Origin of the sequence: Mycetocola manganoxydans (assembly GCF_003667545.1) — a bacterium.
Taxonomy (GTDB): Bacteria; Actinomycetota; Actinomycetes; order Actinomycetales; family Microbacteriaceae; genus Mycetocola_A; species Mycetocola_A manganoxydans.
On sequence record NZ_RCUV01000006.1, the window covers coordinates 57,672 to 114,016 of the forward strand.

Here is a 56,345-nt window from a genome sequence, read left to right on the forward strand (position 1 = left end):
GAGCTTCCGCATTGCGTCGGCCTCGTCACCGACCTCAGCCCGCACCTCGTGCGCCGCGCGTTGACCAGCCTCCGGGCGGAACTCCACCATCGCGAACATCTGTTCAACCGCAAGAAAGCCAAGGATCTTCTCGAACTCGAGAAGCGTCGGGATCCGGAAACCCCGCCCGCCCTCGTGCTCGTCATCGACGAGTTCGCCGCGCTCGCAGGCGAGGTTCCCGAGTTCGTCGACGGCGTCGTCGACATTGCACAGCGCGGCCGTTCGCTCGGCATCCACCTCATCATGGCGACACAGCGACCCGCCGGGGTGATCAAGGACAACCTGCGTGCGAACACCAACCTGCGGGTGGCGCTGCGGATGGCCGATGTTTCCGACTCGAACGACGTCGTCGGCGACCCGATCGCCGGGACCTTCGACCCGTCCATCCCCGGTCGCGGTATCGCCAAGACCGGCCCCGGCCGCCTCGTGCCTTTCCAGTCCGGCTACGCCGGCGGCTGGACAAGCGACGAACCGGACGAAGCGCAGGTCCGCATCGCGGAGCTCCGCTTCGGCTCCATCGTGGTGTGGGAGACGGATGCCGGGCCCGAGTCGGATTCCCACACCGAAGACCTCGGTCCGAACGATCAGAAGCGCATCGTGAAGAACCTGGTCGAGGCCACGAAACAGGCGAGGATCCCCGCGCCCAGACGGCCCTGGCTCGACGACCTGCGGGTGGAGGTCGACCTCCGCGAGTTGCCGCTCGTCGGCGACAGCCGGATCCCTCTCGGCCTCGCCGACATCCCCGAACGCCAGCTCCAGGAACCGGTGTTCTTCGAACCGGATACCGACGGGCACATGCTCCTCTACGGCACGGGCGGGGCGGGCAAGTCGGCCGCGCTGCGCTCGATCGCGACGGCGATCGGCGCTCACCCCGAGTCCGGAGGAGCGCAGGTGTACGGCATCGACTTCGGCACCGGGTCACTCCGTTCGGTGGAAGTGCTGCCTCACGTCGGCTCGATCGTCTCCGGTGATGACGCCGAACGGGTGCAGCGGCTTCTGCGCAACCTGCGGGCGATGCTCGACGACCGGGCGAAACGGTACTCGGAGGTCAACGCGGCGAGTTTGACCGAGTACCGCGAGCTGAGCGGGCGCGCAGCGGAGCCACGGGTGCTCCTGCTCATCGACGGCTTCGGCACCTTCAAGCAGGAGTGGGAAACCACCAGCGCCCGTTCGCCGTACTACAACATCTTCATGCGCATCCTCGGCGAAGGCCGTCCGCTCGGGATCCACGCCGTGGCATCCGCCGACCGATACGGCTCTGTTCCCACCGCGGTGAGCGCCAACGTGTCGAAGCGCATCGTGCTGCGGTTGTCCGACGACAACAGCTACTCGATTCTCGGAGCACCGAAGGACGTCCTCAACGAGCGCAGCGCGCCAGGTCGAGCCATCGTCGATGGCTTCGAGACGCAACTCGCGGTGATGGGCGGCACATCGAACGTCGCCAAGCAGACCGCGGCACTCCACGATTTCGCCGACCAGCTCCGTGCCCGTGGTGCGGTCGACGTGGGGGAGATCGGCGCGCTGCCGACCGCGCTCTCGGTCACCGATCTGCCGGACTCCGTCGACGGCCTCCCGGTCATCGGAATCTCCGATGACGTGCTCGGACCCAAAGGGTTCGAACCGATCGGGACATTCGTCGTCGCCGGTCCGCCCCAGAGTGGAAAATCGAACGCCCTGCGCGCGCTCATCCTCGCGATGGCGCGCCTCGACCCCGAAGCGAAGTTCTTCCACATCGGCGGCAGACGAGCCGTGCTGCGGAACTTCCGACCCTGGGTGCGGTCGGCGGCCTCCGTCGAGGACGTTCGCGCACTCGCCAAGGAACTCACCGGAATCATCCCGGACGAAACGATCCCAGGACGGATCGTCATCGTGCTCGAGAACGTCACCGAGTTCGCCGATTCAGACGCCGAACGGCCGCTCAAGGAGATGTTCCAGGCGCTCAACCGCAGCGACCACTTCCTGATGGGAGACGGCGATGTGACCCAGCTCGGCTCCGGTTACGGCTTCATCGGTGACTTCAAGGGGGGCAGGCGCGGAATCGTGCTCAAACCGGACACCTACGACGGTGACTCCCTGTTCAAGGTTCCGTTCCCACGGGTGCAGCGCCACGAATTTCCCGAGGGCCGTGGTCTGTTCGTCGAAAATGGTCGGGCAGTCACCGTTCAGATGCCGCTCGTGCCCGAGAAGTAGCGTCCGGATGGGGAGGAGTCCCCATCGCGAGCGTGACGGCCCATCGATAAGCTGAAGCCGAAATTGGAACGGGGGATGAATTGCCTGACATCATGCTTGACCGCGAGCGGCTCCGCACCGCGAACGAGGGTCTGAAGGCCGCGATCACGGAATTCGAGAACGCGGCGAAAAACAACGACGATCTCGAGAACAGCATCGACCGTCCGGACGACCGCGGGTCCCTGCGCGACAAGGCGAGCGACTTCGAAAGCTCGTGGAATGACAAGCGTGAAGCGCTTCTCGAGAACCTCACGAAGATTCAGGAACACCTGCAGGGGATCATCGACGGCTGGGAAACGATGGACACCGAAGCCGCAGCGAGCCTCAGCTCAGCAACTCCGACCACCGTCCACTCGCAGGTGAGGTAACGAATGGCACTGACATCTCCGACCAAGGGTTATCAACTCCGGCGGCTTGAAGGCAACGCCGGCGACATCGACAAACGCGGAAACGACCTCGTCACACTCGGGCAGCAGATGGCGTCCACGGCCGAAGCGCTCAAGGACATCGCCGACTCGAGTTTGCACAAGAGCCTCGGAACCGACAAGCTCGCCGAAGCCGCGAGCGAAACCCACGAGGACCTCGACAAGGCCGGAGTTCGATATGAGCTCACCGGTGACGTCCTCGTCACCTACGCGGGCGTGCTCGAGACTGCCCAGAACTGGATTCACCCGAGAATCGAAACGATCACCGCAGCCGAGGAGACCTACCAGAACGCGCTCGACGCGAAGAGCGAAGCGCAGAGCGCTGCCGACGACCTCGACCGCACCTGGATCTGGGAAGAAGAGCCGACCCCTGCCGACCGGGAGAACGCTGCGGAAGCACTCGGAGCCGCCACAGGCGCGCTCACGACAGCGAAGACCGACCGCGATACCCTCTGGACCGAATTCGAGACGACATTCACCACGTGGTCCGACGGCTACGACGACGCCGTCGCCAACCTGGAGAAAGCGATGGAGACCGCCGGGAACAACGACGGCTTCTGGGAGAACCTCAACGACTTCCTCGCGGTACTCGGTGCCGTCATCATGGTGCTGGCCATCGTCGCGCTCTTCGTCTCGGGGCCGTTCGCTCTCTTGCTCATGGGTCTGATCGCCGTCATGAGCGTCATTCATTTCGTCGGGACGCTGGCAAGCGCGATGACCGGTCACACCACGTGGGACAACGTGGTGTGGAGTGCCATCGGCCTCGTCACCTTCGGAGCGGGAGGCGCCCTCGCCAAGATTGCCTCCAAGGGGGCGACGTTCGGGCGTGTCTTCTCAGCCGGGCGGAGCACGCTGTACCAGGCCGCACGCGCAACACTGCCGCGCGCCCGTTGGTTCACGCCGTTCAGGAACATCGGCAACTGGTCGACGGCACGGGGTATCGCCCGGGCGGGAACCCAGAAACCCGGCTGGCTGGTCAACCCGGCCCGTTCCATCGTGACCGGATCGACCGATACCGTCCGCATCCAGAACTTCCTGGCCAACATGGGCAGGAACGTGCCGTCGCAGTACACCGGCGTTCACACGTGGATCCTGCAGCAGCAGGGGCTCGCGAGCCGCGGACTCGGGTTCCAGGCGGCGCAAACCGCGCTGTGGGGAACCGGAACGACCGCCTCGGTGGGGTCGACGTTCGGGTTCCTGCCCAAGTTCGGCTGACGCGCGCCGCGCGTTAGTCTGACCTGATGATTCCGTTCAATCCGCTCGCGGTACCCTCCGACGTTCCCCGCCGGTATCTCGTTGGCCGTGGCATATTCATGGCCGGCGCGTTCGGGATGCTCATCGTCGTGCTCGTGTGGTTCGGAACCGCGATGCTCGCGGGCGGGCAGTTCGGCCCGACGGATGACGTCAAATGGGATGCCGTCGCGCCCTGGCCGATCGTGTCAATACCGGCGTGGGTGGTCATCTCACTGTGCGTGCTTCCCGTCGTCGGCGCCGCAATACTCGCCGGGCCGGTGACCTGGGTCCAGGCGCCTGAACTGCTCTTCCTGCTGTTCGCGACCGTCATCTTCTTCATCCTGCTGCCCGTCGGGATGTCGCGGATGTACCCGGATCCGGGAGGTGCGCCTTTCGATGACGCCTACCCCCAACTCGGCCTCGGGCAGCACTGGTGGGGTGCCGTGCTGCAGCCGGTGACCCTGATCATCCTCGGGATCCGATTCGCCATGGTGGCTCCCCGGTACAACGCCGAACACCGCCGACTCCAGAAAGGCGCCTCATGACGTCACTCGCAGACGAACTCCGGCAGCCGGCGCCACCGTCCAGCTTCCGGGTTCTCCTTCCTCCCGGCTGGACGCAACACCAGCCGAACGAGAGCGGACGGAAACAGCTGACCGACAGCATCCGGTCACGTTTCAAGCAAGCGGGGCGTCCTGACGTCGAAGTGAAACTGACCTTCATGGTCAACCGGCAGTGGACGGCGATGACCCGCATGGGAGCGGTCGCGCTGTACATGCCGACCGAAGACACCGAGGTTCCCGTACCGATGACGATCATCGCCGTGCCGTACACCGTCACCGCAGGGAAGACCATCGACGCTGACATCCGCTCACGTGCCGGCGGGCCGGTGGAAGCCACCGATCTGCCGTTCGGCCGGGTGTACCGCTGGGTCGAGACCCAGGCCTCCGTCAACGGTGAACAGGGGGCGTACGCTCGCTCCATCTCCTATCTGTACCCCGTCCCCGGGAAGCAACCCACACGCGGGATGCTCATCGCCACGAGCATCCTCCACCTCGATTCCGAGGTCACCGAGCAGATGCTCGAGAACCTCACCGTCCTCTCCGACTCGATTGCCGAGACCTTCCGATGGAAATGAGACCCTCCGTGAACGACATCGGCTACTCCGTCGATCTGGATCCGACGCTATGGATCCCGGTGCCCCTCGCGTTCCCATCAGAGCCCTGGACGGACGCTACCCAGTGGGCACGCGTCACGACCGAGCGGCTCCTGGATGGGATGGAGGTTCCGGAGGGCCTGGCACAGGAACTGCAGGACCTCGCACTGACGATCGCGCAGAGCGACTCGCCGCTCCCCGAAGCCGAAGGACGGTTCTGGTACTTCCCGGTCGGCGGCGGTGTGATGCATATCGCCCATCTGTACGCCACCACCCGGCAGGCGGTGGACGACCTGACACTGACCGAGATCGCCGCAGGCGGACGAGGTGAACCCGAACCACAACGCGCCGACCGCGTCTCCTTCGACGGTTTCGAGGATGCCGCGAGGGTCATCCTGCTCTCGGTGGTCCCGCAGGACGGTTACGGGGAGGTTCCCGTCGGGCACATGCGATTCATCGGTGAGTCCAAGGGGATCATCGTCATGCTCGACGTCACCGGCACCGACCTCGCAGTACTCGGCGCGATGGAAAGCCACCTCGCCGATCTCTTCGCATCAATCCGCATTGGAACGAGCGCCGAACTGGGCAACATGGAGGTGGGGACTTCTCCCCATTGAGCAATTCGTCCGGCCTTCAGTAACGTGAGTGCTACGAGGTCCGCTGGGGGCCGTAACCGAAACAGGAAAGGTCGATCATGGCTGACTTCAAAGCGACATACGGCGAGATGGAAAGCATGGCGGGCAAGCTCGAACAGGGCCGCGAGGACATCTCCGGAATTCTCACCACGCTCAAGCAGGGCGTAGACACGCTCCTCGGCGACGACTTCAAGACCGAGCACGCTTCCGGCAAGTTCGGCGAGGGCTACACCGAGCTCACCAACGGTCTCGAGACTGCCATCGACGGCATCCGCGACATGGGTGAGTCGCTCCGCAAGATGCAGCAGGCGATCAAGGACACGGACTCGTCGCTCGCCGGCATGTAGTAGCAACCCTTCACTTTCAATGGGGAGGCGCGAATGCGCCTCCCCATTGGTCTCTCCACACCTCTTCTCCGCGCCACACCGTCGTATAGGAAGCCGCCATGCCCGACGTGTACATCAAAGTCGATCACCTCAACCGGTTGAACGGCTCGCTTAAGCAGATCATCGTTGAGTTCACCGACGCCGCGGAGCGCACCAACGCACTCCAGGACATGATCGACCGGCCGGACGGCAGATCCGGCCTCCGCGACAAGACACACGATTTCGAAGGCGGCTGGGACGACCGCCGCAGCGCTCTCATCGAGAAGCTCACTGGCATCCAGTCCGCGGTGGAGAGCACCTGCTCCGGATGGCAGGAGTTCGACGCGGAAGCGGCTCAACAACTCACGGTGAGCGAATACACCGGCGACTTCCTGCCCACCCGATAGAACGCGGAGTTCAGCACATGCACACGAACAATGGACATGAAGTCGCCGTCATCGTCGGCGACGCCGCTGGAATCCGCGACCGGGGGCGCGAAATCGAGGACCTCGGAGAACAGATGCTCGGAGCGTCCGACATCCTGCGTGAGATCGGGGATGGAGCGACCGAGGAGAGAGGCCGTTCGATCGAGCGAATCCAGAAAGAAGTGGGTGACGTCCACGAGGAGCTGAGGCTTGCCGGCGACCGGTACAAGCCCACCGGTACAGCGATGAAGGCCTACGGCAACACGCTCGAGTCCGTTCAGACGGCTATGCGCCGCATCGTCCTCGACGCTGAACAGGCGAAGGAGGTGCTCGACGCGAAACTCGCGGCAGCCGCCACGGCGACATCGGCAGCGGATGCCGCCGCGGATCCCGCCGACGACGACGCCGCCGCCGTGGAGAGAGCAGCGGACCTCGAGTCGACGGCGACAACAGCCACGAATGCCGTCGGTCCCGCCCAGGATGAGCTCAACGAACAGTTTCGGCTGTTCGACGTCGAGTGGGACACCTGGGATGCTGCCTACGATGCGGCGTTGACTGCCGTCAACGACGCCACAGAGGGCAACGTCACCGACGACTGGACCGACGATCTCGCGGGAGTCGTCGAAGTGGTTCTCGAAGTGCTCAGCTGGGTAGGCGTCGCGCTCGCGATCGCGGCTCTCGTGATCGGCGGGCCCCTCATCGCCGCAATCGCAGCCGTCGTCGGGATCATCGCCCTCATCGGAACCATCTTCCTCGCCATGAAGGGAAGGCGCGGGACGGGCGACGTCGTCTGGGCCATCGTCGGAATCCTGCCATTCGGCAAGCTCGGCAAGCTCTTCCAGAAGGGCAAGAGACTCACCGGACTGACCGAATTCTTCACCGGGCCGTTCGTGGATGCCGTCACGCCGTTCCGCAGAATGCGTGCGTTGTCCGGCCTGGCCGACAATGCCGCGGGTTTCCGGGCAGGGGGCATGAGCCAGCGTGCCGCGAACGGACTCGCCGCGCAGTTCGGTACCGAGTTCACGAACTTCAGCGGGGCAGGTCCCCGCAACATCCTGAATCGGATCATCGGTGGGTCGAGCCGCGGCTATTCAATGGCGTTCGCCGAAAACTTCGCCAACCTCTCCGCGCATCATCGGAGCATTGTCACGCCTCACCTCGGTGTCCTGTCCGACGTCATTGCGAGCGGCGGGAGAAGCGTTCCGGTGAGTGAAGCGATCATCAACGTCGCCGAATTCGCCGTCAAGAAGGAGCGCCAGGTCGAGGCGAGGGTCAACGACATCAGCGGATGGGCCGCACCAGACCCGGTCGACGCCTGGCGCGCTGAACTCAGCCGTTAGGCTTCCGTGAATCGAGACCGAGATACCCCGAACGGACAGGCTGCACCGATGGATTTCACAGACATACCCCCGTTCCGGCTCATCCTCCCGGCCGGCTGGGAGGAGAGCCCGGCAGACGGCGAAAGCGTGGCTGCTCTCATCGAACGAGGTCGCGCGGTCTTCAAATCACAACACCGGCCGGATCTCGACAGCGAGTTCAGCCAGCTGATGGGCCTGTCGCTGCGGAAGATGAAGCAAGCCGGGGTGTTCGCGCTCTACTTGCAGACGGCCGTTCCTGCTGACAAGGTCCTCCCGCTGTCGATCACCGCTGCCCTTGCGCACGGCCAGCTCGGTGGCACACTCGACCGTCAGGTCTCCGCGCTCTTTCGAGAGCAGAGCGCCCAGTTCCTCACCGACGACCACACCATCGTGCACTGGCAATCCGACGTCGAACACACTGGCAGGCTCAGCGGGTCGTCGTCACGAAATCTGAGCTACCTCGTCCCCATCCCCGGGACACAGCGCCGATCGGCCGTTCAGTTCACGACGACGATTCCCTATCCGACCGGAGACGACGCCGAAACCGAGGATCTCCTCGACGACATCACCCTGCTCAGCGACACCATCATCAGCACGTTCGCGTGGGAGCCCAGCGCCTCATGAGGTACACGATCGAGTACGACTCAGCAGCCTGGTTTCCCGTCCCCGCGACGTTCCCCGCTGAGAACTGGCAGACGGAGGGGGCGTGGCTGGAGAGCCTCGTCGCCGACTTCGAGACCGACGTCGGCAGTCTCACGACGGATGCCCACGCTGCCGTTCACGAATTCGCCACCGCAGCACGGAGCGCACGCATACCAGGAACATCCGCGTACTTTCTCTTCTGCCCGCGAACGCTCCCGGTTCTGGGTGTCGCCAGCGTCTTCATCGGAACCTCCGACGTGCCCGTCGATCTGGACCACGAATCCTCTGCCGACGAGCTCGCACAGTTACCGCCGCTCGTCGAGGACTTCGCCACCGAGAATCTCGGCGAGGGGCGGCGCGCTGCCGTCGTTCTGGGCGCGAGTGATCAGGCCTCCGCGGCAGGCCGCTACAACTACGCCTTCGACAGGGACGGATGCATCGTCACGGTCAGCGGAACAGCGGATGGACTGCAGGAAGCGGCGCTCATGCAGCCGTTCCTCGACATTCTCGTCCACGGAATCCGGCTCGAGGCCTGATGAAGATCGCAGCCGGCCCGGATCACACCCCCTCCGGGCGCGCGCGGGCCGCCGCCATCGGCACGGGCGCGGGACTGGAGCTCACCGAGGTGAGCCCGGCATCCGACGTGATGCGCCAGCTGGAGAACGTATCCCTCACCGAACTCGATGTGCTCGCAGCGCGGCGCATGACCGATCTCGACCGGCGTTTCGCCCGGGGGACGTCGAAGCTGGCCTCCGAACTCGCGAGACGTCAGGATGCTGCTCCGCAGAATTCGCAGCGACCGAGGCATCCTGTCACCCTTGATGTTTGGGCGTTTCTCTGTGCTTCCGTCGGCATTGCGCTCCTCCTCGCGGGTGGGCGAGGAGGACCCTCCGTGTCCACGGATGCAGCGCTCGCGGGTGCTGCCGGCCTCGGCGTCGCTGCAGCGGCATTCCACGCCGCCAGTTTTGTCGGGGCGTTGCGGACCCGACGAAGCGGGACCGGAAGCTGGTATTTCCTCCTGATGTCCACGGGACTCCTCTTTGCAGCGACAGCAGCAGGTTACTGGAGATTCTCGATCGATCCTCACGCTGCCTTCGTGGTCGCTGCCGCTTCCCTGGGTGTGCTGATCTCGGCCGGTGTATTCGTGCTGGTCCTTGCGATCCGCGGCAACGGCGCTCGTGCTGCCGAAGCGCGCGAGCTCACCGCCAGGCGAGATCGGGAAGCAGCATTGCGTGCCGACCTGCGTACCCAGCTGACCGAGCTGATCTCCACCTGCCGTTCCGAAGCGGAGGCAATCGTGGCTCCGCTGGACGCCGAGAAACGGGTCGCTCTCGACACGGCAGTGGCCGCCGGTGTCGCAGCTGTCGAGAAGCGCGGGGTCCTCGAGGCCGCCGCGATCAGAGAACTTCGAACGAGCTGTCGTGGCGAACTCCGCTACGACGTCGCACTGTAACCCACACGAACTCCCGATTGGCTGGCATGACTGCTCACATCGAAACCATCACGACATCCCGGTCGGCGGTGACGATCGCCGTGACAGGGCGGACGGAAACCGGCCACGTTCGGCAACACAACGAAGACAGTCTCATCGCCTCGTCGCCCATCTTCGCCGTCGCTGACGGGATGGGCGGACACACTCGGGGTGACCTCGCGAGCCAGGCGATGGTTCACCAGCTGTCCCACAGCATCCGGCCGGGCCAGCCAACGACACCCGAAGCCGTTTTCACCGCGATCACGGCGGCGAACTCCTTCATCATGAGTTGGGCGGAACAATCCGGGATCGCAGGAACGACTGTCGCCGGTCTCGCGCTCGTCTCGCTATCCAGCCAGGCTGACTGCCACTGGATGGCTTTCAACATCGGCGATTCGCGCGTGTACGTCTGGGAAAACGACGTGCTGCGTCAGGTGACCGTCGACCATTCGGTCACCCAGGAGCTCATCGACGCCGGAACGATAACGCCAGCCGAAGCGGTCACTCATCCCGAGCGGAACGTCGTTACTCGGGCCGTCGGGGTCGAAACCGATGCTGATCCGGATGTCTGGCTCCTCCCGGCATCGGAACACCAGGTGTTCCTTCTCTGCTCCGATGGCCTGACCCGAGAGGTTTCTCAGGAGCAGATCGAAGGGGTGCTCCGATCCGGGGTGGACGATCCGGCGGAGCAGCTCGTCGAACTCGCTCTCGCGGCCGGTGCACACGACAACGTCACGGTGCTGGTCGTCGACTCGCGCACCCTCGACACCACCCCGCCTCGCCCGGGCTATCATGAACACCAGTCGCTCGGGTACCTCGAGCAGACACTGCCGAGAGTATGAGGGGTGGCATGAGCGGGTATTCCTATGCGCCTGCACAGGAGCACGACTGGCTGGCCGTAGCGACCGCCGGTCGCCTGCTTGTCGCGAGAACCTCCGACGACGCCGACTCCGTTGCGGCGCTCGCCGCGACCGCCGCACCCGAGATGTCTGTCCAGCAGGTGCTCGAGGTCCTCACCGCGCACGGCCTCTCCGCCACCGGACCTTTCGCTCTTCTCTTCTGGGTGGATGGAGATCTGACGGGCCAGGGTCTCGGAGTAATCGTGCGCGGAGACGCGCACGTGAGCGTCACCACGGCCGACGGGCCGGTCGGCGTCTCATCCCGCGGTGTCACGACGTGGACCGAGCAGGTCATCGAGGGCGCATCAGGGTTCACCGTTGAACTGGGCGATGGTGCTCAGCAAAGCTCGGCGCTTCCGTTGACGGCGGGGGCGGTGTGGGTGTCACGGATCACGCTTTCGGGAGACGCTGATTCCGCCACGGATGCTCACGCGCGCGTGGCTGCACCTGTCGCGACGCCTGAGACGGCGTCAGCACCGACATCCATCCCTGAGCCCGGCGACGCGAAGGCAGCCAGCGTCGAAGAGACCCGGGTCTTCCACACATCGACCCGCGCGGCCCAGGAGCCAGCTGAATCACCGGACCCGAACGCAGCATCGGAGCCTGACGGGTACGACTACCTCTTCGGAGCGACCGTCTTCCGCCCGGTGGGCGCAGCGGCCGGGATAGCACCGAAGCCCGAGAGCGCTCCCGAAGCGGAGACCAAGGGCGATCACGACGGTCGGACCGTCCTCGCGTCTGAGATCAGCGCTGCTCGTCGACAGGCTCGTGACAGTCAGACCGGATCACAGACGCCGGCTCCGCCACCCGCACACAGCTACACGCTGCGACTTCCCGACGGGTCGACGCAAGCGCTGACCGCACCGGTGATCCTGGGGCGCGCGCCGAGCGTGTCGAACGTGCCGGCATCCGTTCTTCCTCACCTCGTCACGCTCACCGGAGACGACATTTCCCGGAGCCACGTGCGCGTCGCCGTCGAGGGAGACACCGTCGTCGTCACCGACCTGCACTCGTCCAACGGCACGCACGTGATCGCCCCCGGCAAGCTGCCCCAGCTGCTTCGCGCCGGTGAGCCGACCCCCGTCATCACGGGAACGACGATCGACCTCGGCAGCGACGTGCTCCTGCACGTCACAGAGGCGTAAGCGTGGCTGCACGCGGTGTCGCAACACCCCCCGAACTGCCCGGTCTGCGATACTCCCGGCTGCTCGGCTCGGGCGGGTTCAGCGACGTGTACCTCTACGAGCAGGAGCTCCCGAAGCGCCTTGTCGCCGTCAAGGTCCTCGCGTCCGACGATCTGAGCGACAGCTCGCGTGCCGCGTTCGTCGCCGAAGCAAACCTCATGGCGCAGCTGTCGGCACACCCGTACATCGTCACGATCTACCACGCAGCGGTCGCCCCTGACGGTCGTCCGTACTTCGTCATGGAGTACTGCTCGGGGCCGAGCCTCGCCGAGCAATACAAGCGCTCGCAGTTCAACGTCGCCGACGCACTCCGTACCGGGGTGCGGGTATCGAGCGCCGTCGCGACAGCGCACGCGGCAGGCATCCTGCACCGCGACATCAAACCGGCCAACGTCCTCACCAACAGTTACGGCTGGCCCGCCCTCACCGACTTCGGCATCTCGAGCGCCGTCGACATCGAACTGCCCGTGAACGCGGCCACACGCGCGGCGAACAACGCCGGGGGAGCGACGGCGACGGGCAGCATCGGCATGTCGATCCCGTGGTCACCGCCCGAGATGTTCGACGATCACCCGCAGCCGGACGTCCGCAGCGACGTTTTCTCCCTCGCGGCGACGCTGTACACGCTTCTCGAGGGGCACACCCCATTCGAAGTGCCGGGCAAGCCCAACGGCACCGTCGACCTCATCGGCCGGATCGAACGCGGAACGATCACCCCGATCACGCGCGCGGACATCCCTCGCTCGCTCGTCGCGATCCTCAACAAGGGCATGGCGGTCTCCGCCGATGACCGCTTCGCCACCGCGGTGGACTTCGCTCGTGCGCTGCAGCGAGTCGAGATGGAGCTCTCCTACGCGCCCACCGCGATCGACGTTCCGAACCTCACCGTGCTCGAGCGGGTGCATGACGAAGAAGCAGCAGACGCCGGCGACGTCACACGCATCCGCGGCGTCTCCACCGTCCACGCGCAGCCACTCGCGCCTGCTCCGACCACCGCCCCGGTCTCGGCGCCGACCGCTGGTGCGGATCCCACCGTCATCCGGCGGATGCCCTCGGTCCAGCCCCATGAGTCGCCCGCCGCTTCTCCGGTGGCGGAGAACACGGTTCTCCGGCCGCGGACGTCCGGCCAAGCGGAAGCAGGACCCGCCGACGCCGCGTCACCCGGCGAGGCCGCTCCTGCACCCCGCCGAAAGCTCTGGCCGATCCTCACCGGAGCAGCTGGCGTTCTCGTGATCGGGGGAGTCGTCGCCGCTGCCCTCGTCTTCGCGCCGGAAAATGAGGATCCCCAACCGACGCCGACCGCGACATCCGACATCATCACCGTTGGTGTACCGACACCGGACTCGGTCTCCGTCACCCCGAACGACGCCGGCACCAGCTTCACCTTCACCTGGGCGAACCCGGACCCGCAGGACGGTGACCGCTACATGTGGCACCGCAGCGACGGGTCGGACACCGGCAACCCGGTGTCGACCGAGGACGAGTCGGTGACCATCGACGGCGTCACGAACGGCGATGACGTCTGCATCGAGGTATCGATCCGCCGCAGTTCAGGGAAGACGTCCACCGAGCCACTGGAGATGTGCAGCCGATGAAAGCTCCCCGCATCGAGTTCTGCGGCGAATGGTACGACCTCACGCCGGGCGAGCCGTTCTTCGTCGGCCGCGAATCCGACCTCGTGATCGACGAGAACCCGTTCCTGCACCGCCGGTTCCTCTCCATCAGTCAGGAGAACGGGCTGTGGTGGCTCTCGAACGTCGGCAACCTGCTCGCGGCAACCGTCACAGACACCACCGGACAGGTGCAGGCATGGCTGGCACCCGGCGCCAGACTTCCCGTCGTCTTCCCCGAACTGCAGGTCATGTTCAGCGCTGGGTCGACCACGTACGAGTTCACCATCCACTCGGAGTCCGAGTACTTCGGCACGACCTCACTGACGACGATGCAGGCGGGAACAACCACGGTCGGGCCCGTCCACCTCACGAGCAGCCAGCGCCTGCTCATCGTCGCGCTCGCCGAAAACGTCCTCAAGCAGGACTCGCCGGGCAGGGGAGAGATCCCTGCATCAGCGGATGCCGCGGCGCGGCTCGGCTGGACGCAGACCGCCTTCAACCGCAAGCTCGACAACGTGTGCGACAAGCTCGACCGCATCGGCGTCCGCGGACTCCGGGGCGGTCGCGGCAAACTCGCCACCGGTCGCCGCGCCCGGCTGGTCGAGTACGCGGTCTCCTCGCGCCTCGTCGATGCCGCTGACCTCGTGCTCCTCGACCGCGAGGCACCTGCGCCGCCCACGAACTGACCCGGGTTCGTCGACGAAATTGCACGTGGGACCCCAAGGGTCGCCAGATGGTGGTTCTTTCGGGTCCGAACCGCAATCTCGATGGGCGCCGATCCCATGCATTGCCATGAAATACCCGTTACCCGGGCGTGTTAGCGTAGAGCGCCGGACTGGGGTGTCCGTTTTTTCTGTGGAGTACTCGTGGGGGGACGACAGCGTGCTGAGCTGGCTCAAGGGGCGCAAGGTCACGGCATCCGTCGTCGCACTCTCCGTCCTCGTAGCCGTTCCCGTGACCGTCGCCGTGCTTCACGAGGGGTTCCCCGTCACCGACGTCGACCTCAGCGCGAGGGATGTCTGGGTCACCAACGGCACCGAACTCATGGCCGGGCGTCTCAACCGGCAGATCGAAGAGCTCAACGCCTCGGTCGCGACCGTCTCGAACGACATCGACGTGCTGCAGAACGGCGAGAACGTGCTGCTGCACGACCGGTCGGCGTCAAGCGTCGAACGCATCGACTCGGCGTTCACAACCCTGATCGAGCGCGCAGACCTGCCGCCGAACGCAGAACTGTCGCTCGGCAACACCACCCTCTCCATCCTCGATCCCGAGAGCGGCGAGCTCTGGGTGACGCCGACGGCCGATGAGCTCCGGTTCTCGACGATCGACACCGAGCCGATCGCGAAGCTCGGAGACAACGCCAAAGCCGTCGTGTCGAGTGAAGGCACCCTGTTCGCCGTCTCGGCCGAGCGCAAGAAGCTCTACGCTTTCCCGCGCGCCGGCGGCGACCCCACCATCACCGATCTGCCCGCACTCGCGGAGTATCAGCTGACGGCGGCGGGGGAGCAGGCCGTCATCCTCGACGTCGATAAGAACCGCATCGTGACGGATGCCGAAACCTCCATCACGCTCCCGGACCAGGGCCTCAAGATCCAGCAGGTGAGTGCGACCGGGGGTGAGGTGATCGTCGCCACGGGGTCCTCGCTCCTGCGTGCCCGGCTCAACAACCCCACACCGCAGACCATCAAGGCCAACATCACCAACCCCGTGACGAAGCCGCGCGAGATCTCGTCACCCGTGAACCTCAACGGCTGTGCCCACGGCGCCTGGTCAGGTGCAAGTACGTACCTCGCGGTCTGTGGCGACGCCTCCCCGTCGCGGCAGGCGATCGAGCCACTCGCCGAGGGCGCGACACTTGAATTCCGGGTCAACCGCAACGTCATCGCACTCAACAACCTCCAGACCGGTGAAGTGTGGCTCGTCGACGCCAACATGCGCCTCGTCAAGAACTGGGAAGAAGTCACTCCACCGCAGGAGGAAGACGGCGAAGAGGGCGACGAGAAGGCATCCACCCAGTCCTTCGAGGACACCCTCGCCGACCGCACCGAACAGAACCGTCCGCCGATCGCGCGCGACGACGTTCTCGGCGCGCGCCCGGGCAAGAGCACCATCCTGCCCGTGCTCGACAACGACACCGACCCGGACGGCGACGTCCTCACCATCGGCCGCAATCTGCAGGGTCTCGCACCCGAGTCCGGGACCGTCGAGTTCATCGACGGCGGCCGCGCCCTCCAGTTCACGCCGAACCCCGAGCAGAAAGCCGGAACCGTCTCGTTCCGCTACTCCGTCTCGGACGGCCGTTCCGGTGGAGTCGCCGAAGCCAACGTGAGCGTTACCATCATGCCGGCAGAGGCCAACGGCGCCCCGGTGGAGCAGCGCAAGGGGGCCGTGTCGGTCGAGGCCGGCCAGTCGATCACCTACAACCCCCTCATCGACTGGCGTGACCCGGACGGTGACGACGTCTTCCTGCAGTCAGCGGCGTCCGACACCGGTGACCAGGTCCGCTTCTCCCACGAAGGATTCGTCACCGTCACCCACACGTCGGGACAACCCGGCCCGCGCGACATCGTCTACGTCGTCTCCGACGGTACCGAGACGGCATCCGGAACCTTCACCGTCGACGTCAAACCGGCCGGAACCCTCAACCCGGTGGGTACCCCCGACCATGTCGAAACCTTCGTCGGCGAACCGGTCGAGGCATTCCCGATCGCGAACGACCTGTCGACGAACGGCGCCCAGCTCTCGCTTCTCGGGGCGGAAGCGCTCGCCGGCGGGCTCTCGGTGACGCTGAAGCCAGACACCAACTCGATGCAGGTTGTCTCGGGCAAGACGGGGACCTATTACATCCAGTACACCGTCGGCGCCGGGCCGGCCACGAGTATCGGGATGCTCAGGGTCGACGTCAAGGACGTCCCCGAGAAGGTGCAGCCCCCGATCGCCGTCCACGACACCGGTTATCTCCGCCCCAATGAGCCGACCGTCATCAACGTGCTCACCAACGACGTCTCCCCGAGCGGCAAGGTCCTCGCCATCCGTTCCCTCGACATCCCCGAGGAAGCCCGTGTCCTCTCGATCGAGGTGCTCAACTCCTCCGTCGTGCGGGTGACGTCGAGTGCCGCCGTGACCGACCAGTTGCAGTTCAGCTACACCGTCTCCGACGGTGAGAACGAAACCGTCTCCACGGTCGCCATCGTGCCGGTGCCGCCGCTGACGCGCCACCAGGCTCCCATCGCCTCCGACGACTCGGTTACCGTTCGGGCCGGAGACATCGCGAGCGTGCCCGTGCTCGACAACGACGTCCACCCCGACAACGCCGTCATGACGCTCGCCCCTGATCTCGCTGAGCCCGTCACCGGCGGACTCGCCTTCGTTGCCGGTGATCGGGTGCGGTTCCAGGCGCCTCGCGAAACCGGCGTATACACCACCACCTACGCCGTCACCGACGACTTCAAGCAAAAGGATGTCGCGACCGTCACGTTCACCGTCGTCGCGGCCAGCGAGGACGACAACCAGGAGCCCGCTCCCAAGACGCTGACGGCACGCGTGTTCGCCGATTCCCAGGTCACCGTCAATGTGCCGCTCGACGGGCTGGACCCGAATGGGGACTCGGTCGTGTTCGACGGTCTCGCGAGCGCCCCGGCATACGGCAGCGTCGTCGAGTCAGACAGCACGAGCTTCACCTATCGGGCGGCTCCGGGGTCAGCGGGCACCGATGTCTTCAGCTACAAAGTGAAAGACGTCTACGGCGCGACGTCGCTCGGGGTGGTTCGCATCGGCGTCATCGAGCGGCCGGAGCAGGACTCCCCGCCGATCGCGGTCGACGACACGATCGAGGTCCAGCCCGGCCGGGTTGCGACGGTACCGGTGCTCGGCAACGACTCCGACCCCAACGGCTACACGATCGAAGTGAGCAAGAAGCTCAAGGACGTGCCGGACGGCATCGTCGCGAAGGTCCGCAACAAGAACGCCGTCGAAATCGAGGCGCCCGACGAAGAAACGAGTTTCGTCGTCCGTTACGAGATCACCAACGGTCAGGGCGGATTCGACACGGCTTTCGTCCAGGTGCGGGTCACCGAGGACGCGACCATCGCCCCTCCGAAAGCAATCGACCACATCGTCGAGCCCGAAGACGTCGTCGGTGAGAAGTCCATCGACATCGACGTCACCAAGGGGGCTGTCAACTCCGGCGGGCGCGTCGACGATCTCGAGATCTCCGTCGAAGGTCCGAACGAGGGCAGTGCGCAGCTGCTCGACAACGGACTCGTGAGGGTGACGCTCGGGGACGCGCGCACAGCGATCGCCTACCGGCTCACCAACACCACAGACGACCTCAGTACCGCCGCTTTCATCGTCGTGCCGCCGTTCTCCGATGGCCTTCCGCCTCGGATCAAGCTCAACCTGCCCACGCAATACGTCGACATGAACGAGACAAAAGCGTGGAAGCTCTCCGACATCGCCGAGTCGCCGTCCGGCAAGGACATCCGGATCACCGACGCCAACACGGTGAGCGCGATCAAGAGCGACGGAACTCCGAACTTCGTCGACGACCAGACGCTGACGTTCACGCCGTTCCTCGACTACCGCGGCCCGGCAAGCATCACCTTCGAAGCAACAGACGGGTCGAGTACTGGTGTCGCGATGCTCGTCCTGCCGATCATGGTCGGTGACCCGGAGCAGAAAGACGTTCCCCCGACGTTCACCCCTCCCGAACTGACCATCGAAGCGGGAGAGCCGGCCCAGACCATCGACCTGCGGCTGTCGAGCGACCACCCGAACCCCGAGGTCCTCGCGGCGCTGGGCTACAGCGGCCTCTCTCCGGCGACGGGCGGAATCGTCGCGAATCTCTCGGGATCGACCGTGAGCGTTTCCGCACCGTTCGGTGTGCAGCCGGGAACGGCGACCACGCTCAGCTTCACGATCACCTACAAGAAGTTCACGATCCCCGGCACCGTCTTCGTGCGCGTCGTGTCGTCTTCCCAGCCTCTCCCGTCAGCCGTCGACGACTCCGAACCGGATGGGCGGTCAAGCCAGGCCGTCACCCTCAACGTTCTGCAGAACGACTTCAACCCGTTCCCGGACACGCCGCTCAGGATCATCGAAGCCAATGTCAGCAACGGCGCGAACGCCACGGTGAGCATCAGCGGGCCGAACCTCATCATCACGCCCGGCCCGAACAAGACCCAGCAGATCAGCGTCATTTACAAGATCGAGGATGCGACCCAGGACCCGAACCGGCACGTCCAGGGCCGGGCCAACGTCATGGTGACGAGCGCCCCCGATCAGCCACCGGCACCGACGCTGGTGCCGGGACCTGGCAACATCCAAGTCACGGTCAATCCCTCGCAGTCGAGCAACGGCGCGGAGATCACTGGTTACACCGTCACGCGTTCCGGTGGTGGCGCGAATGTGGTGCGAACTGCGCAAGCGGGCGAGAAAATTAATGTCGCGGGCGCCAACGGGACGACCTACACCTTCAATGTGCGCGCGACCAACAAGGTTGGGGATAGCGAGACGTCACCGTCGGTGTCGGCGACCTCATACGGTAAACCGAGTGAGCCCACGGATGTTCGTCTGCGCAACGCGGGTGGTGACGCGCCAACTACCTTGCGAGCGAGTTGGGAAGTCCCCACCAACACTGGCGGGATGGTTACCAGCTACAACTGGCAGCTAAACGGCGGAGCACCGAAGTCCACGACAGCCCGAACCATATCGGTTGATGTTGGCAAGGGTGAATACACGGTCGCAGTGCAAGCCTGCGGCAGTCAGACCCTGGGCGCCGATGCCTGCGGGCCGTGGGAGACCTCGAACGAGATCAGGGTTGTCGATCCTCCTCCTCCACCGCCACCGAACCCTAGGGTTACGAGTGTCTCGGGTGTCGATGGGCCGAAGCCTCGAGTTGATCCGTACGGCAGGACAATCCAGAACACCTACTTGGTGCACTTTGCGTGGGCAGAGTGGCAGTCCACGGGTTCGCCGGAACGGGTCACGCCTCAGTACTGCCAGAACGGATCATGGTCAGCCGTCTCGTCGACGTACAACGTCTCGATGAGCGGAGAAGGAGAATTCACCTTCACCGCATGGGCACAGAGGGAACTTCCTTCATGCGGGATCCGAGTTGTGATCGGCGACCCGAAAAGTCCGAAATATACGAGCCAGGGCTACAACTTCCCGTGATCGGCCCCCGATCCACCGGTATTTCTTCCCAACGAAAGAGACAGCAGTGTCAGTAACGCAAGAACAGACAGAGTGGTTCGCCGGGGCATTCGATTCCCTCGTGGCGAACGTCGGCCTGGCGATCCTGGGCAAGGAAGAGACGATCAAGCTCGTTCTCGCGTCCATGCTCTCCGAAGGCCACGTGCTGCTGGAGGACTTCCCCGGCACCGGTAAGACGGTCCTCGCGAAGGCACTCGCGAACACTCTCGAGGGAACGAACTCGCGTATCCAGTTCACTCCCGACCTGCTGCCGTCCGACGTGACCGGTGTCACGATCTACAACCAGTCGACGAACAAGTTCGAGTTCCACAAGGGCCCGATCTTCGCCTCCGTCGTCCTCGCCGATGAGATCAACCGTGCGAGCCCGAAGACCCAGTCAGCTCTTCTCGAAGTGATGGAAGAGGGTGTCGTCACAGTCGATGGCGAAAGCTACCCCGTCGGCAAACCGTTCATGGTCATCGCAACCCAGAACCCGGTCGAGCAGGCGGGAACGTACAAGCTCCCTGAGGCACAGCTCGACCGGTTCCTCATCAAGACCTCGCTCGGGTACCCCGACCGCACAACCGCGGTGGATCTGCTGCTCGATTCGGCGAACCGCTCGCGGGCCGCCCAGATCAACCCGATCATCGGCGGAGCGTCCCTCACCGCCATGTCACAGCTGGCATCCGCCGTTCACGTGGACCGCTCGGTGATGGAATACATCACAGACATCGTGCACGCCACCCGTGCGCACAAGGACATCGCCCTCGGCTCGAGCATGCGCGGCGGACTCGCCCTCGCACGGATGGTCAAGACCTGGGCCCTCGCCCATGGCCGCGCGTACGCCACCCCCGACGACGTCAATCAGCTTGCCGTCCCCGTTCTCGCACACCGGCTCATCGTCGACGCCGAGAGCGAATTCGCCGGAGTGCGTGCCGAGGACGTCGTCGCCGGCATCCTCGTCGATCTCCCTGTACCCGCATACCGCGCAGCCTGAGCCCGAGCGCCGAAAGCCACATGACCACTACTGCAGTGACCAGCGAGCCCGATGAGGCGCTCGTTGTCGACCCGGAAACGGATGCGACGCCCGCGTCGCCCTCGCCGGTCGCGACACCGTCCGCCGGGAGCCCCGCACGGGCTGCCCGTCTGCGGCAGGTCGGGCAGAAGTCCGGTGCGCCGTTCGTCTGGCTGTGGGGCATCGTCTCGTCGTGGGGTGGCTGGCTGTGGCGAACGGCTTCGCCGTACCTCGCGGTCGTCTCCGGGCTCGGCGCCCTCGTGCTCACGAGCGCCATCGTCGCGCTCGTCGCCGGGCTGATCCTCGGTTGGGCCGAGCTCACCGTGGTGGCGATCGCCCTCTTTGCCGCCCTCGGGGTCGCAGCCCTGTTTCTCATCGGGCGCGCGACCTATGCCGTCGACATCGCCCTCAACCCGCGACGGGTCACGGTGGGGGAGCGGGCGATCGGGCGCGTGCTCGTCACCAACACCGGCAAGAAGCCGTCGACGGCCACCACCCTCGAGGTCCCCGTCGGCGAGGGGCTGGCCGAGTTCGCGATCGGAGCGCTCTCGCCGGGGGCGGAGACCGAAGAACTCTTCGCCGTTCCGACCAACCGCCGTGCCGTCATCCTTGCCGGGCCCGCGGTCTCGGTCCGCGGAGACCAGCTCGGACTGTTCCGCCGTGCCGTGCGATGGACCGACCAGATCGAACTCTTCGTGCACCCCGTCACCACCCGGCTGCACCCGACGGCCGCAGGCCTCGTCCGCGACCTCGAGGGCCAGGTCACCAAGAAGATCACCAACAACGACATCTCCTTCCACGCCCTCCGCGCCTACGTCACCGGTGACGACGTGCGGTACGTGCACTGGAGAACGTCGGCCCGCACCGGACAGCTCATGGTGCGCCAGTTCGAAGAGTCGCGCCGCAGCCAGCTGACCATCATCCACTCGAGCGATGAGCGGTATTACGCCGACGACGCCGAGTTCGAGCTCGCGGTCTCCGTCACGGCATCCATCGGGGCGCAGGTCATCCGCGACGGCACCCAGATCAGCGTCGTCACCGAGGGCCGTATCCTGAAAACCCACTCGGTCACGTCGCTCCTCGACGACAGCTGCCGCGTCGAGAAGATCGTCGGTTCGACCGCGACACCACGCGAGTTCGCGCGGGAGTCGACGAAACGACTGCCGCCGCCGAGTGTCGTCGTCATCGTCGCCGGTTCGGCGATGGATGCTCCGGACTACCGGGCGATCCAGCGGTTGTTCGGGGGAGAGACGAACGTCATCGCACTCAAGATCGAGCACGGCTCACGACCTCGCGTGCAGGACGTGGCCGGATTGTCGATCGTGACGATCGGCGCGCTCGGCGACCTGCCGCGAGTGATGGCGAGGGCGGTATGAGCGACGCCACCGGGCAGAAGCCGCCCCGCGCAACACGACGGCCAACAGGGCCGAAGGCAGCGAAAGCCCAAACGGAAGCGAAGCAGCCCACAGCGCCCAGGCAGCCGAATCCGCCGGCCCCGAAACTCGAACGCGGCACCGTGACTCTGGCCACCTGGCGCGACCTCGCCGTGATCACGGTTCTCTCCGCCATCGGCATCTGGGGCTTCGCGCCCGCCTTCAGCGACAACGGCTATCTCCTCGCCGGCCTCGGCGGTCTGATCGTCGGAACCGGTGCGGCCTACCTCTCGCACCTTCTCCGCCTCAACGCGTTCTTCACCGGGCTCGGCGCGATCGCGCTCTACTTCCTCTTCGGCAGCGCACTGGCGATGCCCGGCTATGCGTTGTTCGCCGTGCTGCCGAGCCTCACCACCCTTCGCGGTCTCGCACTCGGCGCGGTGTTCGGCTGGAACGACATGCTCACCCTCGCCGCACCGGTCGGCGCCCCCGACTACATCACGGTGCTCCCGTACGCCGCGGCGTGGCTCGTCGGACTGGTCTCGACGGTGCTCGTACTCCGCTGGCTCCCGCGCAAGGACCGCTCGGCCGGGCGCCTCGCCCTCCTCCTGCTCGGCCCCCTCACGCTGTATCTGCTGAGCGTGCTCTACGGAACCGGGACGCCGTTCCTCGCCGCAGTGCGGGGGATCGCCTTCGCCATTCTTGCCCTGCTCTGGCTGGGCTGGAGGCGCGGCACAGCGACCAACGCGAGTCTTCAGCAGCGCCGCGGCATCAACCGGACCAAGCTTGTGGGCAGCGCCATCGTCGCGACCGCAGCGATCCTCATCGCTGCGGTCGCGGGATCGATCCTGGTCCCCGCTCCTGAGTCGAGGTTTGTGCTCCGTGACGAGGTCGTTCCCCCGTTCGACCCGCAGGACTACCCGAGCCCGCTCAGCGGATTCCGCAAGTACACGAAGGATCTGGGCGACACCGAGCTGTTCTCGGCGACGGGACTGAGCGCATCCGACCGGATTCGTCTCGCCGTCATGGACAGCTACGACGGGCGGTTGTGGGATGTCTCCGGTGCCGAGCAGCAGACAGACGGCTCCGGTTCGTTCCGGCTCGTCGGCGACGAGTTGCCGGCACCGAACCTGATCGACTCCTCCGCCGGCCGATCGGTCTCGATCACCGTCGAAGGCTATTCGGGCGTCTGGCTGCCGGTCGTCGGCTATCCGGAGACGATCACCCTGCCGACCGAGCCGACGGACACGACGCAGGACCTGCGGTACAACGCCGAGACGGCGACGACCGTCATCACGTCCGGTGTCGACAAAGGCTACGGGTACAGTTTCACCTCCAGCGTGCAGGACGAGTTCAGCGACGAAGACCTGGGCAATGTTCCGGTCGCGGCGGTCGAGCTGCCCCTCGTCGAGCGGGTGCCAGACGTCGTCGCCGCGAAAGCCGCCGAGTACGTCGGCAGTGCAGCGAACCCGATCGATCAGCTGCGCGCCATGGAGCAGGCGATCAAGATCAACGGGTTCCTCAGCCACGGACTCGCCTCGGACAGCGTGCCTTCGCGAGCCGGGCACGGGGCCGACCGGATCGAGGAGCTTTTCACCCGCAACCAGATGATCGGTGACGAGGAGCAGTTCGCGGCGGCGTTCGCCCTCATGGCGCGCTCGCTCGGCTACCCGGCCCGTGTCGTGATGGGCTTCGCGCCCGATGACACCAAGGAGGGTGAACCGGTCACCGTCACCGGCGACGACGTCACCGCCTGGGTCGAGGTGCCGTTCGAGAAAGTGGGCTGGGTCAGTTTCACCCCTACTCCCGACGAGAAGGAGATCCCCCAGGATCAGAACCCCAAGCCCAAGACCGAGCCGCAGCCGCAGGTGCGCCAGCCGCCACGTGCGGAAAAGCCGGATGACGACCTCCTCACCGAGGTCGACATCAACGACAGTGAAGACGACGAGAAAAATGACGACGCCTTCACCGTTCCGCTCTGGGTCTGGGTCCTCGCCGGCGCCATCGGCATCCCGCTTCTCCTCTATCTCGTGCCGCTGCTGATCGTGGCCGCGATCAAGAGACGACGGATGCGACGTCGTCTCGACGCGCCGACGGCCGACGCACGCGCCGCCGGGGCGTGGGACGAACTGCTCGACCGCTATGCGGAGGCGGGGTACCTGCTGCCTGAAACCGGAACGCGCCGGATGGTCGCCGTGAACCTCGGCGGCCAGGTCGAGCCGCTCAGGGCGTCAGGCACTGACACGGATGCCCCGGCGGAGAATGCGGGAGGAATCGCCACGCTCACCCGCCTCGCTCATGGAGCGGACGAGGCCGTTTTCGCCGGACGGGACGCCTCCGACGGCCACATTGACGAGCTGTGGCAGACAACGGAGTCCTCGACCGGCGCCGCGGCCGCGGCGGTAGGCTGGTGGCGTCGGCAGAAGAGCAAGTTCCGGATCCATTCGTCGAGAACGGTCACGGAGCGACTCACCGCTCCCGGCACCACACAGCGGCGTCGCGCGAGTTCGCGACACCAGACGGACAGAGGGAAGAAATGACCGACGACGGCGTCACCGAATGGAACGGACACGCGGTTCCTCCCCGGCCTCCGCTTCCCGTTCCGCCGGCCGACCCGACTTCCTCCGTTGCCGCGCCTGAGCCGGCCCAGGCACCGGATGCAGCCCCGTCGGTTCGTCCGGCTCCGACGGTCAGGAAGATCGGTATGCCGCCGGGCATGGAGCCGTCTCTCGACACCGTTCCCTCGTCGGACCACGCGGCCCCCGTGCCCGTCGCCAAACCGGAATTCGGGCTCGCCCCGACCCCGGTCCCGGTCGGCGGTACCCGTGTTGAGCCGAGCGCTCCTGTCACCGCACCCGCCCCCGTCGCAACGCCTCAGCGGAACCCACGTCTCGTCCTGCCGGACGGGCAGGTCCTCCCGCTCGATCACGGCATGATCGTCGGCCGGGATCCGCAGCACCAGGACGGCTATGGCGTCACGGCACGGGCGACGCTCCACGACGTCGAACGCAGTGTCTCCAAGACCCACGCGGTGCTCGGTTTCTCGGACGGCCGGGTCTGGGTGCTCGACCTCAACTCCACCAACGGCACCGTGCTCATCGACGAGAACGGCGCGGAGACGCTCTGCACTCCCGAAGTCGCAACCCCGCTTCCGGCGAACGCCGACGTGCGATTCGGTGAGTATCGCGTGCGCATCAGCTTCGACTGACCATGTCGAGTCCCAGCCAGGGAACACGCGATCCGGGCCGGCCGGCATCCTTCCCCTACGTTCTGATCGCGTTCGCCGGCGTCCTCTACTTTGCCCTGGTGGTGTGCGCGTTCGGTTTCGTCAGCCTCCTGACGGACACGGATGTGGTGACCCAGGCGGATGCCGGTCCGCTCGTCGGTCCTTTCGCCACCGTCTCCGCCGTGGTGACCGTTCTCCTGTACCTGCTGGGGATCGCGCGACGATTCGAGCGGGAACAGCGCATCGCCCTCGAGTCGCGGTCGGGAGACCCGGCGAGGCTGCCACTCGGGCGAGCGATTCTGATCGGGTTCATCACCTTCATCGTCTACGTTCTCGCTGGAGCTCTCGCCTACTCGGTTGCCACGGCCCAGCTGTTCACCATCGTCATGTTCGCGGCCGGCTCGGCGATGAGCTGGTATGCCGTGTCCGTCGGCGTCCTCGCGGCGGGGATCACCGCCCTGTACATGCTCGTGCTCGCGAGCGGCGGGGAACATCCGGCGCGTCCCTTATGGCCGTGGGAGCGATAGGGCGAGTACTCTCAGAGTCATGGACCGGTCGCTCGATACCCGAGTGAGCCAGGCAGTCGACGCGTGGCTGCGCTGGCTGCCACGCTGGCAACCCTCCACCCACCGGGGCAGGACGAGGCTCTGCCGGCGCTGCTTCGGCTCGCCCATCATGGCCGCCGTCGGGCTCGACCACGATGTTCCACACGCCGTTCAGCACGGACTCTCCACCCGGATCAAAGCAATCGTCGACGACATCGTCGACGACTACACCCAGCGGAACCTCCCTCTCCTGCAGCGCGAACTCCACGAGGCTGACCTGCGGCGTGCCCGCCAATACCGCCCCGAACGAGGACTCGACCCCGAATTCGACGGTCTGCCGGTCGACCCCGAGCCCGTGCCGGGAGAACCGTACCTCTTCACCCTCGCCGGACTCGCCGGTGACGAACCAGCCGACGACGAAGAACTGCCCGTCCCGCTCACCGAAGACGAAAAGGCGGCGCTCCGAACCGAGATCCGGCTCGCTGACGAGTGTGCGATCCACGCGGGCAAACTCGTGTGCATCTCCGTGGAGACGCATCGGGAGCGCATCCAGGCAGCCGTCGCCCTCTACGTCGAGCCGCAAATCGAAGCCCTGCTTGCCGACCTGACCCTCGAACTGGACTCGCCGCCGTCCTGGTAACATGCGGCATCTGTCGTCTGTGGGTAGTTCTGCCCCTATGGTGAGGCTCGTCCGGGTCGCTAGGGTATGGCTACAGCCTGCACATCAACAACGGGGGACCGCATGACGAACGAGAACGACGGCCAGCAGCACAACGGCCAGTGGGGAGAACCCCCGGTCACCCCACCGCCGGTACCCCCGAACCCGTTCTCGCAGGTGCCACCGGCGCAGCAGCCTCCTCAGAACCCGTACTCCCAGCCGCAGGCCGCCCCGGAGCAGGAGAATCCGTACACGCAGCAGCAGCCATACCCCCAGACCCCACCGAACCCCTACACGCAGGGTGCGCCGAACCCATACGCCCAGAACGCATCCGGCGAGCACCCGACGGGCGAACAGCCGCCGGTGGCGCCGAATCCGTACAACCAGGGCCAGCAGTCGCAGGGCGCGTACGGGCAGAACCAGCAGGCGCCCCAGCCGCAGAACCCGTACAGCCAGGCGCAGCCGACAGCCGCATATCCGCCGTCCGCGCAGCCGACAGCCGCATATCCCGCGGGAAGCTCGGCGCAGACAGAGGCATACCCACCCATGGGTGGTCAGCCCCCTCTCGGCCCGACTCCGCCGAAGAAGAAGCGCAGCAAAGCGCCCTGGATCGCCGGCGGGGTCGTCCTTCTGCTCCTCATCGTCGGTGGCATCGTCGGCATCAACCTCGGCAACGCCGCGCATGCCCCGCATCTTCCTGTGGCGGCCTACCTCGACGCTCTGAAGAAAGGTGACGCCGAGGGTGCGTTGAAGCTCGCGAAGGTCACGGTCGAGAAGACCGACCTGTTGCTCACCAACGAGGCGTACAAGAACGCCGAAGACAAGATCACCCGCTACACCATCGGTGAGTCGAGCGTCTCGGATGAGACGGCGACGATCGAAGCCTCGATCACCCAGGGCGGCGAGAAGTACGACACCGAGTTCACCCTCACCAGAACGGGTAAGGATGCCGTGCTGTTCGATGTCTGGGAGCTCGACGCGCCACCCATCGCCACCGTCGCTGTAAGCATCGCCGCTCCCGAGGATTCGGTTCTCGAGGTCGCCGGTCTTGACGCCACCTCAGCGCTGAGTGAGGGCGCAGCCGAGCTTCGCGCGCTTCCCGGCACATACTCAGTCGCACTCGGTGGAGACGCCGAGTTCTTCGAGGCCGAACCCGCCAGCGCCTCCGTCGTCGGGTTCACCGCAGACACCGTCGAGGCCGAACCGCTCACGGTGGCGCTCACCGAAGCCGGGACAACGGCAGCAACGGATGCCGTGAACACCTGGCTCGACGCGTGCATCGCGTCCAAGGAGCTCGCCCCGAAGGACTGCCCCTTCTTCGCGACGAACCCGCGGAACTACAAGCTCTCGAACATCGTGTGGACGGTCACGAAGCCGACGTTCACGGTCGGTGAGTACAGCGCAGGCGGCTGGTCGGTCACGAGCGATTCGGACGGAACCGCCAAGGCGACAGCATCCGCTGAGGGCGCGGGCACCACCACCAGCGGTGAGCTGCCCTTCGACATCGCAGGAGTGGTCGAAGGCTTCTCGGACAACGGGGCGATCTTCGTTCCCGCCGTCTGATGTCATTTGACCGCGATCTACCCAGCGGATAGAATTCATGAGGTGTGTGCTTTGTCACGCTTCGAACGCGAGCCTTCGGGTGCGTCGAGGGGCTTGAGAACGTCACCACACCGGGCCGGATAGCTCATGCGCCGGCCCCCACGGCATACCCATCATTTTCAGCAGCGCTCTTCTGCGCTGCCGGTGGGTCCAGATGAACTCGCCTCGCGCGAATGCTAGCAACACATTGCAGCTGTCACCGTGCAGCAAAAACAAGGAGAAGTAGTGCCAACTATTCAGCAGTTGGTCCGTAAGGGACGCACGCCGAAGGTCGTCAAGACCAAGGCCCCCGCCCTGAAGGCCAACCCCCAGCAGCGTGGCGTATGCACCCGTGTGTACACCACCACCCCGAAGAAGCCGAACTCGGCGATGCGCAAGGTCGCTCGTGTGAAGCTCTCCAACGGCACCGAGGTCACCGCCTACATTCCCGGTGAAGGCCACAACCTGCAGGAGCACTCGATGGTCCTCGTCCGTGGTGGACGAGTGAAGGACCTCCCGGGTGTCCGCTACAAGATCATCCGCGGCGCGCTCGACACGCAGGCCGTGAAGAACCGCAAGCAGGCCCGCAGCCGCTACGGCGCCAAGATGGAGAAGAAGTAATGCCTCGTAAGGGACCAGCACCAAAGCGCCCCGTCGTCGCAGACCCCGTCTACGGCGCACCGATCGTCAGCCAGCTCGTCAACAAGATCCTCGTTGACGGCAAGAAGGGCCTCGCCGAGCGCATTGTCTACAACGCACTCGAAGGCGTCGCAGCCAAGAACGGCCAGGACGCCGTCGTCACCCTGAAGAAAGCCCTCGACAACGTGCGCCCGACCCTCGAGGTCCGTTCGCGCCGCGTCGGTGGCTCCACCTACCAGGTGCCCGTCGAAGTCAAGCCTCACCGCGCCAACACCCTCGCGCTTCGCTGGCTCACCAGCTACGCCAAGGGTCGCCGCGAGAAGACGATGACCGAGCGTCTCACCAACGAGATCCTCGATGCATCAAACGGTCTCGGTGCCGCGGTCAAGCGCCGCGAGGACACCCACAAGATGGCCGAGTCGAACAAGGCCTTCGCTCACTACCGCTGGTAGCCGCGAACGGATGCTCCGGAGCGCAGTTCAGCTTCGGAGCATCCGCTCCGCCTGTTCGACCAATCCACACTCAACTTCCTGGAGGAACCCGTGGCACTTGACGTGCTCACCGACCTGAACAAGGTCCGCAACATCGGCATCATGGCGCACATCGATGCCGGTAAGACCACCACGACTGAGCGCATCCTGTTCTACACGGGCGTCAACCACAAGATCGGTGAAACCCACGACGGCGGTGCCACCACCGACTGGATGGAGCAGGAGCAGGAGCGTGGCATCACGATCACCTCTGCAGCAGTCACCTGTTTCTGGAACAAAAACCAGATCAACATCATCGACACCCCCGGTCACGTCGACTTCACCGTCGAGGTGGAGCGTTCGCTCCGCGTCCTCGACGGCGCTGTCGCAGTGTTCGACGGCAAGGAGGGCGTTGAGCCCCAGTCCGAGACCGTCTGGCGCCAGGCCGACAAGTACGACGTTCCGCGCATCTGCTTCGTCAACAAGATGGACAAGCTCGGCGCAGACTTCTACTTCACCGTCGACACCATCATCAAGCGCCTCGGCGCCAAGCCACTCGTGATCCAGCTCCCCATCGGTGCTGAGAGCGAGTTCGAGGGCGTCGTCGACCTCGTCGAGATGCGCGCGCTCACGTGGCGCGGCGACTCGAAGGGTGACGTCCAGATGGGCGCCAAGTACGACATCGAAGAGATCCCGGCCGACCTCGTCGAGAAGGCTGCAGAGTACCGCAAGCTTCTTCTCGAGACCGTCGCCGAGACCGATGACGCACTGATGGAGAAGTACTTCAGCGGTGAAGACCTGACCGTCGCCGAGATCAAGGCCGCGATCCGCAAGCTCACCGTCAACAGCGAGATCTACCCGGTCCTCTGTGGCTCGGCGTTCAAGAACCGCGGCGTCCAGCCGATGCTCGACGCAGTCATCGACTACCTCCCCAACCCGCTCGACGTGCCGGCCACCGAGGCCCACGACCCGCGCGACGAGGAGAAGGTCATCCTGCGCCACCCGGACGCGGATGAGCCGTTTGCTGCTCTCGCGTTCAAGGTTGCCGTTCACCCGTTCTTCGGGCGACTGACGTACATTCGCGTGTACTCGGGCCGTCTCGACTCAGGTGCGCAGATCATCAACTCCACCAAGGGCAAGAAAGAGCGCATCGGGAAGATCTTCCAGATGCAGGCCAACAAGGAGAACCCGGTCGACTTCGTCACCGCCGGACACATCTACGCGGTCATCGGCCTCAAGGACACCACAACCGGTGACACCCTCTGCGACCCGAACGAGCCGGTCGTCCTCGAATCGATGACGTTCCCCGAGCCCGTCATCTCGGTCGCAATCGAGCCGAAGACGAAGCAGGACCAGGAGAAGCTGGGAACAGCGATCCAGAAGCTTGCCGAAGAGGACCCGACGTTCCGCGTCGAGCAGAACCAGGAGACCGGCCAGACCGTCATCCACGGTATGGGCGAGCTGCACCTCGACATCCTCGTCGACCGCATGAAGCGCGAATTCAAGGTTGAGGCGAACGTGGGCAAGCCCCAGGTCGCCTACCGCGAGACCATCCGTCGGGCCGTCGTCAAGCACGACTACACCCACAAGAAGCAGACGGGTGGATCGGGACAGTTCGCGAAGATCCAGTTCGGCCTCGAGCCGCTGGAGATCTCGTCGGAGAAGACCTACGAGTTCGACAACAAGGTCACGGGTGGCCGCATCCCTCGTGAGTACATCCCCTCCATCGATGCCGGATTCCAGGACGCACTCCAGGTCGGAATCCTCGCCGGTTACCCGCTTGTCGGTGTGAAGGCGATCCTGCTCGATGGTGCAGCCCACGATGTTGACTCGTCTGAAATGGCGTTCAAGATCGCTGGATCGATGGGCTTCAAGGAAGCCGCACGCAAGGCCGACCCGGTTCTTCTCGAGCCGCTCATGGCCGTCGAAGTGCGTACTCCCGAGGAGTACATGGGCGACGTCATCGGCGACATCAACTCTCGCCGCGGACAGATCCAGTCGATGGAGGATGCTTCCGGCGTCAAGGTGATTGCCGCGAAGGTCCCGCTGTCGGAGATGTTCGGTTACATCGGTGACCTGAGGAGCAAGACCTCGGGCCGCGCCGTGTACTCGATGACATTCGAAAGCTATGCGGAGGTTCCGAAGGCAGTAGCCGAGGAAATCATCCAGAAGAGCAAGGGCGAGTAATCGCCCTGTGGCGGGGGAGGGCCGGGAGCCTCTCCTGTGCAATCCCTCGCCGCAACCTAGTAACATAAACACACAAATCCCCGTAGCAGTCCGGTTGCAAACCAGTGCCCGGTTTCGCTACATCAGTCCTGAGGAGGACCATAGTGGCTAAGGCCAAGTTCGAGCGGACCAAGCCGCACGTAAACATCGGTACCATCGGTCACGTCGACCACGGCAAGACCACGCTTACCGCCGCCATCTCGAAGGTGCTTGCTGACAAGTACCCCTCGGCGACGAACGTCCAGCGTGACTTCGCAACGATCGACTCGGCACCGGAAGAGCGCCAGCGCGGCATCACGATCAACATCTCCCACGTCGAGTACGAGACGCCCAACCGTCACTACGCTCACGTCGATGCACCCGGCCACGCCGACTACATCAAGAACATGATCACCGGTGCCGCCCAGATGGACGGCGCAATCCTCGTGGTTGCAGCTACCGACGGCCCGATGGCCCAGACTCGCGAGCACGTTCTGCTCGCGAAGCAGGTTGGCGTTCCGTACCTCATGGTCGCGCTCAACAAGTCCGACATGGTCGAAGACGAAGAGATCCTTGAGCTCGTTGAGCTCGAGGTTCGCGAACTTCTGTCCAGCCAGGGCTTCGACGGCGACGACGCTCCTGTCGTTCGTGTCTCCGGCCTCAAGGCGCTCGAGGGCGACGAGAAGTGGGTCAACTCGGTTCTGGAGCTCATCCAGGCCGCTGACGACAGCATCCCGGACCCGGTTCGCGACAAGGACAAGCCGTTCCTTATGCCGATCGAGGACGTCTTCACGATCACCGGTCGTGGAACCGTCGTCACCGGTCGCGCCGAGCGTGGAACCCTTCCGATCAACTCCGAGGTCGAGATCGTCGGCATCCGCCCGACGCAGAAGACCATCGTCACGGGTATCGAGATGTTCCACAAGCAGCTCGACGAGGCATGGGCCGGCGAGAACTGTGGTCTCCTGCTCCGCGGCACCAAGCGTGAAGACGTTGAGCGCGGCCAGGTCGTCGTCAAGCCGGGTTCCGTTACCCCTCACACCAACTTCGAGGGCACGGCCTACATCCTGTCCAAGGACGAGGGTGGGCGTCACAACCCGTTCTACGCGAACTACCGCCCGCAGTTCTACTTCCGCACCACGGACGTCACCGGCGTCATCACGCTGCCCGAGGGCACCGAGATGGTCATGCCTGGCGACACCACCGAAATGACCGTTGAGCTGATTCAGCCCATCGCCATGGAAGAGGGCCTCGGCTACGCGATTCGTGAGGGTGGCCGCACCGTCGGTGCAGGCACCGTCACCAAGGTTCTCAAGTAATTCTGAACCTGTAGCTCCGTCAGAGGGCCCGGCCGAAAGGCCGGGCCCTTTTTCGCGCCCGCGTCGCCTCCCCGAACTGGGGGAGCGAGACCACCGACAAAATGATGTGAAGGATCCTCAGTTCTGGCAGGGTGGAATCAGCCGTGACACACCCCCTCGGTCACGACCACCGGCGGCCCCACCCCCTCAGGGGCCGCCGGCTGGGGGAAAGTCCAGACGGCGCGCTGTGGACGCCCAGGCAGAGCCAAGCAGTGAAGAAAAACGGGTCCGGCCTCTTCGGCCGGGCCCGTTTTTTCTTAGAGGCGGGCTGGCCGCTGGCAGGGGCCAGGGTCGCGACACGCCCGGGTTGCACTATGCCGTTCTATCTGTCAGACTCATCTAGTTCAACATTTCTCGTGCGCGCCACCGTGCCACGCGGGAATCACTGCCAGGCAGTGCATAGGTCACGTTCGATATCGAGCAAGTAAACCTAGGCCGCGGGTAGCAGAACATCGACTTGGTCGACAATCCCCAACACTGGCGAAAGCCGCACACGCAGGGTATCCCTGTGTGTGCGGGACGGTCTGTGGGGGAGCGCGACAAAGACTTGACAGTAAAACAGTGGTGCGACAGCAAGTAGTGCCCAGCGTTGTTCTCAACGCTAAGAAGCGCGTCCAATGCGAAGGAATTCGTAAGACGCAAGACAGAGAGCGAGTCACAAATGGCGGGACAAAAGATCCGCATTCGACTTAAGTCATATGACCACGAGGTCATTGACACCTCGGCGCGGAAGATCGTCGACACGGTAACCCGCGCGGGTGCCACGGTTGTCGGCCCGGTGCCGCTTCCGACGGAGAAGAACGTGGTGTGTGTCATCCGTTCTCCCCACAAGTACAAGGACAGCCGGGAGCACTTCGAAATGCGCACCCACAAGCGTCTGATCGACATCATTGACCCGACGCCCAAGGCCGTCGACTCGCTCATGCGACTCGACCTGCCGGCAGACGTCAACATCGAGATCAAGCTCTAAGGGAACGCATGTCTACGCAGAACAAGACCAGCAAGGGTCTGCTCGGCAAGAAGCTTGGCATGACTCAGGTCTGGGACGAGAACAACAACCTCGTGCCCGTGACCGTAATCGAAATCACCCCGAACGTCGTGACCCAGGTCCGTACGCCCGAGGTCGACGGCTACAACGCGGTTCAGATCGCCTACGGCCAGATCGACCCGCGCAAGGTGAACAAGCCTGACGCCGGACACTTCGACAAGGCGGGCGTCACGCCTCGCCGTCACCTCACCGAGGTTCGCACCGCTGACGCCGGCGACTACACGGCCGGCCAGGAGCTCACCGTTGATGGAACGTTCGAAGCCGGCCAGAAGGTCGACGTCGTCGGAACCAGCAAGGGTAAGGGCTTCGCCGGTGTGATGAAGCGCCACAACTTCAAGGGTGTTTCCGCATCTCACGGTGCCCACCGCAACCACCGCAAGCCCGGTTCAATCGGTGCTTCGTCGACCCCGAGCCGTGTCTTCAAGGGCATGCGCATGGCCGGTCGCATGGGTGGAGAGCGCGTCACCGTGCTGAACCTGCACGTCCACTCGGTTGACGCCGAAAAGGGCCTGCTGCTCGTCAAGGGTGCCGTTCCCGGCGCTCGTGGCCGCATCGTTTTCGTCCGTAACGCAGTGAAGGGAGCGTAGTTAGATGGCCAACGCAACTAGCACCGCAACGCTCGACGTTCTCGACACGAAGGGCAAGAAGTCCGGCACTGTCGAACTGCCCGCCGAGTTGTTCGACGTTCAGACCAACGTTCCGCTGATCCACCAGGTCGTTGTCGCGCAGCTCGCTGCGGCACGCCAGGGAACCCACAAGACCAAGCGTCGTGGCGAAGTTTCCGGTGCAGGCCGCAAGCCGTTCAAGCAGAAGGGAACCGGCCGCGCCCGTCAGGGCTCGATCCGCGCACCTCAGATGACCGGTGGTGGCATCGTCCACGGACCGCAGCCGCGTGACTACTCGCAGCGCACCCCCAAGAAGATGATTGCTGCCGCCCTGCGCGGAGCTCTTTCCGACCGGGCCCGCGGCGAGCGGATCCACGTCGTCGAAACCCTCGTGATCGCTGAAGAGCGCGTCACCAAGGCCGCCGTCGACTACCTGGCGACGATCGCAACCTCTCCGCACGTCCTCGTCGTTCTCGAGCGCGCCGACGTCGAGAGCTACAAGGCGGTTCGCAACATCCCAACCGTTCACGTCATCAACCATGACCAGCTGAACGCCTACGACGTGCTCGTGGCAGACGACATCGTCTTCACCAAGGCAGCTTTCGACGCTTTCGTCGCCGGCCCCGCCAAGGGCAAGTCGGTTACGGCTGTCGCTTCGTCCGCTGACGTCACTGAGGAGGCCTAGCCATGACCAACATCAACAAGGACCCGCGCGACGTCATCATTTCGCCGGTCGTTTCAGAGAAGAGCTACGGCTTGATCGACGAGGGAAAGTACACCTTCGTCGTTGACCCCCGTGCGAACAAGACCGAGATCAAGCTCGCTATCGAGAAGATCTTCAAGGTCGAGGTTGCATCGGTCAACACACTGAACCGCACCGGCAAGACCCGTCGTACCAAGTTCGGCATCGGCAAGCGCAAGGACACCAAGCGCGCCATTGTGACGCTCAAATCCGGTTCCATCGACATCTTCACGGCTGTCGGCTAGGAGCGTAAGGAAAAACTATGGCTATTCGTAAGTACAAGCCCACGACCCCTGGTCGCCGTGGATCGAGCGTCGCTGATTTCGCTGAAATCACGCGTTCGACCCCCGAGAAGTCGCTTCTGCGTCCCCTCTCGAAGACCGGTGGCCGTAACAACCAGGGCCGCATCACGACCCGTCACATCGGTGGTGGCCACAAGCGCCAGTACCGTGTCATCGACTTCCGTCGCAATGACAAGGACGGCGTCAACGCCCGCGTCGCTCACATCGAGTACGACCCCAACCGCACGGCACGCATCGCGCTCCTGCACTTCGTTGACGGCACCAAGCGTTACATCCTCGCTCCCAACAAGCTCTCGCAGGGCGACGTTGTCGAGTCGGGTGCAGGCGCGGACATCAAGCCGGGCAACAACCTGCCGCTGAAGAACATCCCGACGGGTACCGTCATCCACGCAATCGAATTGCGTCCGGGTGGAGGCGCCAAGATGGCTCGCTCAGCTGGCGCATCGGTTCGTCTCGTCGCCAAGGACGGCATCTACGCGCAGCTCCGCCTGCCGTCTGGTGAAATCCGCAACGTCGATGCACGCTGCCGCGCCACGATCGGCGAGGTCGGCAACGCCGAGCAGTCGAACATCAACTGGGGAAAGGCCGGCCGCAAGCGCTGGAAGGGCGTTCGCCCGACCGTCCGCGGTGTCGCCATGAACCCGGTCGACCACCCACACGGTGGTGGTGAGGGCAAGACCTCCGGTGGACGCCACCCGGTCAGCCCGTGGGGCCAGAAAGAAGGCCGCACTCGCCACCCGAACAAGGAAAGCGACAAGCTCATCGTTCGTCGCCGTACCGCCACCAAGAAGCGTAAGTAGGAGTTGTAGAAGATGCCACGCAGTCTTAAGAAGGGCCCCTTCGTTGATGACCACCTGCTCCGCAAGGTGGTTCGCGCGAACGAGGCCAAGAGCAAGAACGTCATCAAGACCTGGTCGCGCCGTTCGATGATCGTCCCGGCAATGCTCGGACACACCATCGCGGTGCACGACGGTCGCAAGCACATCCCGGTGTTCGTCACCGAGACCATGGTCGGGCACAAGCTCGGCGAGTTTGCACCCACCCGCACCTTCCGTGGACACGTGAAGGACGACAAGAAGGGTCGTCGCCGCTAACGCGGTGGCGAAAAGGAGGAGAGAAATGGTGGAGTCAGTCGCACGTCTGCGTCACATCCGCGTCACCCCCATGAAGGCCCGCCGCGTCGTCAACATGATCCGCGGCAAGCAGGCCGCTGAGGCCCTGGCCATTCTGAAGTTCGCGCCGCAGGGCGCGTCAGAGCCCGTCTACAAGCTGGTTGCCTCTGCTATCGCGAACGCTCGCGTCAAGGCAGACAAGGACAACCAGTTCCTGGACGAGCAGGACCTGTACATCGCCAAGGCATACGTCGACGAGGGTGCAACCCTCAAGCGTTTCCAGCCGCGTGCCCAGGGCCGCGCATTCCAGATTCTGAAGCGCACCAGCCACATCACTGTTGTGCTCGCCACTCCTGAGGAGGGTACGAAGTAATGGGTCAGAAAGTAAACCCGTACGGCTTCCGCCTCGGCATCACCACCGACCACGTGTCGCGTTGGTTTGCCGACAGCACCAAGCCGGGCCAGCGTTACAGCGACTACGTTGCTGAAGACGTCAAGATCCGTCGACTGCTTGGCAAGTCGCTTGACCGCGCCGGTGTGTCACGCATCGAGATCGAGCGCACCCGTGACCGCGTTCGCGTCGACATCCACACCGCCCGTCCGGGCATTGTGATCGGTCGCCGCGGCGCCGAGGCGGAGCGTATTCGCACCGACCTCGAGAAGCTCACAGGCAAGCAGATCCAGCTGAACATCCTCGAGGTCAAGAACCCCGAGGCTGACGCCCAGCTGGTCGCGCAGGGCATCGCCGAGCAGCTCGCAGCACGTGTGGCCTTCCGCCGCGCGATGCGTAAGGGTCTGCAGGGCGCTCAGCGCACCTCAACAGTCAAGGGTGTCCGCATCCAGGTCTCCGGCCGCCTCGGCGGCGCCGAGATGAGCCGTTCGGAGTTCTACCGCGAAGGTCGTGTGCCACTGCACACCCTGCGCGCGAACATCGACTACGGCTTCTACGAGGCAAAGACCACCTTCGGCCGCATCGGCGTGAAGGTCTGGATCTACAAGGGTGACATCACCAACAAGGAGCTCGCCCGCGAGCAGGCAAACGCCAAGTCGAGCCGCCCCGAGCGTAGCGACCGTCCGCGTCGTGCACCGCGCGCCGAGGCTCCCGTCGCAGAAGGGGCAAGCGCGTAACCATGCTTATTCCACGTCGAGTCAAGCACCGCAAGCAGCACCGTCCCCACCGCACTGGCCAGGCCACCGGTGGAACCGTTGTCAGCTTCGGCGAGTTCGGTATCCAGGCCCTCACACCCGCTTACGTGACCAACCGTCAGATCGAGTCCGCTCGTATTGCCATGACGCGTCACATCAAGCGTGGTGGAAAGGTGTGGATCAACATCTACCCCGACCGTCCGCTCACCAAGAAGCCCGCTGAAACTCGCATGGGTTCCGGTAAGGGTTCGCCCGAGTGGTGGGTCGCGAACGTCAAGCCCGGCCGTGTGCTGTTCGAGGTTGCCGGCGTCTCTGAGACGCTTGCCCGCGAAGCACTGACCCGTGCAATCCACAAGCTGCCTCTCAAGGCACGCATCATCAAGCGCGAGGAGGGCGACGCATAATGGCGATCGGTTCCAAGGAGCTCACTCCCGTTGAGCTCGACACATTTGAAGACGAACGTCTTGTCGACGAGCTGCGCAAGGCCAAGGAAGAGCTGTTCAACCTGCGCTTCCAGGCTGCTACCGGCCAGCTCGAGACCCACGGCCGCCTGCGTGCCGTGAAGCGCGACATCTCTCGTATCTACACGATCATCCGTGAGCGCGAGCTCGGCATCCGGGCAACCCCGGTCGCCGCAGAGGTGCCCGTCAAGGCTGCGAAGAAATCCAAGAAGAAGGATGCTGCGGCTGACGCAGCACCCGAAACCGAGACTGAGGAGGCCAAGTAATGGCTAAGTCTGACGCTAAAGGCGCAGCACCCGAGGTCGCCGCAGTAGAGGCCGAGGCCGTTGTTCGTGGCTACCGCAAGACCGCACGTGGCTATGTCCTCAGCGACCGCATGGACAAGACCATCGTCGTCGAGGTCGAAGACCGCGTAAAGCACCCGCTTTACGGCAAGGTCATCCGCCGCACCTCCAAGAGGAAGGTGCACGACGAGCTCAACGCCGCCGGCATCGGTGACCTCGTTCTGATCAGCGAGACCCGTCCGCTCAGCGCCACCAAGCGCTGGCGCCTGGTCGAGATCCTCGAGAAGGCCAAGTAAGCCTCGCGGCTTGCTTGTCATAAGGAGTAAGTAATGCTTCAGCAGGAATCCAGGGTCAAGGTCGCCGACAACAGCGGCGCCAAGGAACTTCTCACCATCCGTGTTCTCGGTGGATCTGGCCGTCGTTACGCCGGCCTCGGCGACACGATCGTCGCCACCGTCAAGGACGCGATCCCCGGTGGGAACGTCAAGAAGGGTGACGTCGTCAAGGCCGTCATCGTTCGTACCAAGAAGGAAGTCCGTCGTCCGGATGGCTCCTACATCAAGTTCGATGAGAACGCAGCAGTGATTTTGAAGAACGACGGCGACCCCCGCGGTACCCGTATCTTCGGACCGGTCGGTCGCGAGCTCCGCGACAAGAAGTTCATGAAGATCGTCTCGCTGGCACCGGAGGTTATTTAGTCATGGCGAAGATCAAAAAGGGCGACCTCGTCCAGGTCATCTCTGGCCCGACCCAGGCTCGCGGCGGTTCACGCGGCAAGCAGGGCAAGGTCATCGAGGTTCTGGTCGAGAAGAACCGCGTCATCGTCGAGGGCGTCAACTACGTCACGAAGCACGTGCGCCAGGGTCAGACCCAGCGCGGGACGAAGACGGGCGGCGTGGAGACCCACGAAGCTCCGATTCACATCTCGAACGTCGCACTCGTTGACCCCGAGACCAAGAAGCCGACTCGCGTCGGTCACCGCAACGAGCAAGTAACGAAGAACGGCGTCACCAAGACGGTCCGCGTTCGTTACGCCAAGAAGTCAGGTAAGGACCTCTAATGACTGACACGGCAGTGGTGGCTGGCAAAATCCAGCCCCGCCTCAAAGAGAAGTACAAGGCAGAGATCCAGGAGCAGCTGCTCAAGGAACTCGGTCTGACCAACGTGCACCAGATTCCGACGCTCACCAAGATCGTTGTGAACATGGGTGTCGGCGAGGCAGCACGCGACGGCAAGATCATCGATGGCGCCGTCGCCGACCTGACCAAGATCACCGGTCAGAAGCCACAGATCACGAAGGCACGCAAGTCGATCGCGCAGTTCAAGCTGCGTGAAGGACAGCCCATTGGAACCCACGTCACGCTTCGTGGAGACCGCATGTGGGAGTTCCTCGACCGGCTGCTGAGCCTCGCGCTCCCTCGTATCCGCGACTTCCGCGGCCTGAGCCCGAAGCAGTTCGACGGCTCCGGCAACTACACCTTCGGTCTCACCGAGCAGTCGATGTTCCACGAAATCGACCAGGACAAGATCGACCGTGTTCGCGGTATGGACATCACGGTCGTCACGACCGCGAAGTCCGACGACCAGGGTCGTGCGCTGCTCAAGGCGCTCGGTTTCCCGTTCCAGTCGGCCGACAAGTAGCAAAGATTCCGATCCCCCGGCGGTGGCGCCATGCGCCAGCGCCGGGGCACCGGTTAAAGACTCAGCAAAGTAACGGTATATTGGGTCGGTTGCTTGCAGCCGGTCTCGTGCCGCAACACAACTGAAGAACTCGATCGCCAGCGGCGCCGGTCGACCGATTTCCCCGCGAAATCGATCGGCCGGCGCATCGCGGCGTCGAGATCAGGGGGGCGGAGCATCCGCTTCACCCCTAACCACCACAGGTCGTCATTCGTGTAACGGGTGAACGAAACCTGGTGAAATGAAGGACATCACATATGACAATGACAGATCCGGTCGCAGACATGCTGACCAGACTGCGCAACGCGAACTCGGCACACCACGAAACCGTGTCGATGCCGCACTCGAAGCTCAAGTCGCACATCGCCGACATCCTCACTTCTGAGGGCTACATCTCCGGCTGGGAAGTTGCAGACGCCCGCGTCGGCCAGACCCTGACGCTGAACCTCAAGTTCGGACCGAACCGTGAGCGCTCCATCGTGGGCATCAAGCGTGTTTCGAAGCCCGGCCTCCGTGTCTACGCAAAGTCGACGGAGATCCCTCAGGTTCTCGGTGGCCTCGGCGTCGCCATCCTGTCCACCTCCTCCGGTCTGCTCACTGACCGCCAGGCTGAGAAGAAGGGCGTGGGTGGGGAAGTCCTCGCCTACGTGTGGTAGCCACAAATGTCGCGAATTGGAAGACTCCCCATTGAGATCCCTGCAGGGGTCACCGTTGCGGTTGACAGCTCCGTCGTCACCGTCAAGGGCCCGAAGGGTGAGCTGACGCTCTCCGTCGCCAAGCCCATCGAGGTCGCTGTGGAGGATGGCCAGGTTCTGGTTACCCGCCCCGACGACGAGCGCGAATCACGCTCCCTGCACGGGCTCACCCGTACTCTCATCAGCAACCAGATCATCGGCGTCACACAGGGCTACACCAAGGGCCTTGAAGTTGTCGGCACCGGTTACCGAGTGGCACAGAAGGGCAGCTCCGTTGAGTTCGCCCTCGGTTTCTCCCACCCGGTCCTGATCGAGCCGCCCGCTGGCATCACGCTCACCGTAGAAGGCAACAACAAGCTCACGGTGTCCGGGATCGACAAGCAGGCCGTCGGCGAAGCTGCTGCCAACATCCGTAAGATTCGCAAGCCTGAGCCCTACAAGGGCAAGGGTGTGCGTTACGCCGGCGAGATCGTTCGCCGCAAGGCCGGAAAGGCTGGTAAGTAACCATGGCCGTAAAGTCCAAGTCGGCTGCCCGTGACCGTCGTCACGCGCGCCTCCGTAAGAAGATCGAGGGGACCGCGGTTCGCCCCCGTCTCGTCGTGACCCGTTCGGCTCGTCACGTATTCGTCCAGGTCGTTGACGACAGCAAGGGTTTCACCCTCGCATCGGCATCCACCCTCGAAGCTGACCTCCGTACCTTTGACGGCGACAAGACCGCCAAAGCCAGGAAGGTCGGCGAGCTCGTTGCAGAACGTGCAAAGAGCGCCGGTATCGAAGAAGTCGTTTTTGACCGAGGTGGAAACCGTTACGCGGGTCGCGTTGCGGCAATCGCCGAAGGTGCTCGAGAGGGTGGGTTGAACCTGTGAGTGAAGCAAGCAAGGTTGAGGCCGCTACCGCGGACCAGCCAGTCGAAAAGCCGGTTGAGACCGCTGCAGGCACCGAGAGCTCCGGGCGCGTTGACGCCCGTGGCGACCGTGGCAGCCGCGGAGGACGTGGCGAGCGTAACCAGGGCCGCGAGCGTAACAGCCGCGACGCCGACAAGAACCAGTTCCTCGAGCGGGTCGTCACCATCAACCGCGTCTCCAAGGTCGTCAAGGGTGGTCGTCGCTTCAGCTTCACCGCTCTCGTCGTCGTCGGTGACGGAAACGGTCTCGTTGGCGTCGGCTACGGCAAGGCACGCGAAGTTCCCCTGGCCATCTCCAAGGGCGTCGAAGAGGCGAAGAAGAACTTCTTCCGCGTTCCCCGCGTCGGCTCCAGCATCCCGCACCCCGTGCAGGGTGAAGCCGCAGCCGGAGTTGTCCTCCTGCGTCCGGCCGCTGCAGGTACCGGAGTTATCGCCGGTGGGCCTGTCCGCGCCGTACTCGAGTGCGCCGGCATCCACGATGTTCTGAGCAAGTCGCTCGGTTCCTCGAACACGATCAACATCGTTCACGCCACCGTTACGGCGCTGAAGATGCTCGAAGAGCCCCGCGCCGTTGCCGCTCGCCGTGGCAAGGAGTACTCGGAAATCGCTCCTGCCAAGCTGCTGCAGGTCGAGGCTCAGGCCGCTGCTGCTGCCGCGGCTTCCGCAAAGGTAGGTGCCTGATGGCTCAGCTGAAGATCACGCAGACCAAGTCCAAAATTAGTGAGAAGCAGAACCAGCGCGACACGTTGCGCAGCCTGGGATTGCGTCGCATCGGTGCTGTGGTTGTCCGCGAGGACAACGCCCAGAACCGTGGCTACGTCAATACTGTTGCTCACCTCGTAAAGGTTGAGGAGATCGACTAATGGCTGACGACAAGAAGGACGTCACCGAGGAGACCGCCAAGAAGGCTCCCGCGAAGAAGGCGCCTGCGAAGGCTGCGGCCGACAAGGCTCCTGCCAAGAAGGCTCCGGCCAAGGCCGCCGCCGACAAGGCTCCTGCCAAGAAGGCTCCCGCCAAGAAGGACTCCGCCAAGGCTGAGACCGTCGCGGCTGACGCCCCGAAGGCCGCCGCGAAGGCTCCTGCCAAGAAGAAGGCTGAAGCCGAAGCGCCCCGCGCCCAGGTGCTCAAGGTCCACCACCTCCGCCCCGCTGAGGGTGCGAAGAAGTCCCGCATCCGTGTGGGTCGTGGTGAGGGATCCAAGGGTAAGACTGCCGGCCGTGGTACCAAGGGAACGAAGGCTCGGAACACGGTTCGCCCCGGCTTCCAGGGCGGACAGCTTCCCCTCCACATGCGTGCTCCGAAGCTGCGCGGGTTCAAGAACCCGTTCCGCGTCGAGTACCAGGTTGTCAACCTCGAGCGTCTCGCTGAGCTCTACCCGAAGGGCGGTGACGTCACCGTCTCCGACCTCGTGGCCAAGGGCGCCGTTCGCAAGAACGAGAAGGTCAAGGTCCTCGGAAACGGCGACATCGACGTCAAGCTGAACATCTCGGTTGACAAGATCTCCGGATCAGCTGCCGAGAAGATCGTTGCTGCCGGCGGTTCTGTCAAGTAATTTCACAGACGCCGGTCTGTCCCTCGCGAAAGCGAATGGTCGCCGATTGTTCGACAGGCCCGGTAATCGAGTAGATTCGATTGCCGGGCCTGTTTGACGACAGGGCCATTGACCGGCACCAAGAGCCGCATCAACCGGCTCGAAAACAGGAGGCCTTTTTTGTTTAGCGCCGTTGCGCGGATTTTCCGCACGCCAGACCTTCGCCGGAAGATCGGGTTCACCCTGGGCATCATGGCCCTGTACCGGCTCGGCTCGTTCGTGCCGGCCCCTTTCGTCGACTTCGGCAACGTCCAGGCCTGCCTCGAGCAGAACCAGGGCACGTCGGGCCTCTATGAACTCGTCAACCTGTTCTCAGGTGGCGCACTGCTCCAGCTGTCGATCTTCGCGCTGGGCATCATGCCGTACATCACGGCCTCGATCATCACGCAGTTGCTGCGTGTGGTCATCCCTCACTTCGAAACGCTGCACAAGGAAGGGCAGGCGGGTCAGAGCAAGCTGACGCAGTACACGCGTTACCTGACCATCTTCCTCGGCATCCTGCAGTCAACGACTCTCATCACCGTGGCGCGAAGCGGCGCCCTCTTCGGTACCAACACGAGCGCCGAGTGCAGCCAGTTGCTGACGAACGACACCTGGTACGCCGTCCTGCTCATGGTCATCACGATGACAGCAGGAACCGGGCTCATCATGTGGTTCGGTGAGATGATCACCGAACGCGGCATTGGCAACGGAATGTCGCTGCTCATCTTCACCTCGATCGCCGCGACCTTCCCCGGTTCGCTCGTCGCGATCGCGCAGTCGAAGGGCTTCGAGACCTTCCTGCTCGTGCTCGGCGTCGGCCTGCTCATCATGATGGCCGTCGTCTTCGTCGAGCAGTCGCAGCGCCGCATCCCGGTGCAGTACGCGAAACGAATGGTTGGACGCCGGACGTTCGGCGGCAACAACACGTACATCCCGATCAAGGTCAACATGGCCGGCGTCATCCCGGTGATCTTCGCGTCGTCGCTGCTGTACCTGCCCGCCCTGATCGCGCAGTTCAACACACCGGCCGCTGGCGAGGAGCCGGCAGCCTGGGTCACCTGGATCACCACGTACCTCACGAGCGGTGACCACCCGCTGTACATGGCGCTGTACTTCCTGCTCAACGTCGGGTTCACCTACTTCTACGTTGCGATCACCTTCAACCCTGAAGAAGTGGCCGACAACATGAAGAAGTACGGCGGCTTCATCCCCGGCATCCGCGCGGGTCGCCCGACCGCCGAGTACCTCGACTACGTGCTCACCCGCATCACCCTCGCCGGCGCGCTGTACCTCGGCTGTGTCGCGCTCATCCCGCTGATCGCTCTCGCCCTCGTCGGCGCGAACCAGAACTTCCCGTTCGGCGGCGCGAGCATCCTGATCATCGTCGGTGTCGGACTCGAGACCGTCAAGCAAATCGACGCGCAACTCCAGCAGCGCCACTACGAAGGGCTCCTGCGATGAGCGCACGTCTTCTGATCGTCGGACCGCCTGGTGCGGGCAAGGGAACCCAGGCAGCCGTCCTCGCGGACGCTCTCGGAGTCCCCGCCATCTCCACCGGCGACATCTTCCGTGCCAACATCAAGGAAGGCACGGAACTGGGCCTCAAAGTCCAGGAGATCGTGTCGTCCGGCGGTTATGTGCCGGATTCGCTCACCAACGCGATCGTGCGCGACCGGCTGCACCAGCCGGACGCCATCGATGGATTCCTCCTCGACGGCTACCCGCGCACCCGTGACCAGGTCACCGAGCTCGACAGCATCCTCGCCGAGACCGGATCCGAACTCAACGCCGTCGTGCAGCTCGTCGCCGACCCGGACGAGGTCGTCACCCGACTGCTCAAGCGTGCCGAAGAGCAGGGCCGCGCGGACGACACCGAAGCCGTCATCCGGCACCGCCAGGACGTGTACCACGAGCAGACCGAACCGGTCATCGCCGCGTACAAGGCTCGTGGAATCGTCGTGGAAGTCGACGGCCTCGGATCGGTCGACGAGGTCAGCGAGCGCGTCCGCGCCGCTCTCGCCGATGTCAGCATCGCCTTCTGAGTTCGGTAATGCTCCGCAAATCCATCTACAAAACTCCGGCTCAGATGCGTCTGATGATCGAGCCCGGGCTGGCAACAGCCGCCTCTCTCGCTGCCGCGAGGCAGACCCTTCTGGTCGGCGCGACGACGCTGCAGGTCGATGCCGCTGCTGAGGCAGCGATCGTCGCCCTCGGCGGGCAGCCGAACTTCAAGCTCGAGCCCGGATACTCCCACACCGTCTGCGCGTCCGTGAACGAGGACGTCGTGCACGGCATCCCGAATGACCGGCCCCTCGAACCAGGGGACCTCGTCTCCATCGACAGCGGAGCGATCATCGGAGGCTGGAACGGGGATGCCGCGTTCAGCGTGGTTCTGCCTGACCCGGCGCGGCCGGAACTGGTCGCCGAACGCCAGAAGCTCTCGGATGTGACCGAGGGGTCGCTCTGGGCCGGAATCGCGCGGCTCGCCACGGCCAGGTACCTCAACGAGGTCGGCGATGCGGTGCAGGGGTACGTCGAGAAGCACGGCGACTACGGCATCCTGACCGACTATGTCGGGCACGGGATCGGCCGGTCGATGCACGAAGCGCCTCCGGTGTTCAACTACCGGGTGCGTCCGAAGGGACCGGAAGTGAAGCCGGGGCTCGTCGTGGCGATCGAGCCGATGGTCGTCCTCGGCAGCATCGACACCCACACCAAGGACGACGACTGGACCGTCGCGACCGATGACGGGCTCGCGTCAGCGCACTGGGAGCACAGCGTCGCCGTTCACAAGGACGGCATCTGGGTCCTGACGGCAGAAGACGGCGGAGCGAAAGGCCTCGCCCCGTTCGGCGTCACACCCACGCCGTTGGCCTGATCGGACTGTCGTCCGCGCTAGTGTCGTTCCCATGACGACGCCTGTGGTGCTCCTTCTCGACCCGATTCCCGCGGATGCCGTCGGTGACGCTCTCGCGGAATCCTTCCGGTTCGCGGGGGCATCCGACCCCATCCTGTCTGCGTTCGATGCGGGCGCCGGCCGCGGCGACGGGATCTTCGAGACGCTCGGGGTGAACGACGGTCGCGCGCGCGGCATCGATGCGCACCTCGACCGCTTCGCGGCATCCGCAACGAAACTCGACCTGCCCCAGCCGAATCTTCCGCAGTGGCGGGCAGCGATCGAGCGGGTTCTCGGCGAGCTTCCTCGCACGGGCCAGGCGTCCATCCGGCTCGTGCTCACCCGGGGGAACGGAGGAACGCCGACCTGCTGGGTCACCGGCTCGATCGTCGACGGGGACTTCCCCGAGCGGACCACCGGCATCCGTGTCGTCACCCTCAGTCGTGGATACGCGAATGACGTGGGAGAGCACGCCCCGTGGTTGCTCGTTGGCGCGAAAACCCTGTCGTACGCGGTCAACATGGCGGCACTCCGCGAGGCGAAACGCCGGGGCGCTGATGACGCCGTCTTCGTATCGACCGACGGTTTCGCGCTCGAAGGGCCGACGTCGTCGCTCCTGCTCCGGCAGGGCGACAGGATCGTGACGCCCGCGATCCAGCACGGCATCCTCGCGGGGACGACCCAGGCCGACCTGTTCGACGTTCTGACCGCCGAGGGCTTCACGTGTGAGTCGCGGCGGATCGACACGCGGGAACTGCTGCGATCGGATGCCGCGTGGCTCGTCTCCAGTGTGCGCCTGGCCGCCCCGATCACCGCCGTCGACGGCACGGATGTCGCGACAGACCCCGAGCTCACCGCCCGCATGAACGCCGCACTGCTCGGGTGACGCGTGTTGCTCGGCCGGTTTCGGCTGGACACCGGCGTTGCTCGGTCGGTTTCGGTTGAAAATCGCCGCGCCCTGTGACCAGTATCGCCCGGGCGGGAGCGGTTGACGGATGCCGCGGCATCCGTTCGCGCGCGAGACGAACCCTCGGGTCAGGAATCCATCGTGTGCACGAGTTCGTCGATGAACGCCGTGAAGTCGGTCGAGCGCCTCACGATCCGCTGCACGTCCTCCCGTTCGGAGAACACCTCGACGAACTGGTCGAACACCCGCTGGAAGTTCGCCCGCTCACTCGCGCTGAAGGCGATGAGCGCGACGACGTTCACCCGGTTCTCACCCCATGGCATGCTCGACTCGTTCACGGCGATCGCGATCGAGGTGCTGCGCGCCGTCATCTCCATCGCGTGGGGGACAGCAAGGGAATCGGTGAACGCGGTCGATGACATCCGTTCACGCTCGATCGCCCCGTCGACGTAGTCCTCGTCGATGATGCCCCGCGCGACCATGAGGTCGCCGAGACGCCGGATCATCGCGGCCTCGCTCGACGCCCCCTCGTTCCGGAGGAACAGCGACGCGTCGAAGTACTTCAGCACCTCGTCCTTGATCAGCGCCCGCCGGTGCACCCGCCGGATCCTGCTGACCGCCTGCCGCACCCGGTCAGCGTCACCCTGGGTGAAGAACGGCTGAATGACGAGAACCTTCTCGTCGGGCACCGGCGGCTCGATCGTGGTCAGCACGATGTCGGCGTCGAGGCCGGCCCACGACACATCAGAGCGCGTCACCACCCGCACCACCTCGATCGCGTCACCGAGCATGAGCGTCACCCGGTCGCGCAGCAGCAGGTGCATGTCGTAGTAGTTCGGGCACACCAGCACACAGCGCAGAACTTCATCCGAGCGGGACTGCTGTTGCTGGAGGTGTGCGCCGACGTGCATCGCGATGTATGCGATCTCGTCGTCGTTGATCTCGACGGCCCCGTGCTGCTGCAACCTGCTGGCGATGTAGACGGCGAGCTCGTAGATCATCGGATACGACGTCTTGATCGACCTGGCCATCGGGTTCCTGGAGTAGGAGTGCTCGTGCGCACGACGAAGCAGGTTCTGCACGTGCAGGGTGAGCCGGGTGATGAAGTCCTCATCGGAGAGGTCGACGAGGTACTCCTCGCCCGCGTTCTGCACGATGCTCCGCACGACGTCGAGGTCGGCCCGGTTGAGGTAGCCGGGGTCGGTGGCATCCGGCGCCCGCATCACCGCACGCGTGGTGAGCAGGTAGGCGAGGTAGTCGATGTCCGCGGCGCCGAGGACCGTGTCGAAGTGGTGGGCGATGAGCGCGGACAGGTCGGAGGGGATGCCGTCGGCCGGTTCCCCTGCACCGGTGTCGCTCTCGGGCACATGGCGGTCCTTCGACACCCTGTCGACGGCGATCGCGATGTGCAGGAGGACGTTATCGATCCCGTAGTCGTTGAGCGAGTAGTTGCGTTCGGTGAGCATGTCGATGAGCGCGGTCTTGAATTCGCTGAGGCTCTGGAACGAGAACTCGCGCTGGATCGCCTCGAGCTCGATCATTCCGCGCTCGGTCTCCTCGCGGAACATCCGCGACAGCAGGCGCCTCCTGGCGAGTTCCGTTCCGGCAAGCGCGACCGTCCCGCCCCGTCTCGTGAGGGACAGTTCGGCTTCGGAGAGCAGCAGGCGCACCCGGGCGAGGTCCGACTCCACCGTCGATTCCGACACGTGCAGGCTGTCGGCAAGATCGAAGACGTCGAGTCCGTCCGGGCTGTCGACCAGCCGCCGCACGATCCCGTACAACCGGTCCCTCGGTGTCTCCGTCACATCGACGACGGCCGCCGAGCGGAAGGCGGCGTACGCATCCGCATCGACGCGATAACCGTTCGGCCCCGCCTCGACGACGCTCTGGCCTGCGGCGCGAGCCTTGATGGCTGTGACATAACTGCGGATGCTGCGCGGCGTCACCCCGAGGACGTCGGCGAGTTCACCCGCGGTCACCCAGGTACCGGCGCGCGCGAGATAGGCGAGGATCCTGTCCTGTCGATCGCGGGTCATGGTGCGCTCTCCTTCTGTCGCCGGCGCTGAAGTCTGGTGCCGGCGGTGCGTCCATGTCGAGTCAACCATCGAAAGGGCGGCGCCGGGGGAGCAAACGGGTGCTTTCCGGGGAGGCGGAAGGGTTCATGGTGGCACCGGCCCGGGTTGAGCGGGAGAATCGGGGACAGCCCGCCACCAGGAGCGGGACGCAGGACTGTTCGGGACGGCAACGGAGGCGGATCGATGAGAATCCTCGTGGTGTGTGGCGCGGGCGCGTCGAGTACTTTCGTTGCCCGTCGCATCCGGACGTCCGCCACCGCTCGCTCGCTGGCCGTCACGGCAGAGGCCTGCCCCCTCGACTCGCTGCCCCAGCGACTGGACGGATCGGGCGTCGTGCTCCTCGGCCCGCACCTCGGGAATCGCCTCGACGACGTCCGTCGCAGCGCCGATTCCGCCGGCGTCGCCGTCGCGGTACTTCCGGCCACCATCTTCTCGTCGCCATCCGGTGACGAAGCCCTCGATCTCGCCCTGGAAGCTGCAGGGGCGTTGTCGACGCAGGGGGAACCACAACGCAGCGACGGAGGACCCACCCATGGTTGAACGCACCGTTCGAATCGGATCGAGCCACGGACTGCATGCGCGGCCGGCGAAACTCTTCACCCAGGCCGCGAGTGCGTCGGGGTCCAAAGTCACCATCGCCAAGGGCAGTGGCAAGCCGGTGAATGCCGCAAGCATCCTCGGCGTGATCTCTCTCGGTGTCGATCATGGGGACTACGTCACGCTGACCGCCGACGGCGACAACGCCGAAACCGTCCTCGACGAACTCGTCGAACTGCTGGTGACCGATCATGACGAGTGAGCTCGAGAGGACGATCGCCGGGACCGGCATCGGCCAGGGCGTCGCCGTCGGTGTCGTCGCCCGCATGTCCGACCCGCTCCCCGAACCGGCCGACACGCCGAGTACGCGGTCGCAGGCCGAGGAGTCCGAGCGGGCACGGGTATCGCTCGGCGTCGTCGCGAGGGAGCTCGAAGCCCGAGGCCAGTCCGCGGGCGGAGCCGCGAAGGATGTCCTCGAAGCCCAGGCCATGATGGCCGAAGATCCGATGCTCTCCGATGCGATCGACGAAGCGCTCGCGGCGGGTAAGACAGCGGAACGCGCCGTGTTCGAGGCGTTCGCGTCCTTCCGGGACCAGCTCGTCGCCATGGGCGGCTACCTCGGTGAACGGGCCGCTGACCTCGATGACGTGTCACAGCGTGTCATCGCGGACCTCGGGGGAGTGGCCGCGCCTGGCGTTCCCAACCCGGAGCATCCGTTCATCCTCGTCGCTCGCGACCTCGCACCTGCGGACACCGCCATGCTCGACCTCGACAAGGTCCTCGGCCTCATCACGAGTGACGGCGGCCCCACCTCGCACACCGCGATCCTCGCCCGCGAGAAGTCCATCGTCGCCGTCGTCGGCGCAGCGGATGCCACGGGGCTGGCGGAAGGCACCCGCGTCGTTCTCGACGCCGCCGCTGGCATCGTGATCGCCGACCCGAGCGACGAGCAGGTCGCAGACGCCGAGCGCCGCATCGCCGAACGGAAGGCCGCCGCTGTCGCGCCGGTCACCCCGGGCGCGCTCGCCGACGGCACAGCCATCCCGCTGCTCGCGAACCTTGGCTCGTCCGCAGGCGCGCAGGCAGCGGCCGATGCCGGAGCCGAGGGCGTCGGCCTGTTCCGCACCGAGTTCCTCTTCCTCGACGCCGGAGGATCCGCCCCCACCGTCGAGCAGCAGAAGGAGCACTACATCCGCTTGCTCGAGGCATTCGGCGGCAAGAAGGTCGTCGTTCGCGTGCTCGATGCAGGGGCGGACAAGCCTCTCCAGTTCCTCAACGACGCCCACGAGGAGAACCCGGCCCTCGGGCTGCGCGGTCTCCGCGCCCTCCGCGCCAGCGAAGACATCCTCCGGGAGCAGCTCACGGCGCTCGCCGAGGCGGATGCCGCCACAGACGCCGAACTCTGGGTCATGGCCCCGATGGTGTCGACCGTCGAGGAGACGAGGTACTTCGTCGCCCTCGCACGCGAGTTCGGGATCAAGACCGCCGGTGTCATGGTCGAGGTCCCGTCGCTCGCCCTGCTCGCCGACAAGGTCGCTGCAGAAAGTGACTTCGCCTCGATCGGAACGAACGACCTCACCCAGTACACGCTCGCGGCGGACCGCATGCTCGGTTCCGTCGCGGCGTTCCAGGACCCGTGGCACCCCGCCGTCCTCCGGCTCGTCGGCGAGGTCGGCGCAGCCGGTGCCGCAGCAGGCAAACCCGTCGGGATCTGTGGCGAAGCGGCGGCGGACCCGCTGCTCGCCGTCGTGCTCGTCGGGCTGGGCGCCACGAGCCTCTCAATGTCCACCCCGGCGCTCGTCGACGTCCGGGCTTCCCTGCTCACATTCACCCTCGACGAGGCACGACACCTCGCCGGAATCGCACTGGCCGCCGACGGGGCGGCCGAATCCCGCGCAGCGGTTGCCGCCGCTGCACTCACCCTGAAAGAGGCACGATCATGACGACGACGTCTACCCCCACGAAGCCGGGAGGTGCCCGGGTCCGCGTCCAGCGGTTCGGCACGTTCCTCTCCGGCATGGTGATGCCCAACATCGCAGCGTTCATCGCGTGGGGCCTCATCACCGCATTCTTCATCGCGACCGGCTGGATGCCGAACGGCATCCTCGGCGGGTTCGGCAACGCGGATGTCATCGGCTGGCAGGGCGCGGCGACAACGCTCGCGCAGGCTGAAGACGGCACGACCTTCCCGCAGTACGTCGGACTGGTCGGCCCGATGATCACCTACCTGCTCCCTCTCCTCATCGCCAACACCGGCGGACGGATGATCTACGGTGAGCGTGGTGGCGTTGTCGGGACGATCGCGACGATGGGTGTGATCGTCGGATCCTCGATCCCGATGTTCATCGGCGCGATGATCATGGGCCCGCTCGCGGCGTGGCTGATGAAGAAGGTCGACAGCATCTGGGACGGCAAGATCAAGGCCGGCTTCGAGATGCTCGTCAACAACTTCTCCGCGGGAATCCTCGGCGCCATTCTGGCGGTCGTCGCCTTCTTCGGAATCGCCCCGATCATCACAACACTGAGCTCCTGGCTCGAGGCGGCGGTCAACTGGCTCGTGAGCCTGTCGCTCCTCCCGCTCGTGAGCATCTTCGTCGAACCGGGCAAGATCCTCTTCCTCAACAACGCGATCAACCACGGCGTCTTCACCCCACTCGGTGTGCAGCAGGTGGAAGAAAGCGGAAAGAGCATCCTGTTCCTGATCGAGGCCAACCCCGGCCCCGGACTCGGAATCCTCCTCGCCTACTCGTTCTTCGGACTCGGCATCGCCCGCGCGAGCGCGCCCGGCGCGATCATCATCCACTTCTTCGGTGGAATCCACGAGATCTACTTCCCGTACGTACTGATGAAGCCGGCTCTCCTCCTCGCCGTCATCGCGGGTGGAATGTCCGGTGTCGCCACCAACGTGCTGTTCTCGAGCGGACTCCGCGCGCCGGCGTCCCCCGGAAGCATCATCGCCGTGCTGATCCAGACGGCGAACGACAGCTACCTCGGCGTGATCCTCTCGGTTCTCGTCGCAACCGCCGTGTCGTTCCTCGTCGCCGCGATCATCCTGCGGGCATCGCGCAAGCGTGACCTGGCCGCAGGCAACGCCGGAGACATGAGCGCCGCTGTCGCAGCCACCGAGGCGAACAAGGGCAAGTCAAGCTCCGTGCTCGGCGGCCTCGTCAACGAGGGGACCACCGACACAGGCTCTGCGGGAGGCACCGCAACGACGACGCTCGTCAAGAACATCGTCTTTGCGTGCGACGCGGGAATGGGCTCGAGTGCGATGGGAGCATCCGTCCTGCGCAACAAGATCAAGAAGGCGGGTGTCGACGGCATCACCGTGACAAATCAGGCCATCGCGAACCTCACCGGGGACGCGGACCTCGTGATCACCCACCAGGACCTGACCGACCGGGCCAGGGAGAAATCGCCGAACTCGCAGCACGTCTCCGTCGACAACTTCATGAACAGCCCGAAGTACGATGACGTGGTCGAGATCGTCAAGCGCAACAACCAGGGGGGAACAGCATGACCGGAACTATCCTGACCGCCGAGAACATCAAGGCATCGGGCTCGGCAACGACGAGGGACGACGCCATCCGCGAGGCCGGAGAGCTCCTGGTCTCGGCGGGAGCCGTGACACCGGGCTACGTCGACGCGATGCTCGAGCGCGAGGCATCCGTCTCCACCTACATGGGGAACTTCCTCGCCATCCCTCACGGCACCAACGAGGCGAAGGACTCCATCACCCGGTCGGCGCTCTCGATCGTGAGGTACGCCGAACCGATCGACTGGAGCGGTGACGAGGTCCGGTTCGCCGTCGGTATCGCCGGGCTCAACAACGAGCACCTCGAAATCCTCTCCAAGATCGCCATCGTCTTCTCCGATGAGGACGAGGTCGAGAAGCTCCTCAACGCGGCGGATGCGAACGAACTGTTCGCGCTGCTCGAGGAGGTCAACGCAGAATGAAGGCCGTTCACTTCGGCGCGGGCAACATCGGTCGCGGATTCGTCGGCCTGCTGCTTCACGACGCCGGTTACGAGGTTGTCTTCGCCGATGTGAACGCGGAGCTCATCGACCAGCTCGACGCGGCACCGAGCTATGACGTGCACGAGGTCGGTGAGGGTGGGCAGATCCGCACCGTCACCGGCTTCCGTGCCATCAACAGTGCCAGCGCCGAGAACGAGCTGATCTCCGAGATCCAGACCGCAGACGTCGTCACGACCGCCGTCGGTCCGAACATCCTGAGATTCGTCGCCCCTGTGATCGCTCGGGCACTCGCCCTGCGGGACTCCGGACTCGCGCCACTCGCCGTGATGGCGTGTGAAAACGCCATCAACGCCACCGACGTGCTGAAGACAGAGGTGCAGGCGAGCGTGGCGCCAGACGAGTGGGAGGCGCTGAGTCCCCGCGCGATTTTCGCCAACACGGCCGTCGACCGCATCGTCCCCGGCCAGGCAGCCTCGGCGGGCATCGACGTCACGGTCGAGACCTTCTACGAGTGGGTCATCGAGTCAGGCCCGTTCGGGGAGAACACGCCGGACATCCCCGGCGCGACATTCGTCGACGCGCTCGGTCCGTACATCGAGCGAAAGCTGTTCACGGTCAACACCGGCCACGCCACCGCTGCGTACTACGGGTTCGCTGCCGGAATCGAGAAGATCTCCGATGCCCTCGCCGATACGGCGGTCTCGGATGCGGTGCGCAGCGTTCTCGAAGAGACGAGCGCACTCCTCGTCGCAAAGCACGGCATCGACGCTGAGGCCCAGGCTGCCTACCGCGAGAAGATCCTCGGGCGGTTCGCCAACCCGCACCTGCCAGACACCGTCCAGAGGGTCGGGCGCCAGCCGCTCCGCAAGCTGTCACGACACGAACGGTTCATCGGCCCGGCGGCCGAACTCGCCGAACGGGGGATGGGACACAGTGCCCTCCTCGACGCCATTGCGCAGGCGCTGCGGTTCGACGTTGCCGACGATGAGCAGAGTGCCGAAATGCGGCGCATGCTCGCAGAACTCGATGCTCCCGCCTTCGTGGAGCAGGTCACCGGACTGGCGCCGGAGCATCCATTGTTCGGGGAAATCGTCGGCATTGTGTCCACCGCCCTGGCGTGAGAATCGATTGGCGAATCGGCGCCAATTAACATAGGATTGTCCGTTGGTGCTTTGTGCACGCTTTCTGTGTGTTCTCCAAACGGAGCAAGCAGCACCACAATCCATCCGCACGACCAGTGCGACCTACTTTGAGCGACAGTGAGTGTATGGCCAAAAAAGACGGTGTCATTGAGATCGAAGGCGCAGTAGTCGAAGCTCTGCCCAACGCGATGTTTCGTGTTGAGCTGACCAACGGCCACCGCGTTCTTGCCACGATTAGCGGCAAGATGCGTCAGCACTACATCCGTATCCTCCCCGAGGACCGCGTGATCGTTGAGCTCAGCCCATACGATCTGACCCGCGGCCGGATCGTTTACCGCTACAAGTAGGACGCGCTGTAAGTAACGGCCTGAGGTCCATACCGGGCGTCACGGCACGACGACAGCGAAAAGAGAGAAACACATGAAGGTCAACCCCAGCGTCAAGAAGATCTGTGACAAGTGCAAGGTCATTCGTCGCAACGGACGCGTCATGGTCATCTGCGACAACCCGCGCCACAAGCAGCGCCAGGGCTAATCCTCCTCTCGGGGAGAACCGCACGACCAGCAACACAACATATTCGGCAGTTCCAGATCTCATTCGAGTGACACCTCGGGTCGGAGGCCCGGGCACAGGAACTGCTCCACACCTCCACTAACTCCTAGGAGAAGCCACCATGGCACGTCTCGCCGGCGTAGATATTCCCCGCGATAAGCGCGTGGAAATCGCACTGACGTACATTTACGGTGTTGGACGCACACGGTCTGTACAGACCCTCGCGGACACCGGAATCGACGGAAACATCCGCGTGAAGGACCTCAGCGACGACCAGCTGATCCAGCTCCGCGACTACATCGAAGGCAACTACAAGGTGGAGGGTGACCTCCGCCGCGAGGTTCAGGCCGACATCCGCCGCAAGGTCGAAATTGGAAGCTACGAGGGCATCCGCCACCGTCGCGGCCTGCCCGTCCGTGGTCAGCGCACCAAGACCAACGCTCGTACCCGCAAGGGCCCGAAGCGCACCGTAGCCGGCAAGAAGAAGGCTCGCTAGGCCATCGGCCTCGAGTCTCGCCAGAAGAATTTAGGAGTAATCAATGGCTGCACCCAAGTCGGCTGCTCGCAAGCCGCGTAAGAAAGAAAAGAAGAACATCGCAGTGGGCCAGGCCCACATCAAGTCGACCTTCAACAACACCATCGTCTCGATCACGGACCCAACGGGCGCCGTCATCAGCTGGGCTTCCTCCGGTGGAGTCGGCTTCAAGGGTTCGCGTAAGTCGACCCCGTTCGCCGCTCAGCTCGCCGCAGAATCGGCAGCGCGTCAG

At 64.8% G+C, this 56,345-nt stretch carries 63 protein-coding genes (2 of these 63 cut by a window edge); 62 read left to right on the forward strand and 1 reads right to left on the reverse strand.

The window, feature by feature from the left end:
* The 52 genes from D9V29_RS05805 to D9V29_RS06065 form a co-directional block, all read left to right on the forward strand.
* A protein-coding gene (locus D9V29_RS05805) for a type VII secretion EssC family protein (RefSeq protein WP_121672397.1) crosses the window boundary here: on the forward strand, positions 1-2,229 show its end. It extends 2,280 nt beyond the left edge of the window; only the last 2,229 of its 4,509 coding nucleotides appear in the window; its start codon lies beyond the left edge, outside the window; the stop codon is at positions 2,227-2,229.
* A 92-nt stretch (positions 2,230-2,321) separates the two neighbouring features.
* Positions 2,322-2,636, forward strand: coding sequence for a flagellar protein FlgN (locus D9V29_RS05810; RefSeq protein ID WP_121672594.1), 315 nt, complete (start codon positions 2,322-2,324; stop codon positions 2,634-2,636).
* 3 nt (positions 2,637-2,639) lie between these two features.
* The gene (locus D9V29_RS05815) at positions 2,640-3,908 is read left to right on the forward strand and encodes a hypothetical protein (RefSeq protein ID WP_121672398.1); all 1,269 of its coding nucleotides are present in this window, start codon (positions 2,640-2,642) and stop codon (positions 3,906-3,908) included.
* A gap of 26 nt (positions 3,909-3,934) precedes the next feature.
* Entirely contained in the window at positions 3,935-4,471 is a 537-nt protein-coding gene (locus D9V29_RS05820; protein WP_147436226.1) for a hypothetical protein, read from the forward strand.
* Positions 4,468-5,064 (forward strand): hypothetical protein, encoded by a 597-nt coding sequence (locus D9V29_RS05825; protein ID WP_121672400.1) that lies wholly within the window; start codon positions 4,468-4,470, stop codon positions 5,062-5,064. The genes D9V29_RS05820 and D9V29_RS05825 overlap by 4 nt, the downstream gene beginning before the upstream one ends.
* A gap of 8 nt (positions 5,065-5,072) precedes the next feature.
* Complete coding sequence (locus D9V29_RS05830; RefSeq protein ID WP_121672401.1) at positions 5,073-5,699, forward strand: hypothetical protein; 627 nt, start codon at positions 5,073-5,075, stop codon at positions 5,697-5,699.
* A gap of 77 nt (positions 5,700-5,776) precedes the next feature.
* A complete protein-coding gene (locus D9V29_RS05835; protein WP_121672402.1) occupies positions 5,777-6,064 on the forward strand; it encodes a WXG100 family type VII secretion target in 288 nt (95 codons plus the stop codon).
* 98 nt (positions 6,065-6,162) lie between these two features.
* Entirely contained in the window at positions 6,163-6,489 is a 327-nt protein-coding gene (locus tag D9V29_RS05840) for a flagellar protein FlgN (RefSeq protein WP_121672403.1), read from the forward strand.
* Between the two features lie 17 nt (positions 6,490-6,506).
* A complete protein-coding gene (locus D9V29_RS05845; RefSeq protein ID WP_121672404.1) occupies positions 6,507-7,847 on the forward strand; it encodes a hypothetical protein in 1,341 nt (446 codons plus the stop codon).
* A gap of 48 nt (positions 7,848-7,895) precedes the next feature.
* The gene (locus D9V29_RS05850) at positions 7,896-8,489 is read left to right on the forward strand and encodes a hypothetical protein (protein WP_121672405.1); all 594 of its coding nucleotides are present in this window, start codon (positions 7,896-7,898) and stop codon (positions 8,487-8,489) included.
* On the forward strand, positions 8,486-9,043 hold the full coding sequence (locus D9V29_RS05855; RefSeq protein ID WP_121672406.1) for a hypothetical protein: 558 nt from the start codon (positions 8,486-8,488) through the stop codon (positions 9,041-9,043). The genes D9V29_RS05850 and D9V29_RS05855 overlap by 4 nt, the downstream gene beginning before the upstream one ends.
* Positions 9,043-9,960, forward strand: coding sequence for a hypothetical protein (locus D9V29_RS05860; protein ID WP_121672407.1), 918 nt, complete (start codon positions 9,043-9,045; stop codon positions 9,958-9,960). Before D9V29_RS05855 ends, D9V29_RS05860 begins: the two co-directional genes overlap by 1 nt.
* Positions 9,961-9,986: 26 nt before the next feature.
* Positions 9,987-10,820 (forward strand): PP2C family protein-serine/threonine phosphatase, encoded by an 834-nt coding sequence (locus D9V29_RS05865; RefSeq protein ID WP_121672408.1) that lies wholly within the window; start codon positions 9,987-9,989, stop codon positions 10,818-10,820.
* An 8-nt stretch (positions 10,821-10,828) separates the two neighbouring features.
* Complete coding sequence (locus D9V29_RS05870; protein ID WP_183084929.1) at positions 10,829-12,022, forward strand: FHA domain-containing protein; 1,194 nt, start codon at positions 10,829-10,831, stop codon at positions 12,020-12,022.
* Positions 12,023-12,024: 2 nt separating this feature from the next.
* On the forward strand, positions 12,025-13,656 hold the full coding sequence (locus D9V29_RS05875; RefSeq protein WP_121672410.1) for a serine/threonine-protein kinase: 1,632 nt from the start codon (positions 12,025-12,027) through the stop codon (positions 13,654-13,656).
* Positions 13,653-14,360, forward strand: coding sequence for a hypothetical protein (locus tag D9V29_RS05880; protein WP_121672595.1), 708 nt, complete (start codon positions 13,653-13,655; stop codon positions 14,358-14,360). The genes D9V29_RS05875 and D9V29_RS05880 overlap by 4 nt, the downstream gene beginning before the upstream one ends.
* A 169-nt stretch (positions 14,361-14,529) precedes the next feature.
* Positions 14,530-19,851, forward strand: coding sequence for an Ig-like domain-containing protein (locus D9V29_RS05885; protein ID WP_183084930.1), 5,322 nt, complete (start codon positions 14,530-14,532; stop codon positions 19,849-19,851).
* Positions 19,852-19,897: 46 nt separating this feature from the next.
* Complete coding sequence (locus tag D9V29_RS05890) at positions 19,898-20,866, forward strand: AAA family ATPase (protein WP_121672412.1); 969 nt, start codon at positions 19,898-19,900, stop codon at positions 20,864-20,866.
* A 20-nt stretch (positions 20,867-20,886) separates the two neighbouring features.
* The gene (locus D9V29_RS05895) at positions 20,887-22,260 is read left to right on the forward strand and encodes a DUF58 domain-containing protein (RefSeq protein WP_147436228.1); all 1,374 of its coding nucleotides are present in this window, start codon (positions 20,887-20,889) and stop codon (positions 22,258-22,260) included.
* On the forward strand, positions 22,257-24,797 hold the full coding sequence (locus tag D9V29_RS05900) for a transglutaminase TgpA family protein (RefSeq protein ID WP_121672414.1): 2,541 nt from the start codon (positions 22,257-22,259) through the stop codon (positions 24,795-24,797). Before D9V29_RS05895 ends, D9V29_RS05900 begins: the two co-directional genes overlap by 4 nt.
* The gene (locus D9V29_RS05910) at positions 24,794-25,465 is read left to right on the forward strand and encodes an FHA domain-containing protein (RefSeq protein WP_183084931.1); all 672 of its coding nucleotides are present in this window, start codon (positions 24,794-24,796) and stop codon (positions 25,463-25,465) included. The genes D9V29_RS05900 and D9V29_RS05910 overlap by 4 nt, the downstream gene beginning before the upstream one ends.
* Before the next feature lie 2 nt (positions 25,466-25,467).
* The gene (locus D9V29_RS05915; RefSeq protein ID WP_121672417.1) at positions 25,468-26,010 is read left to right on the forward strand and encodes a DUF6121 family protein; all 543 of its coding nucleotides are present in this window, start codon (positions 25,468-25,470) and stop codon (positions 26,008-26,010) included.
* Positions 26,011-26,029: 19 nt separating this feature from the next.
* Complete coding sequence (locus tag D9V29_RS05920; protein ID WP_121672418.1) at positions 26,030-26,668, forward strand: spermidine/putrescine ABC transporter substrate-binding protein; 639 nt, start codon at positions 26,030-26,032, stop codon at positions 26,666-26,668.
* Positions 26,669-26,770: 102 nt separating this feature from the next.
* Positions 26,771-28,249, forward strand: a complete 1,479-nt coding sequence (locus D9V29_RS05925; protein ID WP_121672419.1) for a hypothetical protein — start codon at positions 26,771-26,773, stop codon at positions 28,247-28,249.
* 264 nt (positions 28,250-28,513) lie between these two features.
* The gene (rpsL, locus tag D9V29_RS05930; protein ID WP_090712265.1) at positions 28,514-28,888 is read left to right on the forward strand and encodes a 30S ribosomal protein S12; all 375 of its coding nucleotides are present in this window, start codon (positions 28,514-28,516) and stop codon (positions 28,886-28,888) included.
* Positions 28,888-29,358: a 30S ribosomal protein S7 gene (rpsG, locus tag D9V29_RS05935; protein ID WP_121672420.1), complete on the forward strand. Its 471-nt coding sequence runs from the start codon at positions 28,888-28,890 to the stop codon at positions 29,356-29,358. Before rpsL ends, rpsG begins: the two co-directional genes overlap by 1 nt.
* 90 nt (positions 29,359-29,448) lie before the next feature.
* Positions 29,449-31,563 carry an elongation factor G gene (fusA, locus tag D9V29_RS05940; RefSeq protein WP_121672421.1) on the forward strand — a complete coding sequence of 705 codons (2,115 nt, stop codon included), beginning with the start codon at positions 29,449-29,451 and terminating at the stop codon, positions 31,561-31,563.
* Between the two features lie 143 nt (positions 31,564-31,706).
* A complete protein-coding gene (gene tuf, locus D9V29_RS05945; RefSeq protein WP_121672422.1) occupies positions 31,707-32,900 on the forward strand; it encodes an elongation factor Tu in 1,194 nt (397 codons plus the stop codon).
* Positions 32,901-33,600: 700 nt separating this feature from the next.
* Positions 33,601-33,909: a 30S ribosomal protein S10 gene (gene rpsJ, locus D9V29_RS05950; protein WP_005050520.1), complete on the forward strand. Its 309-nt coding sequence runs from the start codon at positions 33,601-33,603 to the stop codon at positions 33,907-33,909.
* Between the two features lie 8 nt (positions 33,910-33,917).
* Positions 33,918-34,574 carry a 50S ribosomal protein L3 gene (gene rplC / locus D9V29_RS05955; protein WP_121672423.1) on the forward strand — a complete coding sequence of 219 codons (657 nt, stop codon included), beginning with the start codon at positions 33,918-33,920 and terminating at the stop codon, positions 34,572-34,574.
* A 4-nt stretch (positions 34,575-34,578) separates the two neighbouring features.
* On the forward strand, positions 34,579-35,277 hold the full coding sequence (gene rplD, locus D9V29_RS05960; protein ID WP_121672424.1) for a 50S ribosomal protein L4: 699 nt from the start codon (positions 34,579-34,581) through the stop codon (positions 35,275-35,277).
* A gap of 2 nt (positions 35,278-35,279) precedes the next feature.
* A complete protein-coding gene (rplW, locus tag D9V29_RS05965) occupies positions 35,280-35,579 on the forward strand; it encodes a 50S ribosomal protein L23 (RefSeq protein ID WP_121672425.1) in 300 nt (99 codons plus the stop codon).
* A 17-nt stretch (positions 35,580-35,596) separates the two neighbouring features.
* Positions 35,597-36,436 carry a 50S ribosomal protein L2 gene (gene rplB / locus D9V29_RS05970; RefSeq protein WP_090712280.1) on the forward strand — a complete coding sequence of 280 codons (840 nt, stop codon included), beginning with the start codon at positions 35,597-35,599 and terminating at the stop codon, positions 36,434-36,436.
* Between the two features lie 12 nt (positions 36,437-36,448).
* Positions 36,449-36,730, forward strand: a complete 282-nt coding sequence (rpsS, locus tag D9V29_RS05975; protein ID WP_090712282.1) for a 30S ribosomal protein S19 — start codon at positions 36,449-36,451, stop codon at positions 36,728-36,730.
* 25 nt (positions 36,731-36,755) lie between these two features.
* Positions 36,756-37,121, forward strand: a complete 366-nt coding sequence (rplV, locus tag D9V29_RS05980; protein WP_121672426.1) for a 50S ribosomal protein L22 — start codon at positions 36,756-36,758, stop codon at positions 37,119-37,121.
* Complete coding sequence (gene rpsC, locus D9V29_RS05985; protein ID WP_121672427.1) at positions 37,121-37,876, forward strand: 30S ribosomal protein S3; 756 nt, start codon at positions 37,121-37,123, stop codon at positions 37,874-37,876. The genes rplV and rpsC overlap by 1 nt, the downstream gene beginning before the upstream one ends.
* Before the next feature lie 2 nt (positions 37,877-37,878).
* Entirely contained in the window at positions 37,879-38,298 is a 420-nt protein-coding gene (gene rplP / locus D9V29_RS05990) for a 50S ribosomal protein L16 (RefSeq protein WP_121672428.1), read from the forward strand.
* Positions 38,298-38,621: a 50S ribosomal protein L29 gene (rpmC, locus tag D9V29_RS05995; protein WP_121672429.1), complete on the forward strand. Its 324-nt coding sequence runs from the start codon at positions 38,298-38,300 to the stop codon at positions 38,619-38,621. The genes rplP and rpmC overlap by 1 nt, the downstream gene beginning before the upstream one ends.
* Positions 38,621-38,935: a 30S ribosomal protein S17 gene (gene rpsQ, locus D9V29_RS06000; RefSeq protein WP_121672430.1), complete on the forward strand. Its 315-nt coding sequence runs from the start codon at positions 38,621-38,623 to the stop codon at positions 38,933-38,935. Before rpmC ends, rpsQ begins: the two co-directional genes overlap by 1 nt.
* Positions 38,936-38,968: 33 nt before the next feature.
* Positions 38,969-39,337 carry a 50S ribosomal protein L14 gene (gene rplN / locus D9V29_RS06005; protein ID WP_121672431.1) on the forward strand — a complete coding sequence of 123 codons (369 nt, stop codon included), beginning with the start codon at positions 38,969-38,971 and terminating at the stop codon, positions 39,335-39,337.
* Positions 39,338-39,339: 2 nt separating this feature from the next.
* A complete protein-coding gene (gene rplX, locus D9V29_RS06010; protein WP_121672432.1) occupies positions 39,340-39,699 on the forward strand; it encodes a 50S ribosomal protein L24 in 360 nt (119 codons plus the stop codon).
* On the forward strand, positions 39,699-40,280 hold the full coding sequence (gene rplE, locus D9V29_RS06015) for a 50S ribosomal protein L5 (RefSeq protein ID WP_121672433.1): 582 nt from the start codon (positions 39,699-39,701) through the stop codon (positions 40,278-40,280). Before rplX ends, rplE begins: the two co-directional genes overlap by 1 nt.
* A gap of 296 nt (positions 40,281-40,576) precedes the next feature.
* A complete protein-coding gene (rpsH, locus tag D9V29_RS06020; protein WP_121672434.1) occupies positions 40,577-40,975 on the forward strand; it encodes a 30S ribosomal protein S8 in 399 nt (132 codons plus the stop codon).
* Between the two features lie 6 nt (positions 40,976-40,981).
* Entirely contained in the window at positions 40,982-41,518 is a 537-nt protein-coding gene (gene rplF, locus D9V29_RS06025; RefSeq protein WP_121672435.1) for a 50S ribosomal protein L6, read from the forward strand.
* Between the two features lie 2 nt (positions 41,519-41,520).
* A complete protein-coding gene (gene rplR / locus D9V29_RS06030; RefSeq protein WP_121672436.1) occupies positions 41,521-41,880 on the forward strand; it encodes a 50S ribosomal protein L18 in 360 nt (119 codons plus the stop codon).
* Positions 41,877-42,599 (forward strand): 30S ribosomal protein S5, encoded by a 723-nt coding sequence (gene rpsE / locus D9V29_RS06035; protein WP_121672437.1) that lies wholly within the window; start codon positions 41,877-41,879, stop codon positions 42,597-42,599. Before rplR ends, rpsE begins: the two co-directional genes overlap by 4 nt.
* On the forward strand, positions 42,599-42,781 hold the full coding sequence (gene rpmD, locus D9V29_RS06040) for a 50S ribosomal protein L30 (RefSeq protein WP_183084932.1): 183 nt from the start codon (positions 42,599-42,601) through the stop codon (positions 42,779-42,781). Before rpsE ends, rpmD begins: the two co-directional genes overlap by 1 nt.
* Positions 42,781-43,470 (forward strand): 50S ribosomal protein L15, encoded by a 690-nt coding sequence (rplO, locus tag D9V29_RS06045; RefSeq protein WP_121672438.1) that lies wholly within the window; start codon positions 42,781-42,783, stop codon positions 43,468-43,470. The genes rpmD and rplO overlap by 1 nt, the downstream gene beginning before the upstream one ends.
* A 159-nt stretch (positions 43,471-43,629) precedes the next feature.
* On the forward strand, positions 43,630-44,952 hold the full coding sequence (secY, locus tag D9V29_RS06050; protein ID WP_121672439.1) for a preprotein translocase subunit SecY: 1,323 nt from the start codon (positions 43,630-43,632) through the stop codon (positions 44,950-44,952).
* Positions 44,949-45,533, forward strand: a complete 585-nt coding sequence (locus D9V29_RS06055; protein ID WP_121672440.1) for an adenylate kinase — start codon at positions 44,949-44,951, stop codon at positions 45,531-45,533. The genes secY and D9V29_RS06055 overlap by 4 nt, the downstream gene beginning before the upstream one ends.
* 8 nt (positions 45,534-45,541) lie before the next feature.
* A complete protein-coding gene (gene map / locus D9V29_RS06060; RefSeq protein ID WP_229790490.1) occupies positions 45,542-46,369 on the forward strand; it encodes a type I methionyl aminopeptidase in 828 nt (275 codons plus the stop codon).
* Positions 46,370-46,400: 31 nt separating this feature from the next.
* A complete protein-coding gene (locus D9V29_RS06065; RefSeq protein WP_121672441.1) occupies positions 46,401-47,273 on the forward strand; it encodes an aminodeoxychorismate lyase in 873 nt (290 codons plus the stop codon).
* Between the two features lie 149 nt (positions 47,274-47,422).
* On the opposite strand, the gene D9V29_RS06070 is transcribed toward D9V29_RS06065, so the two are convergent.
* A complete protein-coding gene (locus tag D9V29_RS06070; RefSeq protein WP_121672442.1) occupies positions 47,423-49,330 on the reverse strand; it encodes a BglG family transcription antiterminator in 1,908 nt (635 codons plus the stop codon).
* A gap of 222 nt (positions 49,331-49,552) precedes the next feature.
* On the opposite strand from D9V29_RS06070, the gene D9V29_RS06075 reads away from it, so the two are divergent.
* The 10 genes from D9V29_RS06075 to rpsK all read left to right on the forward strand — a co-directional run.
* Positions 49,553-49,909 (forward strand): PTS sugar transporter subunit IIB, encoded by a 357-nt coding sequence (locus tag D9V29_RS06075; protein ID WP_121672443.1) that lies wholly within the window; start codon positions 49,553-49,555, stop codon positions 49,907-49,909.
* Positions 49,902-50,168, forward strand: a complete 267-nt coding sequence (locus D9V29_RS06080; protein ID WP_121672444.1) for an HPr family phosphocarrier protein — start codon at positions 49,902-49,904, stop codon at positions 50,166-50,168. The genes D9V29_RS06075 and D9V29_RS06080 overlap by 8 nt, the downstream gene beginning before the upstream one ends.
* 64 nt (positions 50,169-50,232) lie before the next feature.
* The gene (gene ptsP, locus D9V29_RS06085; RefSeq protein ID WP_373294824.1) at positions 50,233-51,849 is read left to right on the forward strand and encodes a phosphoenolpyruvate--protein phosphotransferase; all 1,617 of its coding nucleotides are present in this window, start codon (positions 50,233-50,235) and stop codon (positions 51,847-51,849) included.
* Positions 51,846-53,426, forward strand: coding sequence for a PTS mannitol transporter subunit IIBC (locus tag D9V29_RS06090; protein ID WP_121672446.1), 1,581 nt, complete (start codon positions 51,846-51,848; stop codon positions 53,424-53,426). Before ptsP ends, D9V29_RS06090 begins: the two co-directional genes overlap by 4 nt.
* Complete coding sequence (locus D9V29_RS06095; RefSeq protein WP_121672447.1) at positions 53,423-53,863, forward strand: PTS mannitol transporter subunit IIA; 441 nt, start codon at positions 53,423-53,425, stop codon at positions 53,861-53,863. The genes D9V29_RS06090 and D9V29_RS06095 overlap by 4 nt, the downstream gene beginning before the upstream one ends.
* A complete protein-coding gene (locus tag D9V29_RS06100) occupies positions 53,860-55,005 on the forward strand; it encodes a mannitol-1-phosphate 5-dehydrogenase (protein WP_121672448.1) in 1,146 nt (381 codons plus the stop codon). Before D9V29_RS06095 ends, D9V29_RS06100 begins: the two co-directional genes overlap by 4 nt.
* 146 nt (positions 55,006-55,151) lie before the next feature.
* Positions 55,152-55,373, forward strand: a complete 222-nt coding sequence (infA, locus tag D9V29_RS06105) for a translation initiation factor IF-1 (protein WP_111720612.1) — start codon at positions 55,152-55,154, stop codon at positions 55,371-55,373.
* A gap of 73 nt (positions 55,374-55,446) precedes the next feature.
* Complete coding sequence (gene rpmJ / locus D9V29_RS06110; protein ID WP_090712353.1) at positions 55,447-55,560, forward strand: 50S ribosomal protein L36; 114 nt, start codon at positions 55,447-55,449, stop codon at positions 55,558-55,560.
* 139 nt (positions 55,561-55,699) lie between these two features.
* Positions 55,700-56,074, forward strand: coding sequence for a 30S ribosomal protein S13 (gene rpsM / locus D9V29_RS06115; RefSeq protein WP_121672449.1), 375 nt, complete (start codon positions 55,700-55,702; stop codon positions 56,072-56,074).
* A gap of 43 nt (positions 56,075-56,117) precedes the next feature.
* Positions 56,118-56,345 carry the 5' portion of a 30S ribosomal protein S11 gene (gene rpsK / locus D9V29_RS06120; protein WP_121672450.1) on the forward strand. 171 nt of this gene lie beyond the right edge of the window, so only the first 228 of its 399 coding nucleotides appear in the window; the start codon lies at positions 56,118-56,120; its stop codon lies beyond the right edge, outside the window.

Bases quoted from the DNA above. Each gene is read 5' to 3' on its own strand.
- D9V29_RS05810 (WP_121672594.1), top strand. From the start codon at position 2,322: ATGCTTGACCGCGAGCGGCTCCGCACCGCGAACGAGGGTCTGAAGGCC.
- D9V29_RS05815 (WP_121672398.1), top strand. From the start codon at position 2,640: ATGGCACTGACATCTCCGACCAAGGGTTATCAACTCCGGCGGCTTGAA.
- D9V29_RS05820 (WP_147436226.1), top strand. From the start codon at position 3,935: ATGATTCCGTTCAATCCGCTCGCGGTACCCTCCGACGTTCCCCGCCGG.
- D9V29_RS05825 (WP_121672400.1), top strand. From the start codon at position 4,468: ATGACGTCACTCGCAGACGAACTCCGGCAGCCGGCGCCACCGTCCAGC.
- D9V29_RS05835 (WP_121672402.1), top strand. From the start codon at position 5,777: ATGGCTGACTTCAAAGCGACATACGGCGAGATGGAAAGCATGGCGGGC.
- D9V29_RS05840 (WP_121672403.1), top strand. From the start codon at position 6,163: ATGCCCGACGTGTACATCAAAGTCGATCACCTCAACCGGTTGAACGGC.
- D9V29_RS05845 (WP_121672404.1), top strand. From the start codon at position 6,507: ATGCACACGAACAATGGACATGAAGTCGCCGTCATCGTCGGCGACGCC.
- D9V29_RS05850 (WP_121672405.1), top strand. From the start codon at position 7,896: ATGGATTTCACAGACATACCCCCGTTCCGGCTCATCCTCCCGGCCGGC.
- D9V29_RS05855 (WP_121672406.1), top strand. From the start codon at position 8,486: ATGAGGTACACGATCGAGTACGACTCAGCAGCCTGGTTTCCCGTCCCC.
- D9V29_RS05860 (WP_121672407.1), top strand. From the start codon at position 9,043: ATGAAGATCGCAGCCGGCCCGGATCACACCCCCTCCGGGCGCGCGCGG.
- D9V29_RS05865 (WP_121672408.1), top strand. From the start codon at position 9,987: ATGACTGCTCACATCGAAACCATCACGACATCCCGGTCGGCGGTGACG.
- D9V29_RS05870 (WP_183084929.1), top strand. From the start codon at position 10,829: ATGAGCGGGTATTCCTATGCGCCTGCACAGGAGCACGACTGGCTGGCC.
- D9V29_RS05880 (WP_121672595.1), top strand. From the start codon at position 13,653: ATGAAAGCTCCCCGCATCGAGTTCTGCGGCGAATGGTACGACCTCACG.
- D9V29_RS05895 (WP_147436228.1), top strand. From the start codon at position 20,887: ATGACCACTACTGCAGTGACCAGCGAGCCCGATGAGGCGCTCGTTGTC.
- D9V29_RS05900 (WP_121672414.1), top strand. From the start codon at position 22,257: ATGAGCGACGCCACCGGGCAGAAGCCGCCCCGCGCAACACGACGGCCA.
- D9V29_RS05910 (WP_183084931.1), top strand. From the start codon at position 24,794: ATGACCGACGACGGCGTCACCGAATGGAACGGACACGCGGTTCCTCCC.
- D9V29_RS05915 (WP_121672417.1), top strand. From the start codon at position 25,468: ATGTCGAGTCCCAGCCAGGGAACACGCGATCCGGGCCGGCCGGCATCC.
- D9V29_RS05920 (WP_121672418.1), top strand. From the start codon at position 26,030: ATGGACCGGTCGCTCGATACCCGAGTGAGCCAGGCAGTCGACGCGTGG.
- D9V29_RS05925 (WP_121672419.1), top strand. From the start codon at position 26,771: ATGACGAACGAGAACGACGGCCAGCAGCACAACGGCCAGTGGGGAGAA.
- rpsG (WP_121672420.1), top strand. From the start codon at position 28,888: ATGCCTCGTAAGGGACCAGCACCAAAGCGCCCCGTCGTCGCAGACCCC.
- rpsJ (WP_005050520.1), top strand. From the start codon at position 33,601: ATGGCGGGACAAAAGATCCGCATTCGACTTAAGTCATATGACCACGAG.
- rplC (WP_121672423.1), top strand. From the start codon at position 33,918: ATGTCTACGCAGAACAAGACCAGCAAGGGTCTGCTCGGCAAGAAGCTT.
- rplD (WP_121672424.1), top strand. From the start codon at position 34,579: ATGGCCAACGCAACTAGCACCGCAACGCTCGACGTTCTCGACACGAAG.
- rplW (WP_121672425.1), top strand. From the start codon at position 35,280: ATGACCAACATCAACAAGGACCCGCGCGACGTCATCATTTCGCCGGTC.
- rplB (WP_090712280.1), top strand. From the start codon at position 35,597: ATGGCTATTCGTAAGTACAAGCCCACGACCCCTGGTCGCCGTGGATCG.
- rpsS (WP_090712282.1), top strand. From the start codon at position 36,449: ATGCCACGCAGTCTTAAGAAGGGCCCCTTCGTTGATGACCACCTGCTC.
- rplV (WP_121672426.1), top strand. From the start codon at position 36,756: ATGGTGGAGTCAGTCGCACGTCTGCGTCACATCCGCGTCACCCCCATG.
- rpsC (WP_121672427.1), top strand. From the start codon at position 37,121: ATGGGTCAGAAAGTAAACCCGTACGGCTTCCGCCTCGGCATCACCACC.
- rplP (WP_121672428.1), top strand. From the start codon at position 37,879: ATGCTTATTCCACGTCGAGTCAAGCACCGCAAGCAGCACCGTCCCCAC.
- rpmC (WP_121672429.1), top strand. From the start codon at position 38,298: ATGGCGATCGGTTCCAAGGAGCTCACTCCCGTTGAGCTCGACACATTT.
- rpsQ (WP_121672430.1), top strand. From the start codon at position 38,621: ATGGCTAAGTCTGACGCTAAAGGCGCAGCACCCGAGGTCGCCGCAGTA.
- rplN (WP_121672431.1), top strand. From the start codon at position 38,969: ATGCTTCAGCAGGAATCCAGGGTCAAGGTCGCCGACAACAGCGGCGCC.
- rplX (WP_121672432.1), top strand. From the start codon at position 39,340: ATGGCGAAGATCAAAAAGGGCGACCTCGTCCAGGTCATCTCTGGCCCG.
- rplE (WP_121672433.1), top strand. From the start codon at position 39,699: ATGACTGACACGGCAGTGGTGGCTGGCAAAATCCAGCCCCGCCTCAAA.
- rpsH (WP_121672434.1), top strand. From the start codon at position 40,577: ATGACAATGACAGATCCGGTCGCAGACATGCTGACCAGACTGCGCAAC.
- rplF (WP_121672435.1), top strand. From the start codon at position 40,982: ATGTCGCGAATTGGAAGACTCCCCATTGAGATCCCTGCAGGGGTCACC.
- rplR (WP_121672436.1), top strand. From the start codon at position 41,521: ATGGCCGTAAAGTCCAAGTCGGCTGCCCGTGACCGTCGTCACGCGCGC.
- rpmD (WP_183084932.1), top strand. From the start codon at position 42,599: ATGGCTCAGCTGAAGATCACGCAGACCAAGTCCAAAATTAGTGAGAAG.
- rplO (WP_121672438.1), top strand. From the start codon at position 42,781: ATGGCTGACGACAAGAAGGACGTCACCGAGGAGACCGCCAAGAAGGCT.
- D9V29_RS06055 (WP_121672440.1), top strand. From the start codon at position 44,949: ATGAGCGCACGTCTTCTGATCGTCGGACCGCCTGGTGCGGGCAAGGGA.
- map (WP_229790490.1), top strand. From the start codon at position 45,542: ATGCTCCGCAAATCCATCTACAAAACTCCGGCTCAGATGCGTCTGATG.
- D9V29_RS06065 (WP_121672441.1), top strand. From the start codon at position 46,401: ATGACGACGCCTGTGGTGCTCCTTCTCGACCCGATTCCCGCGGATGCC.
- D9V29_RS06070 (WP_121672442.1), bottom strand. From the start codon at position 49,330: ATGACCCGCGATCGACAGGACAGGATCCTCGCCTATCTCGCGCGCGCC.
- D9V29_RS06075 (WP_121672443.1), top strand. From the start codon at position 49,553: ATGAGAATCCTCGTGGTGTGTGGCGCGGGCGCGTCGAGTACTTTCGTT.
- D9V29_RS06080 (WP_121672444.1), top strand. From the start codon at position 49,902: ATGGTTGAACGCACCGTTCGAATCGGATCGAGCCACGGACTGCATGCG.
- ptsP (WP_373294824.1), top strand. From the start codon at position 50,233: ATGTCCGACCCGCTCCCCGAACCGGCCGACACGCCGAGTACGCGGTCG.
- D9V29_RS06090 (WP_121672446.1), top strand. From the start codon at position 51,846: ATGACGACGACGTCTACCCCCACGAAGCCGGGAGGTGCCCGGGTCCGC.
- D9V29_RS06095 (WP_121672447.1), top strand. From the start codon at position 53,423: ATGACCGGAACTATCCTGACCGCCGAGAACATCAAGGCATCGGGCTCG.
- D9V29_RS06100 (WP_121672448.1), top strand. From the start codon at position 53,860: ATGAAGGCCGTTCACTTCGGCGCGGGCAACATCGGTCGCGGATTCGTC.
- infA (WP_111720612.1), top strand. From the start codon at position 55,152: ATGGCCAAAAAAGACGGTGTCATTGAGATCGAAGGCGCAGTAGTCGAA.
- rpmJ (WP_090712353.1), top strand. From the start codon at position 55,447: ATGAAGGTCAACCCCAGCGTCAAGAAGATCTGTGACAAGTGCAAGGTC.
- rpsM (WP_121672449.1), top strand. From the start codon at position 55,700: ATGGCACGTCTCGCCGGCGTAGATATTCCCCGCGATAAGCGCGTGGAA.